This is a genomic window from Acidiluteibacter sp. (assembly GCF_055129545.1).
The window spans coordinates 173,015-230,685 of sequence record NZ_JBSRUB010000026.1 but is presented as its reverse complement, the minus strand read 5'-3'; the positions used below and the strand labels follow the sequence as shown (position 1 = coordinate 230,685).

General features: G+C 35.1%; 60 protein-coding genes and 1 tRNA gene (1 of these 61 cut by a window edge). 54 read left to right on the top strand and 7 right to left on the bottom strand.

The genetic code is table 11. The features are described 5' to 3' along the window. The 4 genes from ACTB0X_RS13505 to ACTB0X_RS13490 all read left to right on the top strand — a co-directional run. On the top strand, positions 1 to 383 hold the 3' portion of the coding sequence (locus ACTB0X_RS13505; protein WP_463025568.1) for an HYC_CC_PP family protein. Its footprint begins 19 nt before the window's first position; 383 of the gene's 402 nt are visible here — the last part of the coding sequence; the start codon falls outside the window, past its left edge; its stop codon occupies positions 381 to 383. A gap of 69 nt (positions 384 to 452) precedes the next feature. Then, complete coding sequence (locus ACTB0X_RS13500) at positions 453 to 1,397, top strand: MbnP family protein (RefSeq protein WP_463025567.1); 945 nt, start codon at positions 453 to 455, stop codon at positions 1,395 to 1,397. Positions 1,398 to 1,399: 2 nt separating this feature from the next. Further along, a complete protein-coding gene (locus ACTB0X_RS13495) occupies positions 1,400 to 2,506 on the top strand; it encodes a cytochrome-c peroxidase (protein WP_463025566.1) in 1,107 nt (368 codons plus the stop codon). Positions 2,507 to 3,153: 647 nt separating this feature from the next. Then, complete coding sequence (locus tag ACTB0X_RS13490; RefSeq protein ID WP_463025565.1) at positions 3,154 to 4,149, top strand: hypothetical protein; 996 nt, start codon at positions 3,154 to 3,156, stop codon at positions 4,147 to 4,149. A gap of 269 nt (positions 4,150 to 4,418) precedes the next feature. Here the strand turns inward: ACTB0X_RS13490 and ACTB0X_RS13485 are convergent, their stop codons facing one another. Next, positions 4,419 to 5,339, bottom strand: a complete 921-nt coding sequence (locus ACTB0X_RS13485; RefSeq protein WP_463025564.1) for a hypothetical protein — start codon at positions 5,337 to 5,339, stop codon at positions 4,419 to 4,421. A gap of 525 nt (positions 5,340 to 5,864) precedes the next feature. On the opposite strand from ACTB0X_RS13485, the gene ACTB0X_RS13480 reads away from it, so the two are divergent. From ACTB0X_RS13480 to ACTB0X_RS13425, 12 genes are all read left to right on the top strand, one after another. Beyond that, entirely contained in the window at positions 5,865 to 6,125 is a 261-nt protein-coding gene (locus tag ACTB0X_RS13480; RefSeq protein WP_463025563.1) for a hypothetical protein, read from the top strand. A gap of 132 nt (positions 6,126 to 6,257) precedes the next feature. Next, positions 6,258 to 6,608: a hypothetical protein gene (locus ACTB0X_RS13475; RefSeq protein ID WP_463025562.1), complete on the top strand. Its 351-nt coding sequence runs from the start codon at positions 6,258 to 6,260 to the stop codon at positions 6,606 to 6,608. 4 nt (positions 6,609 to 6,612) lie between these two features. After that, positions 6,613 to 6,813, top strand: coding sequence for a hypothetical protein (locus ACTB0X_RS13470; protein ID WP_463025561.1), 201 nt, complete (start codon positions 6,613 to 6,615; stop codon positions 6,811 to 6,813). A 3-nt stretch (positions 6,814 to 6,816) separates the two neighbouring features. After that, positions 6,817 to 7,791: a hypothetical protein gene (locus tag ACTB0X_RS13465; RefSeq protein WP_463025560.1), complete on the top strand. Its 975-nt coding sequence runs from the start codon at positions 6,817 to 6,819 to the stop codon at positions 7,789 to 7,791. Between the two features lie 365 nt (positions 7,792 to 8,156). Further along, positions 8,157 to 11,435, top strand: a complete 3,279-nt coding sequence (locus ACTB0X_RS13460) for an HsdM family class I SAM-dependent methyltransferase (protein WP_463025559.1) — start codon at positions 8,157 to 8,159, stop codon at positions 11,433 to 11,435. A 5-nt stretch (positions 11,436 to 11,440) separates the two neighbouring features. Then, positions 11,441 to 11,662, top strand: coding sequence for a hypothetical protein (locus ACTB0X_RS13455; RefSeq protein WP_463025558.1), 222 nt, complete (start codon positions 11,441 to 11,443; stop codon positions 11,660 to 11,662). Positions 11,663 to 11,667: 5 nt separating this feature from the next. Next, on the top strand, positions 11,668 to 16,068 hold the full coding sequence (locus ACTB0X_RS13450) for an SNF2-related protein (protein WP_463025557.1): 4,401 nt from the start codon (positions 11,668 to 11,670) through the stop codon (positions 16,066 to 16,068). A gap of 19 nt (positions 16,069 to 16,087) precedes the next feature. Further along, entirely contained in the window at positions 16,088 to 16,702 is a 615-nt protein-coding gene (locus tag ACTB0X_RS13445) for a hypothetical protein (protein WP_463025556.1), read from the top strand. A 57-nt stretch (positions 16,703 to 16,759) separates the two neighbouring features. After that, complete coding sequence (locus ACTB0X_RS13440) at positions 16,760 to 17,266, top strand: hypothetical protein (protein WP_463025555.1); 507 nt, start codon at positions 16,760 to 16,762, stop codon at positions 17,264 to 17,266. Continuing rightward, positions 17,263 to 17,700 (top strand): hypothetical protein, encoded by a 438-nt coding sequence (locus tag ACTB0X_RS13435; protein WP_463025554.1) that lies wholly within the window; start codon positions 17,263 to 17,265, stop codon positions 17,698 to 17,700. Before ACTB0X_RS13440 ends, ACTB0X_RS13435 begins: the two co-directional genes overlap by 4 nt. 11 nt (positions 17,701 to 17,711) lie before the next feature. Continuing rightward, positions 17,712 to 18,635 (top strand): hypothetical protein, encoded by a 924-nt coding sequence (locus ACTB0X_RS13430; RefSeq protein WP_463025553.1) that lies wholly within the window; start codon positions 17,712 to 17,714, stop codon positions 18,633 to 18,635. Next, positions 18,613 to 19,515, top strand: coding sequence for a zonular occludens toxin domain-containing protein (locus tag ACTB0X_RS13425; RefSeq protein WP_463025552.1), 903 nt, complete (start codon positions 18,613 to 18,615; stop codon positions 19,513 to 19,515). Before ACTB0X_RS13430 ends, ACTB0X_RS13425 begins: the two co-directional genes overlap by 23 nt. 351 nt (positions 19,516 to 19,866) lie before the next feature. Here the strand turns inward: ACTB0X_RS13425 and ACTB0X_RS13420 are convergent, their stop codons facing one another. Continuing rightward, positions 19,867 to 20,109, bottom strand: a complete 243-nt coding sequence (locus tag ACTB0X_RS13420) for a hypothetical protein (protein WP_463025551.1) — start codon at positions 20,107 to 20,109, stop codon at positions 19,867 to 19,869. A gap of 353 nt (positions 20,110 to 20,462) precedes the next feature. On the opposite strand from ACTB0X_RS13420, the gene ACTB0X_RS13415 reads away from it, so the two are divergent. Next, on the top strand, positions 20,463 to 20,807 hold the full coding sequence (locus ACTB0X_RS13415; RefSeq protein ID WP_463025550.1) for a hypothetical protein: 345 nt from the start codon (positions 20,463 to 20,465) through the stop codon (positions 20,805 to 20,807). Further along, on the top strand, positions 20,800 to 22,194 hold the full coding sequence (locus ACTB0X_RS13410) for a hypothetical protein (protein ID WP_463025549.1): 1,395 nt from the start codon (positions 20,800 to 20,802) through the stop codon (positions 22,192 to 22,194). The genes ACTB0X_RS13415 and ACTB0X_RS13410 overlap by 8 nt, the downstream gene beginning before the upstream one ends. A gap of 99 nt (positions 22,195 to 22,293) precedes the next feature. On the opposite strand, the gene ACTB0X_RS13405 is transcribed toward ACTB0X_RS13410, so the two are convergent. Beyond that, positions 22,294 to 22,367 (bottom strand) — tRNA-Met (locus ACTB0X_RS13405). Between the two features lie 262 nt (positions 22,368 to 22,629). On the opposite strand from ACTB0X_RS13405, the gene ACTB0X_RS13400 reads away from it, so the two are divergent. The 9 genes from ACTB0X_RS13400 (at position 22,630) to ACTB0X_RS13360 (ending at position 31,488) form a co-directional block, all read left to right on the top strand. Then, on the top strand, positions 22,630 to 23,010 hold the full coding sequence (locus ACTB0X_RS13400; RefSeq protein ID WP_463025548.1) for an START-like domain-containing protein: 381 nt from the start codon (positions 22,630 to 22,632) through the stop codon (positions 23,008 to 23,010). Between the two features lie 75 nt (positions 23,011 to 23,085). Further along, the gene (locus ACTB0X_RS13395) at positions 23,086 to 24,525 is read left to right on the top strand and encodes an LptF/LptG family permease (RefSeq protein ID WP_463025547.1); all 1,440 of its coding nucleotides are present in this window, start codon (positions 23,086 to 23,088) and stop codon (positions 24,523 to 24,525) included. Further along, entirely contained in the window at positions 24,525 to 25,712 is a 1,188-nt protein-coding gene (locus ACTB0X_RS13390) for a glycosyltransferase family 4 protein (RefSeq protein ID WP_463025546.1), read from the top strand. The genes ACTB0X_RS13395 and ACTB0X_RS13390 overlap by 1 nt, the downstream gene beginning before the upstream one ends. Continuing rightward, positions 25,713 to 26,882, top strand: coding sequence for a glycosyltransferase (locus tag ACTB0X_RS13385; RefSeq protein ID WP_463025545.1), 1,170 nt, complete (start codon positions 25,713 to 25,715; stop codon positions 26,880 to 26,882). Between the two features lie 5 nt (positions 26,883 to 26,887). Further along, positions 26,888 to 27,703: a 2,3,4,5-tetrahydropyridine-2,6-dicarboxylate N-succinyltransferase gene (locus tag ACTB0X_RS13380; protein ID WP_463025544.1), complete on the top strand. Its 816-nt coding sequence runs from the start codon at positions 26,888 to 26,890 to the stop codon at positions 27,701 to 27,703. Further along, positions 27,704 to 28,690 carry a glycosyltransferase family 9 protein gene (locus ACTB0X_RS13375; RefSeq protein WP_463025543.1) on the top strand — a complete coding sequence of 329 codons (987 nt, stop codon included), beginning with the start codon at positions 27,704 to 27,706 and terminating at the stop codon, positions 28,688 to 28,690. Between the two features lie 161 nt (positions 28,691 to 28,851). Then, the gene (locus tag ACTB0X_RS13370) at positions 28,852 to 29,238 is read left to right on the top strand and encodes an SRPBCC family protein (protein ID WP_463025542.1); all 387 of its coding nucleotides are present in this window, start codon (positions 28,852 to 28,854) and stop codon (positions 29,236 to 29,238) included. A 665-nt stretch (positions 29,239 to 29,903) separates the two neighbouring features. After that, positions 29,904 to 30,923, top strand: coding sequence for a geranylgeranylglycerol-phosphate geranylgeranyltransferase (locus ACTB0X_RS13365; protein WP_463025541.1), 1,020 nt, complete (start codon positions 29,904 to 29,906; stop codon positions 30,921 to 30,923). Next, complete coding sequence (locus ACTB0X_RS13360; RefSeq protein ID WP_463025540.1) at positions 30,913 to 31,488, top strand: Maf family nucleotide pyrophosphatase; 576 nt, start codon at positions 30,913 to 30,915, stop codon at positions 31,486 to 31,488. Before ACTB0X_RS13365 ends, ACTB0X_RS13360 begins: the two co-directional genes overlap by 11 nt. Before the next feature lie 396 nt (positions 31,489 to 31,884). Here ACTB0X_RS13360 and xerD read toward each other — a convergent pair whose 3' ends face one another. Next, entirely contained in the window at positions 31,885 to 32,784 is a 900-nt protein-coding gene (gene xerD, locus ACTB0X_RS13355) for a site-specific tyrosine recombinase XerD (RefSeq protein ID WP_463025539.1), read from the bottom strand. 37 nt (positions 32,785 to 32,821) lie between these two features. Here xerD and aroQ point away from each other — a divergent pair, with 37 nt between their 5' ends. From aroQ to ACTB0X_RS13230, 25 genes are all read left to right on the top strand, one after another. Beyond that, a complete protein-coding gene (gene aroQ, locus ACTB0X_RS13350; RefSeq protein ID WP_463025538.1) occupies positions 32,822 to 33,247 on the top strand; it encodes a type II 3-dehydroquinate dehydratase in 426 nt (141 codons plus the stop codon). 34 nt (positions 33,248 to 33,281) lie between these two features. Then, entirely contained in the window at positions 33,282 to 33,812 is a 531-nt protein-coding gene (locus tag ACTB0X_RS13345) for a hypothetical protein (RefSeq protein WP_463025537.1), read from the top strand. Between the two features lie 132 nt (positions 33,813 to 33,944). Then, the gene (locus ACTB0X_RS13340; RefSeq protein WP_463025536.1) at positions 33,945 to 34,505 is read left to right on the top strand and encodes a 30S ribosomal protein S16; all 561 of its coding nucleotides are present in this window, start codon (positions 33,945 to 33,947) and stop codon (positions 34,503 to 34,505) included. 13 nt (positions 34,506 to 34,518) lie between these two features. Continuing rightward, entirely contained in the window at positions 34,519 to 35,058 is a 540-nt protein-coding gene (rimM, locus tag ACTB0X_RS13335; protein ID WP_463025535.1) for a ribosome maturation factor RimM, read from the top strand. After that, the gene (locus ACTB0X_RS13330; protein ID WP_463025534.1) at positions 35,058 to 35,759 is read left to right on the top strand and encodes a tRNA1(Val) (adenine(37)-N6)-methyltransferase; all 702 of its coding nucleotides are present in this window, start codon (positions 35,058 to 35,060) and stop codon (positions 35,757 to 35,759) included. Before rimM ends, ACTB0X_RS13330 begins: the two co-directional genes overlap by 1 nt. Position 35,760: 1 nt before the next feature. Next, positions 35,761 to 36,351: a nitroreductase family protein gene (locus ACTB0X_RS13325; RefSeq protein WP_463025533.1), complete on the top strand. Its 591-nt coding sequence runs from the start codon at positions 35,761 to 35,763 to the stop codon at positions 36,349 to 36,351. Next, positions 36,352 to 36,729, top strand: coding sequence for an SRPBCC domain-containing protein (locus tag ACTB0X_RS13320; protein ID WP_463025532.1), 378 nt, complete (start codon positions 36,352 to 36,354; stop codon positions 36,727 to 36,729). 222 nt (positions 36,730 to 36,951) lie between these two features. After that, positions 36,952 to 37,356: a DUF5655 domain-containing protein gene (locus tag ACTB0X_RS13315; protein WP_463025531.1), complete on the top strand. Its 405-nt coding sequence runs from the start codon at positions 36,952 to 36,954 to the stop codon at positions 37,354 to 37,356. Positions 37,357 to 37,399: 43 nt separating this feature from the next. Then, entirely contained in the window at positions 37,400 to 38,155 is a 756-nt protein-coding gene (gene map, locus ACTB0X_RS13310; protein WP_463025530.1) for a type I methionyl aminopeptidase, read from the top strand. A gap of 536 nt (positions 38,156 to 38,691) precedes the next feature. Further along, positions 38,692 to 39,561, top strand: a complete 870-nt coding sequence (locus ACTB0X_RS13305; RefSeq protein WP_463025529.1) for a pirin family protein — start codon at positions 38,692 to 38,694, stop codon at positions 39,559 to 39,561. A gap of 236 nt (positions 39,562 to 39,797) precedes the next feature. Continuing rightward, a complete protein-coding gene (locus ACTB0X_RS13300) occupies positions 39,798 to 41,078 on the top strand; it encodes an AAA family ATPase (RefSeq protein WP_463025528.1) in 1,281 nt (426 codons plus the stop codon). A gap of 7 nt (positions 41,079 to 41,085) precedes the next feature. After that, complete coding sequence (locus tag ACTB0X_RS13295) at positions 41,086 to 41,607, top strand: hypothetical protein (protein ID WP_463025527.1); 522 nt, start codon at positions 41,086 to 41,088, stop codon at positions 41,605 to 41,607. 145 nt (positions 41,608 to 41,752) lie between these two features. Continuing rightward, positions 41,753 to 42,187 (top strand): hypothetical protein, encoded by a 435-nt coding sequence (locus tag ACTB0X_RS13290; RefSeq protein ID WP_463025526.1) that lies wholly within the window; start codon positions 41,753 to 41,755, stop codon positions 42,185 to 42,187. A gap of 10 nt (positions 42,188 to 42,197) precedes the next feature. Further along, a complete protein-coding gene (locus tag ACTB0X_RS13285) occupies positions 42,198 to 42,644 on the top strand; it encodes a PH domain-containing protein (RefSeq protein ID WP_463025525.1) in 447 nt (148 codons plus the stop codon). 46 nt (positions 42,645 to 42,690) lie between these two features. Next, complete coding sequence (locus ACTB0X_RS13280) at positions 42,691 to 43,614, top strand: hypothetical protein (protein WP_463025524.1); 924 nt, start codon at positions 42,691 to 42,693, stop codon at positions 43,612 to 43,614. Positions 43,615 to 43,694: 80 nt separating this feature from the next. Next, positions 43,695 to 44,063: a hypothetical protein gene (locus tag ACTB0X_RS13275; RefSeq protein ID WP_463025523.1), complete on the top strand. Its 369-nt coding sequence runs from the start codon at positions 43,695 to 43,697 to the stop codon at positions 44,061 to 44,063. Between the two features lie 96 nt (positions 44,064 to 44,159). Further along, positions 44,160 to 44,630 carry a hypothetical protein gene (locus tag ACTB0X_RS13270; RefSeq protein WP_463025522.1) on the top strand — a complete coding sequence of 157 codons (471 nt, stop codon included), beginning with the start codon at positions 44,160 to 44,162 and terminating at the stop codon, positions 44,628 to 44,630. 63 nt (positions 44,631 to 44,693) lie between these two features. Next, on the top strand, positions 44,694 to 45,029 hold the full coding sequence (locus ACTB0X_RS13265) for a n-acetylglutamate synthase (RefSeq protein WP_463025521.1): 336 nt from the start codon (positions 44,694 to 44,696) through the stop codon (positions 45,027 to 45,029). Between the two features lie 39 nt (positions 45,030 to 45,068). Then, a complete protein-coding gene (locus tag ACTB0X_RS13260; RefSeq protein WP_463025520.1) occupies positions 45,069 to 45,539 on the top strand; it encodes a GNAT family N-acetyltransferase in 471 nt (156 codons plus the stop codon). Between the two features lie 67 nt (positions 45,540 to 45,606). After that, positions 45,607 to 47,061, top strand: coding sequence for an FAD-dependent oxidoreductase (locus ACTB0X_RS13255; protein ID WP_463025519.1), 1,455 nt, complete (start codon positions 45,607 to 45,609; stop codon positions 47,059 to 47,061). A gap of 272 nt (positions 47,062 to 47,333) precedes the next feature. Continuing rightward, positions 47,334 to 49,841: a YfhO family protein gene (locus tag ACTB0X_RS13250; protein WP_463025518.1), complete on the top strand. Its 2,508-nt coding sequence runs from the start codon at positions 47,334 to 47,336 to the stop codon at positions 49,839 to 49,841. Between the two features lie 152 nt (positions 49,842 to 49,993). Further along, on the top strand, positions 49,994 to 50,452 hold the full coding sequence (gene msrB / locus ACTB0X_RS13245; protein ID WP_463025517.1) for a peptide-methionine (R)-S-oxide reductase MsrB: 459 nt from the start codon (positions 49,994 to 49,996) through the stop codon (positions 50,450 to 50,452). A gap of 1 nt (position 50,453) precedes the next feature. Then, the gene (msrA, locus tag ACTB0X_RS13240; protein WP_463025516.1) at positions 50,454 to 50,981 is read left to right on the top strand and encodes a peptide-methionine (S)-S-oxide reductase MsrA; all 528 of its coding nucleotides are present in this window, start codon (positions 50,454 to 50,456) and stop codon (positions 50,979 to 50,981) included. A gap of 148 nt (positions 50,982 to 51,129) precedes the next feature. Continuing rightward, positions 51,130 to 51,906 (top strand): Fic family protein, encoded by a 777-nt coding sequence (locus tag ACTB0X_RS13235; protein ID WP_463025515.1) that lies wholly within the window; start codon positions 51,130 to 51,132, stop codon positions 51,904 to 51,906. 75 nt (positions 51,907 to 51,981) lie between these two features. Further along, a complete protein-coding gene (locus tag ACTB0X_RS13230) occupies positions 51,982 to 52,563 on the top strand; it encodes a MiaE family protein (protein WP_463025514.1) in 582 nt (193 codons plus the stop codon). Positions 52,564 to 52,799: 236 nt separating this feature from the next. Here ACTB0X_RS13230 and ACTB0X_RS13225 read toward each other — a convergent pair whose 3' ends face one another. After that, positions 52,800 to 53,903 carry a hypothetical protein gene (locus ACTB0X_RS13225; protein ID WP_463025513.1) on the bottom strand — a complete coding sequence of 368 codons (1,104 nt, stop codon included), beginning with the start codon at positions 53,901 to 53,903 and terminating at the stop codon, positions 52,800 to 52,802. Then, positions 53,896 to 54,240, bottom strand: coding sequence for a PadR family transcriptional regulator (locus tag ACTB0X_RS13220; protein WP_463025512.1), 345 nt, complete (start codon positions 54,238 to 54,240; stop codon positions 53,896 to 53,898). The genes ACTB0X_RS13225 and ACTB0X_RS13220 overlap by 8 nt, the downstream gene beginning before the upstream one ends. 203 nt (positions 54,241 to 54,443) lie before the next feature. Here ACTB0X_RS13220 and ACTB0X_RS13215 point away from each other — a divergent pair, with 203 nt between their 5' ends. Next, positions 54,444 to 55,298: a dienelactone hydrolase family protein gene (locus ACTB0X_RS13215; protein ID WP_463025511.1), complete on the top strand. Its 855-nt coding sequence runs from the start codon at positions 54,444 to 54,446 to the stop codon at positions 55,296 to 55,298. Between the two features lie 70 nt (positions 55,299 to 55,368). Here ACTB0X_RS13215 and ACTB0X_RS13210 read toward each other — a convergent pair whose 3' ends face one another. Continuing rightward, positions 55,369 to 56,631, bottom strand: a complete 1,263-nt coding sequence (locus ACTB0X_RS13210) for a T9SS type A sorting domain-containing protein (RefSeq protein ID WP_463025510.1) — start codon at positions 56,629 to 56,631, stop codon at positions 55,369 to 55,371. A gap of 140 nt (positions 56,632 to 56,771) precedes the next feature. Here ACTB0X_RS13210 and ACTB0X_RS13205 point away from each other — a divergent pair, with 140 nt between their 5' ends. After that, on the top strand, positions 56,772 to 57,551 hold the full coding sequence (locus ACTB0X_RS13205) for a prohibitin family protein (RefSeq protein WP_463025509.1): 780 nt from the start codon (positions 56,772 to 56,774) through the stop codon (positions 57,549 to 57,551). Positions 57,552 to 57,671: the final 120 nt, after the last annotated feature.

Here is a 57,671-nt window from a genome sequence, read left to right as displayed (position 1 = left end):
TATTCTTAATGCTCCAAATTATTTTAAGCTCTACGAGTTTGAAAGTAAGTATGCATTATTGTTTAGGTGAATTGTCAGATATTGCTGTATTTAGTGAGGCCGAAGTTTGCAACTTTGAAAAGTATTTTGGGACTCCAAAAAAAGAAGGATTCAATTTAAAAAACAAATCCTGTTGTGGTAGTAATCAAGTTTTGATAAACGGTCAAAACCCTGAAACTACAATAAAGCAAGAAAAAGTAGAATTAGCAGCATCAGTTATTCGGATTGAAACTTCAACTCAATCAAACCTTATTTCTGATCTTCAATCAATAACACATTCTCATAAAGATCCATTTTTGATTGAACCTCCAATATTTCTCAGAGTTCAGTCTTTTCGATTATAGCTTTTTTTGATTTCAGACAACTAAAATTGTCAATCTAAAAATACAACATAACCACATAAAAATATAAAAATGAAAAAGATACAACTACTTTTAGCATTTGCGATTATCGCAATAACAATACAAGCTCAGCAAAATATTTACCTACAGATTAACCATAAATTAGGGAGTTCAAATTTTGCTTATAATCAAACAGCAACTAATAATATTTCCAACTCGTTTAATCTTCAACGATTAGAATATTACATCTCTGAAATTACTTTGAAATATGATGGTGGACAAGACACAACGTTAAATACCTATATATTAGTTGATGCAGGAACTACTACTAATGTTTTATTGGGTTCATTTAATATAACCACTTTAGAGAGTATTTCTTTCGGAACGGGTGTAGATGCAGCTGTAAATAATGGTGATCCTGACTTATGGCCAATGAATCACGCATTGGCTCCAAAATCTCCTTCCATGCATTGGGGGTGGGCAGCAGGTTACAGATTCGCCGCTTTTGAAGGAATGACAGGTGCATCTATGACTACAGGCTGGCAAATTCATGCATTGGGTAATAGAAATTACAATACTCAAACTATTTCAACAGCAGGTTTTAAAATTGGTACGAATACCACTATCGAGTTGAACGCAGATTATACACAAGCATTGAATGGTATTACAATTAATGGCAACTTATTTAATCATGGTGAAACAGGGGAAGCAGCAACCTTATTAAGTAGTTTCAACACAAGTGTTTTTGCCGCTAGAACAGTTGGAATTAAAGAAAATAAATTAATCAAATTCAGTATATCTCCAAATCCAAGTGAGCAAGATGTCGTATTGCAATTTGATGATAATCAAAATGGAAATCAATTGATTGTAACTTCAATTAATGGTCAATTAATTAGCCAACAAACGATTACTTCTGGCAATCAAGCTAGTGTTGCAATAGAAACAAAAGGAACTTATTTAGTTAACATTTACAAAGAAGGAAACCTAATTGGATCTGAGAAAGTAATCATACAGTAATTATGGAAAAATCAACCCTCACAAAAGGTTTCCTTTTTTTATGTTTCGGTTTATTCTTGCTTCAAAGTTGTCAAAAAGATGATGATGAAGTGAAGGATGTTGCCGTTGTGTATGATGGCACACCTTATCAAATCAAAACAGGCAATTTCGAACAGCCTGTTATTTCGAGTGATAATAAATTAACCGTTCAAGGCGTAAAATTGGGACGAATGCTTTTTTATGAAAAGAAGCTTTCAGCCAATCAAACACAGTCCTGTGCAAGTTGTCACCGACAAGAACATGCATTTACAGATACTGCAAGATTTTCAGAAGGAATTAGAAACTTGAATGGAATGCGAAATGCAATGGCCGTTTTTAATATGGCTTGGAACAACAACGAGTTCTTCTGGGATGGTCGTGCTCATTTATTGAGACACCAATCATTGTTGCCCATTCAAGATCCATTAGAAATGGATGAAACCTTACCGAATGTGGTTAATAAATTGAAGGGCGACGAAGTGTATCGCCAACAATTCACTCGTGCATTCGGAAACGATGAAATTAACCCTGAAAAGATTTCATTGGCCTTAGAGCAATTCATGAATTCCATCGTATCTGTGAATAGTAAATATGACAAATATAAAAATGGAACCGCTCAATTAGACAGCGTGGAGGAGCGAGGAAGGTATTTGTTCTTCGCAGAATTTAATCCAGGTTTTCCAAATCTTTCAGGAGCAGATTGCGCGCACTGTCACACCACTCTAAATTTTGAAAACGACAAATATTTGAACAATGCGTTGGATAGTGATGCTGATATGACAGACGATGGACGGATGAAAGTAACGAACGATCCCAATGACAAGGGGAAATTTAAAGTCACCTCATTGCGGAACATTGAATTAACTGCACCTTTTATGCACGACGGTCGTTTTAAAACGCTGGAAGAAGTGGTAGAACATTACAATTCAGGAATGAAGAATTCTTCGACTATCGATCCGGCATTGATTTATCCATTGAACAGTGGTGGACTTCAATTGTCTGCAGATGATAAAAAAGCATTGATTGCTTTTCTGAAGACATTAACGGATGATGATTTAATGACGGATTCAGAATACTCAAACCCATTTTAAATTGAATAATAAAATTCATCCATAAACATAGATACGACTTTTGATAAGGCCAATAGTCGTATCTATGTTTATGGATTTCGTATTTTAGTTGTAAGAAATATTATTAATCAACTGTACTTCTATTCTCAACTATTAATAAAATATTCGTTCAGAAAATTTGATATATACTTTATAAAAAATAATAAGAGTAAAAATCCATCAAAGATAGTATCTCAGTTAATTTTTAATTCTGATCGTACATGTTGTTTATGTAAAAAAATGGGAAGCCTACACCTTAATTAAACCTAGGAAGAATAGGAATGAGAATATTACTAAATAGATGTGTTGCATTTATGGGTTTAACTTAGCACAACTCATAAAGTTGCTTTTTATAAGATATGCAGAACCAAAAGTCTCAAAGCCTAGAATTGAGCATATTGATTTCGATGATGAACTGGAATAAGTGCCGTTTTAACATATTCTTTGTTTAAAATAATATCTAAAATTCCTTAAAAAAATACATTAAAATCTGACCTTTATACTGAAAATACAAATCACATCATTTTTTTAACGAATTACTTTCAGCCATGTGGGACAAATTTCAAAATTCAGCTCTAGAACGTTTAACGGGGATTCCTTATATTGATAAGCTGATGAAAAATAATCCAATGGCAAAATTAGCCTCAAATCCAATTTTTGAATTGTCTTCTCAACAAAGTAAAATCTTTGAAGCAGTTTCACCATTTCATAACCTAGTAGATAATAAACTAACAACTCAGTTTGAAGCCCTTAAAATAAATGGTCGGGCTAAGAGTTTATTAGATAGTATTTCGGCTGTAGACAACGCAAGTATTTTTCCTGCAAATTACATTGATACACCTATTATCAATCATTTTAAAGAACTTGATAAGATGCGGGAATTAGTCAATCCAAGTTGGGTAAAATCTTACGGTTTTTTAAAAACCATTAACGAATCGTTAAGTTTAATTCCAAAGCTGAATCCTTTATGGACTGAAATAGCTGCGTTTCAAAAGACAAATAACAAGCTATTGGATGCCCTCAGAGATTCTGCTAACATTGGATTGCATCATCTGTCAGTATCCAAGAATACTTCATTTGATGAACTAATCAATTCCGTAAAGTCCACATTAGACCAATTCAAGCATCAACAAGAATTTGAGGCTGACGGAGAGGTATTAAACAATATTGAAACCTTAATTGAAGATTTAAAGGGAATTGATACCGAAAATCTTGAAAATAAAATAGTCAATAAAGTATTGAGTGGCGTTAAAACGATACTCGAACAAAGCGCTAAGAGTGATAAAGTATTTGCTTTAAGGCTTTTTGTTCTTAGTTTGATATTTACTGTACTCATTCCAATTATTCAAGCAAATTGGGATTCAATTATTGATTCTATATACCCTAAAGAGCAAATAGAACAAATCGAATCCAAAGTAGAGAAAAGAAAGTTGTATCTACTCCCAAAAGGGAGCTATTTGAGAACAAAGCCTGACAGTTGTGATGATAGTAACAAATTGACATTGGTTGAAAGTGGCACTTTGTTAATCAAAGTAGGAGAAGTTCCTTATTGGAATTATGTTGTTGATATAACAACGCATCAATCGGGTTGGATCAGCAAGCGTTTGCTCATTGATTTGAATTAATGATTCTACATTGCGGTGAATGAAAACAATCCAAACACATTTATCAGTCCTAATGATCTCTTTTTTCCTCGGCTCGACCCTAAACAACCTAAAAAAGAAACACTACCAATACTTTTGTTAGAATTAAGCAGGATTTCTTTTTCTGTTGATATCTATTATTATTGTGATGGCAATTACTCAATATTGACCGTAATTTTTATACTTGGTTTACTAAGAAATTACAATCTCAAATGCACTTTAAACAATGTAATAGAAAGACTCAATTAACCTTACCTCAATTTCAATTTTAGTTGCATTAATTCCTTTACATCATTAGCATGAGATAAATTCGGTTTAATCAGCAATGCTTTCTCAATGTCATTAATTAATTCTCCTAAAATATATTCTGAATAAGGTTGCTGCGTAATTAATGTAATAGCACTCACATATGTTTCCATCCCCTCTGATTCTCTTTCTAGCATGAGCTGAGCTAGGCCTTTATTGGCAAGAACCCAACCTAATTCATATTCTGCAGTTGCCTTGTCGCAGAATTCAATGCATTTTTCATATTCTCCTTGTTCAAATTGCTTCCATCCTAAGCCTGCATACAACTCTGCTCTTTGCTGGTCTTCAGACTTTTCTAACTCTTTGGCAAGAATAGCAACAACTTCAATACTAATGTTAACACCATCATTCATACTAGGATTTTTCAATCCTAAATAAATAGTACCTGATGTAACATCATCTACCTCGACAATAGCTTGTCGAGTATTCTTAGTAGTTCCTTCCATAGTGTAATAAAAAGTACCACCATCATTATCTACTTTTTCTATGAAGGCGTCAATATTTGCCCGATCACACAAATAAACATCTATAGACGCTGAACCCGCAGGAACCTCTACGCCTGACATATTAATTGAAGTTGAACCAATTGGACCTGCTACCATCATTGAAGAAAGCTGTATAGCTAAATTCAAATTTTGAGTTCCACTTTCTCCTCGTTCTGTAGAAAAACTATAATACCATTTAACTGTATTTTGAGGTAAGTCTACTTTAATATATGTTCTTGACTTTCCTCCAAAAGAAGCCCTAAGCCCACCATTTAGATAAATACCTCGAGGCTTAATAAGCTGAATGACTTCATTTTGATAGTCTTGAGCGAAACTTACTTTGAATATTAAAAGTATAATTAACGTAAGGATGTAGTTCAAATTCATAGCTGTTAAATATATAAAAAATCATATTAACTGAAAAGAAGTTTAATTATTAATGCAATCTAATTAGATTTAATTTAGTGTGTTTTCTGCTACTTTTTCCAATTTCGCTCATTTTTTTCATTAAACGAACTAAGTTTTAAAACTATTATTTGATCAAATAACTGTTCCTATAGTTCAATCATATTTCTGAAATCAAAAAACACTTTTTGTTTTGTAGATTTTTCAGTTTGAATTTAGATTGAAACGTCATTTATTGAAACTTTTTCATCACTATTCAAACAGTATTGGAAAGAAAATCAAGATAAAAAACTATTTATTTTAATTAACTTTTGAACAAATTTAGACCAAAGATACTCCCGGACCCCTCGTTCCCAACACATTTCAATCTGCCCCCCCGTTCTAACCGTTTCTCCCGTGTTACCTGTATATACTCCTTAGTACATTCTACACCCTACACAACAACTTTATATCCCTCGGTACTTTGTATTGTCAATTTAATACAAACAAAAATGAAGATTCATGAGCAGTGTTATTAGTGTTCGCCAATTGTGTAACCGAAGTACCAACCTACATCTTTGTGGCTATAGTGAGGAGGTTTTAGATGATCTCATTCAGAATGGTGATTTGCAGGGATATTATAGTGCGAAACTAGGTGAACTAGTGGTTGACAAGAATTCACTCATGGATTTTTTGCCTTCAGAAAAGAAAAGTTGGTTTGATGAAGAGAATGATGACGAAGGGAAGAAAATCGACTTAATTGATTATGAAGGCTTGCTTTGACAGATTCTATTATTAAATGATGTGAATTGTGAAGTTGGAAAGTGAATGAGAATTTGCATTGTTAAATGAAAGAATTTGGAACGTTTGGGTCGGGTAACCCGAACGTTCCGCTCAAAGTTAAAAATAAAAAAAATGAAGAAAGGAAAAGAGAGTATATCAATTGAACTCGATAATAGATTGTTAGCTATTTGCGAAAAATATGGAATTAAACCGCAGAAGCTTTTCAAGCAATTACAAAAAGACATTCTTGGAGATAAAAAGCTAGAGACCCATTATCAGCAAATTTTGGCTGAATTATACCTCACAGAATTCATTTCAGGAAAAGTAAATGTTGAACGATCATCTGTAGAAAGTGTGTTGAATATTATCAAAAGTCATCAATCACATCAAAGTCAAAAACAACAACTACCCGAGGGGATTTCAAAGCTAACCCGCAAAATTCTAAATGAATGTGATTATCGTAAAAATCACACCAAAAATTAATCACATGTTAGATAATTATTCAGAAATGATTGAAGGCTTAATAGCAGCCTTTATTAAAATTCAAGCAGAACTTCTTCAAGCAAATGAAATAGACATTCGTTTGATTCTTAAAACACAAAATGGTGTTTTAAGACCACTACTCTATCACAAAGAGAAGTTTGTACGAAAAGTTGAAATCAAAGAAATTGTAGCATTAATGAGTTAAGGTATGAAAGCGGAAGAAGTTAAAAAGCAAGTCATGAGTCATTATTCTGATCTAAAAAATGATACAAGTTTAGAGTGTAAATACCCTGAACTTGATAAAGGAGATGGAAAAAAGCATGTACTATTTGTGCAATGCCTTTTGGAACGAATCGGTTTCTATCGTACCTACCTACCCTATTTAATGTTAAATGATTCAGACACCCATTCAGCTATCATTACTTCCATCCAAAAAAGAGATTTCAATAAAAGCTTTGCTGATTATGAAGTTTTCCTTTCTATGGAGTTGATCGCTTGGGCGGATTATATTGTTTTTCCTGCACTATTATTCGATTGCAAAAAGATATTCAGTTCTATACTTGAAATTAATCCCAATATAAAGTTTGTAATAGATATCGATGCCACAAATTACGGAGTCAAGAATAACGAAGATAGTACCAGACAAATCGAAGACCAATTATTAGACAACATAAAAATAACCAATACAGTTACTTTTAGTTCATCACAACTAAGAGAGAAAATCCAGGGACAATTTGAATCTAAATATGGATGCCAAAACAAACACTTTACTTGCTTACCCACTTTTCTAGTTTCAAGTTATTTGAAACGCAGACCTGATGATATTCTGGAAAGTAGCAGTTCAATAAAAGTTGGCCTAAAAGAAGGTAATTTTTATCAAGAAACGATTGATGCAATTGCCAAAGTAGCTAAACAAGAAGAGAAGGAAGTAAAGGTATTTGTATACGGACAAAATAAGGATGAACTTAAATTCCCTGAATCCATTGAGGTGGAATTTATAAAGCCGGTAAAATTTCTAGATTATTTCATTACCATAGAAAAGTTGAATCTTGATTTCATGGTTTTACTCGGATTTAATTCCAAATCTGAGCAGGCGGAAGCAATATTCCAATATGGTGAATTGGCACTATTATCAATCCCGATTTTATGCAATAGCACTAACCAAGCTAGGCGATTCATTTAACCAAATATAAATGGCTTTGTGATTACTAAGTTAGAGACTTTAGAATATCACCTTCAGGTACTACTTAAAAGTAGAAACCTTGCTAAGAAGGCAGGTAAGGCTGCACAGGGCATGGCTTTAAAACATCTTAGTTGGAATCCTGAAAGGGCTTCTCAACTAATCAATATATACAAATAGGATATCCATTCTTTGTGTAATAAGCATTGTTTAAATACGTGCCGCTTTTACATTAATAGACGTGACTTTTCAAATTAAAATTTCTACAAAGATAGTTTAGATACTTTCTCACTGAATTAATTAGGAATTAGTTAGATCAAAATCTGTACATCTGAAGCAGAGTCCATTCTCCAAAAAAAACAATAGTTATGTTTCAACCAAGTAAAGCATTCAATTTAAAGGTAATTCCTAAAAATATTAATGGGAAATGTGAAGTTCAATTCAATGAATTTCCGGATGATTTAACCCTGTACATTTTTAATGCCATGGGGTTCACCAAGCCTAAGAACTCTTTGGTTTTCGTTGCAGATGAAACAAACCAACCTAAATATGAAGCATTTGCGTATTTAATGCAGGAACATTTAAAAGTTGGTGAGTATCCAATTGATATCGCTTATGAGCCTAAATTTATTCCCGATGAATTCAGTTTGGCAGGAATGAATTTTTCCATTTTTAGTGTCCGCTATATTGATCCCAAAGGAGAAACAGCGATTGATACTAAAGTTTGTTTTGAAACCTTAGATCCAAGAAAGAAAGGCATCGCTCATGTCTATGGAATTACAAAATATGGGGAACAGTTTTTATCCGCTTCTTTAGCATCTCGTCCTAAAAAAACTGATGGCAATAAATTGTTTTATTCGGATAATTTCATTGCCTCCTTTCCCTTTCCATTTGGAAATGGCTTGAATACAACTACTGTCGAAAAAACTACCAAAAGTGGCATTTCTAGCAAACTAGTTTCTGCACAAGCTAAAGAGTCACAAAAAATACCTGCTGAGAATTTAGAAATTAAAGAGATAGGTTCCGAGAAATTGGAAAAGCCAAAAAAATCAATAGCTCAAAATAGTAATACACAAATAAGTGTTTTCAAAAATAGTGATGTAAATAAAAGTGTTACACAAAAAATTGTAGAAAATAATAAAGTTGAGTCAAAGAGTTCTTATCCGACAGACTTAAAAAGTACAGATCAATTAAATTCCTCAAATAGCGTAGTACTTAGTAATTCCTCTCAAATAAGTGCTACACAAAAAATTGTCACAGAAAAAAGTGGAGAAAAAAAAGGGACAATACAAATTGAAAAGACAGTTGCTATTGCAGAGCAACAAAGAGATCACTATAAAATTCTAACCAAATTATTACCTAATCTGATTGAACACATAGATCGAGGTGTTCGATTTTCAGAATCACTATCATCTGGTTCTAGATTCAGTCGAATTGTTTTTAAAGTTACTTCAGAATCAATTGACAATATAATTGACCTTGCTCTTGATTTATACCCTAAAGATTCTAAAAAGGGAAATATTGTAACCATATTATTAAGACTAAATCAACACCAAAAAGAGTGCATTCTAATTGATAGTGATTTAAAAAATAAGGATAATGAAATAATACCACATTCAGAATTTAATCCAGTTGATTTTGAGTCTATCATTGAAGAATTATTAGGTGATGGCCACCTATTTGAACTCTATGAAGAGGAAGTACAGGAGATAGTAAAAGGAGCTAATGAAAAGCATGTAAATAAGCAGGAGAATAACCTAAACTATTCTCCTTTAGAAAAAATTCTATTAACAAATGAAACATCAACTCAATTCTTGTCGTGGGAAGCAGCAAATAAATGGCTAGCGAACCAAGTAAAAGATCCTAATAAGCAACATAGGATTTATTATAGTATCAAATGGCAAAATGGAGATGAGTTAGTTGCCTATTTTGAACTCTTTACTAAAGAATTTCATCCACAATTTGAAACTGAACTATTACAAAAAGTAGTGATTATACATCTACTTAAAAATCACTACAAGCAGGAGAATCGGTTTGTAGATTCGGTAAACAAGAAATCTACTAGAAAAGTAGGGTTTTATCTAGCGCTATTTGAAAGAGTAAATCTTGGGAACTCACAACAAAAACTAATTGAAGAATACCAACCTAAAATTCCTGCAACATCGGTTGAAGTAATCACTAAAATTATTACAACTGAGAATAAAAATGAATCAAATAGAAAGTTTGATTTGGCTAATGACTTTTTACAGGTTTTGAAATTAAATAGTGATCCAAATGAGCTGATAGAAATACATGCTGAATGGAGAGATGAAACTAAATTTTCTACTTCTATTAAGCTAAAATCTATCCCAACAAATCCTGGCAGTGTCTTTTGGAAGACTCTCCTAAAAAGCAAAACAGAAATTAAAGTAATTGATAAATATCAAGTGAGTGATGATGACCCATTACTTTTTGACTCTGAGATTTCTTTTGAAACGCCTGCATTTTATTACCAACCACTAGAAAATGCGTATTGGTTTGAAACTGACAAAGACTATGATAAAAAGATTTATTTCTCTAAGTATTTGTATCATCAGGATTTTTTAAAAGGAGCCATTCAGATGTATTTGAATAGTCTAACTGATGAAGAGGAAAATGACATTATTGAATTAGCAAGTAAGAATCCACGACAAAAAAAGGTACTTCAATTTATATTGGACTATAAAAAACTTGAGAAAGAAGACTCAAACCTACAATTGGCTCAAATTAATGAACTCATTGAAGAGGCTGTAATAGGGAATATTGAAAATGCTAAAACAGTACTTTATGGCATCCTTTTAAGATTGCAAAATGATGGAATAATAGTCAGTCTTCCCAAGGTAAGAGTCCAACAAAATAAGAAAATAGCTTCTTTACATAAAGAGAGCAAACGAATTCAGCTTAATCGAGAAATTGAGTCTTTGTTAAAATTGAAGAAAAATGACAGACTAAAATACTCCCTAGAAGAAATTGAATTACTTAAAAAGTACAGCGGATATGGAGGGTCTAAACTAAGTGAAGTCAATAAAGGGTTACTTTATGAATACTACACACCTGATGAGGTTGTAAAATATATGTGGGGATTTGCAATCAAGCATGGTTATAGATCAGGAGCCATTATGGAGCCTTCTTGCGGAGTTGGAAAGTTTATATCATATGCACCAAAGAAAAGCCGAATTGAAGGGTATGAAATAAATAGCTTTTCCGCTCAAATTGCTGCACTTCTCTATCCAAACGCCACCATTCATAATAAGTCTTTTGAAAGCTTATTCTTTAACGGTAACGTTTATTTAAAAGGGCAATTCAGAACAGAACCTTTTGACTTAGTTATCGGAAATCCTCCTTATGGAAGTTTTAGTGGAAAGTATGCCGGAATGGGTGAAAAGAAAAGAACCAAAGCATTTACCTATGACCAATATTTTCTTACAAGAGGACTCGACCTTTTAAATCCCAACGGATTACTCATAATGGTGATTCCGCAAAGCTTTTTAGATAACACATCCAAGTACAACTCTTTAAAAGAGAGCATTGCTGAGAAGGCCACGTTTATTGAAGCCAGAAGATTACCACATGGAATTTTTCAACACACTGAGGTTGGAACAGATATAGTCGTATTTCGAAAAAAATAAAATATATGAAAAATAGAGCATTAATAGAAGAATTAAAAGCTGCCATCCATGAAGAAATCGGTGAATGTGATCCAATAGTATGGGGAAAGCTTTGCGAAATGAGATCAACCAAACAAGGATACGAGAAAATTGAAGAAATGGTAATTCGGATGGTTGCAAAAGAAGGCATGCCAATAGGTTCTGCATTAGCACTAATTGAGCAAGAATTAGAACATCAATTAAACTAAAAAAAATGGAAAAGGATTTTGGAATACAGTTATTAGAAGGTAAAGATCAAATGCTTTGGAGGGCAGAAATATTGAAGTATACATCAGAGGAAGAATTTAGGGCATTTTATGGTCAAGATGAATATGTTGATACCTCTAAAATTGCAACATTAGAAATGGTTGAGCTAGCAAATACCTATGCAGCGGATATGACCATTGAAAACTCACCCCCTCTTAACGTAGAAGAAATTCGAAAATGGATTAATGCCATTAGGAATAATAAGCCCATTAAGCCATGTGTCTTTATGGTTAGAAATGAGAAGCAGTTTCCAACAGAAGATTTTGTTCCGAAGAAACATCCCAATTATCTATTCAAAACCCGTGCGGGATATGCACAGATTGCTGCTTGCAACACATTAGGCTTAACACATATTCCGGCTATTGTTTACAGACACACTAAGGTAAGTTCATACGCAATGAACTACGATAACGCTTTACCAATGGCAGATTTAATAGGGATTGATTTCGGGAAATTATATCATAATGTTCACGAGGAACATGAAATTGAAACTAAAAATAATTCACATAATAGAAACCTTTTAAGTGGTGGTGATTACTTTAATGAAAATAAAGAATTTGTTTTAGGAACTCCTTATAAATCAACAAATGCTTACGGTGAGATTGTAACCAAAATAAAGGGTGGTATTGATCTTGTCAATCGTCAAGAGGAATTGAGATTCCTGAATACTGTAGAAGATGAGGATGAAGTGACTGAAACCATTATAAAGTCTTCAGTAGATAATTTACTAGAAGGAGAAACTGCTGAATCTAACATTAGAAAATCATTAAAAGAAAGCAAGGATAGAAAACAAAAAAGCCATAAAGATCAAGATTTAGACTTTGAGCTGACTTCATTTGAGGATATCATGAAGGAATACAATGCAGAAATTTCTGTAGAAGAAATTAAAGCCTGGATTTGGTATAAAAGAGAAAATGATGGCTTCAATGATGCAAGTGTGATACTTAAAGCAAGTAATGGATGGTCCAAATACCTAATAAAAGCATCTGAAGAAGAAAAGCATTTAAAGCTCTGGTTAAAATCAGGAGTCATCTGCTACTATAAGGGGAATTATGTGCCTAGCGTATTGTATTATGCAGAAAACATATACGTTAGAAAGACAGAATTACTAAAGGAGAAAGCAGAAATCATTGAAAAGTTTGGAGTTGATCAATATAAACTTCAAGAAAAAGGGCTAAGTGAGGCACTGCCAAGAGCATTGAACCTTACTAATCCAAACCTTGATAACAGGCTGGTAATAAAACCAATTGCTGATTTTGCTAGAAATTTTAAGATTTTAGAATTAGCGGACGGAACAAAGTTTAACAATTATTACTCTGCTAGAGATGGTAATAATACAGCAAGTTTAACTTCAGCTTTTGCAACTTGGATGGGACAACAAACAACGGGAATATTTGAAAAGTCTGATAAGTATTCCATAAGTCACAGCTACCTGAATGGTAAATCTCCAAGAGGAAGAAATGCAGCTGAGAAATTAAGAAGCAAACAAAATGCTAAAATGGAAGGTGACCGATTATTTCAAATCTTTTTGGCAGAAGCTTTATTAAAAGAAGACCAAGCCAAAATAGAATATTTATGGAATAGCAAGTTTAATGGATATGCACCCATTAATTATTTTAAAATCCCTATAGGTTTTAATTGTAGTTCTACCTTCAAGAATAAACCATTATTTATTCGTCCTGCCCAAAGAGAAGGTTTGGGTTTTATTGCCGCAAATGGTGGGGGATGTATAGCATACGATGTAGGAGTTGGTAAAACAATGACAGGGATTCTTTCGATTGCACATGCATTAGAAAGTGGGATGTGTCGAAGACCACTTATTGTTGTTCCTAACCAAACCTATAAAAATTGGTTGAATGAATTAAGAGGAGTTATTAATGAAAAAGGTGAAGTTACAGCTTCTGGAATTTTGCCCCAATATCCTGTAAATGACCTTTACAATCTTGGCGAAAAATTTATTCAACCACTTTTAGATGATGATGGTAATGCAACCGCTGTTAATGAAAATAGTATTTCAGTAGTCACTTATGAGGGGTTAAAACGACTTTCTTTTAATGAGCAAACTTGGGATGAAGTTGGCGGTGATTTTTATAAAATCTTAAATCAAGGGCTAGAATCTCAAAAGCAGGCAACTGTTTTGCAAGAAAAAATTGAAGAGCTAATGGGTCGTGGTGTTTCTGAAAGTATCGTAAATATTGAAGACTTAGGTTTTGATTATTTACTCATGGATGAAGCTCACATAATGAAGAAGCTTTTTACACAAGTAAAAGGTGAAATAAGTTCAGATGGAAAAAGAAGTAAAACAGAATATAAAATAACTTCCGGCTCTCCGTCAGCAATTGCATTAAAGGGCTTTATGTTAGCCAATTATATTCAAAGAGCTAACAAGTTTAATAACATCGTTCTCTTGACAGCAACCCCATTTACTAATAGCCCATTAGAAATATTTTCGATGTTAACATTAATTGGATATCACAGATTAAATGAAGCATCACTTGGTAATCTTCAGCAGTTTTTTAATCATTTCATTCAAACTTCAATTGAACTGATTATCAACGCAAAATTGAAGCCTGAGCGAAAAGAAGTGGTGATGGGGTTTAATAACTTGATTGCCTTACAACAACTCATATTTCAATTTATTGATTATAAGAGTGGTGAAGAAGCAAACATTCAACGACCCAATAAATGGGTACTTCCACTCACCCACAAAACAGTAAATGATACTGTAATTCCACTTTCTTTAGATGAGCAGATTAGTACCAATCTAAGTCCAACAATGGAGCAGAGTCAGTTAATGGGCGAATTGGAGAGGTATATCACAGGAGAAATTCAGTTTCTAGATTTTTGTAACAATCCAACAGGGTTGGAAGAAGAAAATGACAATGCAGAAGGAGAAAGCACAGCTTTAGATGAAGGAAGTCTTGCCGCTGATGAAGAAGAAGGAGCGAGAATTTTACGTGGAATTACATTAGGTCGACAAATAGCATTTAGTCCATATCTATTTTCTTGTCATAGAAACGGAAATGGAACAATTCACTATAAAGATTTTGTAAAAAGCTCTCCTAAATTAATGTATGTCATGGGATGCATTGCTACTGTTAAAGCATACTTTGAAAAGTTAGGAGAACCGATGAGTGGACAAGTAATCTATAGCAATGCTGGTATAGCATACTTTCCATTGATCAAGGAATATTTAACGGCTGAGCTCGGTTTTGATGATTCAGAAGTTGACTTTATCAAAGGGGGAATGTCTGCACGTAAAAAAGAACTGGTAAAAGACAAATTCTTAGATGGCCGAGTCAAAGTGCTTATTGGAAGTCAAACCATTAGAGAAGGTATAAATCTTCAAAATAGAGCAACGGACTTATATAATCTATGGCTAGATTGGAATCCTACAGACTTACACCAATTAGAAGGACGTATTTGGCGTTTTGGAAACAAGTTCGCCAACGTTCGAATTGTCATCCCATTAGTGGAAGATTCAGTAGATACTGCAATCTTTCAAAAATTAGAAGAGAAAACAAGTCGAATTAATCAGATTTGGCATCGTAGCGATAGAGAAAACACCCTAAAATTAGAAGATTTTAATCCTGCGGAATTAAAGCGAGGATTGATATCAGATCCACGAAAGATTGCAGAGATGACTTTGTTGGAGCAAAGAGAGGTATTACTTGACGAAATCAAGGGACTAGAAAACCAACGAGATGAGTTAGATGAAATATTAAAGGCCAGGAACCAATATAGAACGCATATTGAGTCCATAGAAAAAGCGGTTGCTGACTATAAACCATTAAAAAAAGACCAAGAGGAACGGAAAGTAGAAACGGTTTTCAAAATCTATGCTGACTACCTAGAAGATGACTCAACTCCTTATTTATACGATGGCAAAGATAAATTACTAACAGTACGAAAGTCATATCGACTTATTCAACAGGCTACCGAAAGAGTACTAGAGCCTCGTGGCTTAGACATCAATTTTAGCAAAGAGGAAGTGGTTTCTCAACTAGAGTTTGAAATTGAAGGAAAGCGAGAGATACTTGAGGCCAAAACAGATGAAGAAGCGGTTCAACTATTAACCGCTGAAATCATTGAAGAGCGAAAAAGAACAGGAATAAAACCAAAAACAATTGATCAACGAGTGACTGAGTTTGCCTCAATAAATTCGACGATTTTAAGTGAAAAAATGATTTATGAAGGCAATGAAATTTCTCCCTCTCAAAAAAGCTCAGAAGAGATGCTTGCTGATATGGAACTATTATTAACTGATATGGAGGAAATGGAAAAACTATTGATAGAAATGGAGGAGTTAAAAGCTGCCTCTTCCATTCAAAATAAGAAAGCAGCTTAATATTTAATTGTATCGTGATATGTTAGAGAATGATGTAGAAAAGTACCTAAAAAAGCAAGGTATTAAAGGAGAGGATTTGAACGAAGCTGCAACTAGAGCATTTACAATCTATAAAAAGATCAAAGAGATTTATGAAAGAAATCCCAATGATAAAAACATTAAACAGAATGCCGAGAAAAATGGCAAAGATGTTATTGAATTAATCAAATTAGAATTAAGTGATAAAGTCAATTCCAAAGAATTGAGAAAAAAAGCAGCACAAGCTTTTACAGAAAAAAGAAAAGGCAGTTTAAAACAATTGAAAAAATCTGAAGAAGCCGTTAGTGAACTGGAGCAATGCCGGATAAGGCTAAGAGAAGATCGAAAGCAAAAAGTAGCATCCGGTGAATTAAAACCTCCTGTTAAGAAAAGTAGAGTGACAAAAGTTAAAGAGTCATTTATTAGAATCTTAAAGTTAATGCCAAGTGAAGATCAAAAAGTAATTGATCAATCCGAGCAACTACTCCGAAAGTGTGCAACCGAATTATTCAAGATTAATGGAATGAATAAGATTCAAACAATTATCAAAGAGCTTGAAATTGTTGGAGATAAAAAAAGTCCTAAAGTGGATGAAAAAGCCACAAAAGCGGCATAAAAATAACCTAGTTGGAACTGTCTGTATTGTTATAAGTATAGACTTAAAGTGAGAGAGATGAAGCGAGAAAGAAACGAAAGAGAAAAAGAATTTTCATTTGAATTTGAAGAATTTATTGAAATAAATCAAGTCGATATTACTCAGCTGCCTGATTATATCCAAACGATGATTCAAACAATTTCAAAACAAAGAGCAGAAGCAAAAATAAATTGCACCCCACCCCATTATAAGATCGTTAAAAAGAGGTTAAAGCGCTTTGCTGACATTGTTGAAGATTACCTACTTAATCATTTTGATGAAAAGCTGTCAAACAATGAGTTAGAGGAAGAAGATAAAATTATAGAAGTCCCAATCAAGAAAAAAAGTAAAGTTGATGAGATCATTGATTTAGCACAACAATTTGGTCGTAACTACTTACTCTCTTCAGAACTAAAATCAATAGGAGTTGAAATTGACTATTCAAAAAAAGAAATCTTGATTGAAGCATTGAGATTAGAAAGAGAATTAGCAACTGCAAGGTGGTATATAGGAACTAATCCAAAATATAAGGAGGAAGAAGTATGAGTTCAATTGCAGAACAGTTTAATGAACGCTTAGAGGCCTTCGTTGAGAAATACGGTTTATCCCATGCTTCTGAATTATTAAAGAAGTTAACAATTGAGCCATCGAAAAACAACACTCTTACAAAACATCGATTGATGAGTAATTTCCTGCAACTTGAAGCCCTTCAAACTTTTGATATTTCAATGGAGGAGTACAAATCAAATCAATCCAAATTGGCAAAGGAAGCGAGGTGGGCTGTTATTCACTTATTCAGAAATTTTACACAATTATCCTTCAAAAAGATCGGCACTTTAATGAGTATTACTCAAAGGGCTGTTAGGTACGGACATGAAAAGTGCGAAGAACTAATTGATGTAGGAAAATTCGAACAATCATTCAATGATCGTCACATTGAACTAGAAGAGAAGATTGTAGCATTTATAGCAAAAATTTAAAACTTGGAGAGATGAAAGAAAAAGATATAAAGGAAGAGGAAGAAACTCCAAAGAAAAAAGCAGGAATCCTACTAATTGGTACAGCAAAAAATGATCTACCAGAATCAGCTAACGCCAATGAGCAAGAAATAGAAGAAGCATTTGGGGAGAACATTGAATACGAGGAAATCTCTGAGATTGAAACTAGCCCAATGAATGAACCGGTAAAAGTAGGTGAAGTTTCAGAAGGGATTCAGAAAGAAGAATTCCTTAGCTCAGAAAACAGCACTCAAACAAAAGAATCAACATCAGAAGAAGATTTACCAGAAGGAATGTTAGAAGACTACATGCATGAATCTGAACCTCCATTAGATGCTCCAGAGCAAATAATCGATGAAGAATTAGAGGAAGACGAGTTGAATAATCACAAAAGCGCTTCATCCTCAGCATTTGATAATGCCAATCATCATGCTGGAATTGCAGCCGACAGTTTCATCGGTATCGCGAATCAAGTCTTAGAAATCGGTGGTGGGTTCTATATTAAAATAAAAAGGACGAAATCACACATCTATTTCGATGAACTATTAGAGCGAAACAACTCGACAAAGTTTAAGCCCATTGGGGATAAGCTAGATGCCTTAAACTCAAAAAACATCAATAGAATAAAGTTAGATTCAGCCGATATAGCACTATTGAGACCCATTTTAGTTGAAGTTTTAAAAAGCCAGACTAAAAAAATGACACCTGAGCAACAGTTAATTGCAGTAGGAATTTCCATAGCAGTTAAAAAAGCTCAATCTGTAATGGAAATTAAAGCAGAGAACAAATTATTTATCAGACAACTAGAGGAAACAATGGAAAAGTATTGTAAGCAATTTGAACATGATTTAGATCGGCAAGAAGAAATTCTAAGAGAAAAAAAGGAGACTAAAGATGCAGACAAAAAAGCCGCTTAACACACCAAATGTAAAAACCATAAATGATAGACAGCCAATGTTAATGGTAGTTTGTGGGGAAACTGGTGTTGGAAAAACCTACCGTACTGTTCAAGAAATCAAGAAGTATATAAAAGATAATCTGTCAACTAAAAAAAAAGGCAGAAAGGTTTTGATTTTCGATGTTAATGATGATGACTATACTCGATATATCACTATTGATCCAAATCATGTAAAGGAATTTGAAGAGGTCAGAATAAGAAGAATCCGACCAATTACTAGAACAGGTCGAATGATGACACTTACGCAAAAGCGAGAAATCGTTGAAAAAATTGTGGCAGAATTCACAAATGGGTTAATCGTCCTTGAAGATATTGATAAATTCATGGTGGGTGCAAAAGGTCAAGAGGTAGTTGGAGTCCTTTGTGCTAATAGACACTCCGATCTTGATATACTTATTAGTCATCAATCAATTGCAAAAATTACAACTACTGAGTGGCAAAACATGACTTGGTTAAGACTTCATAAACAAGTCGATGATATTTCTAGATACAGAAATAGAATACCAAATTATTCATTGGTTCGAATAGCAACATTTATTGTAGAAGAGCAATACAACTTAGCTAACGATGCTTTCGAAAAACAGCTAATTGATGAAAAACAGTTTCAAATCAGGAAGAGCTTTTTTGTTTATTTAGACATGAGAAGATTAAAAATTAAAGGATGCAGTAAGGCAGCATTTATAAGAGCTACTAAGAGATTCATTGATCAAGAAGAGACTAAAAAAGTAAAATTATTACTGCAAGAGACAAGTATGGATGATCGTCCAAAATTCAATGACAGAAAGGCAGCAGTATTTCACTTGATTGCACAGAAGATGAGATTTCATCAAACAGATTAAAGTTAATTAAAGAGGAGGATCATAGATGAGGGAGAGATTTAAAAAATGGGGTATTAAGCTTTTTGTTACAAAGTATCTAATCGTAAGAAATGAAATAGTTTTGTGGCAATTGTTTTATGTTAACCGAACTGAAACAAGATTTATATTAGCTTCAAGTGAATTGCTTACAAATGTTAAACTTTTTGATAGATTAATATTCTCCAAGTTATTGAAAAACGGTTATCAATCAAATGCCATTTGGACGTGGCTTCTGATAAAAATATTAATCAACCGAAATGGACATAAATACAAGTATAAAAGAATAAAGGCTATGGAAATAACTCATGTAAATGAGTTGGAAAATTAAATTGGTTAGTCAATAATTATTCTTCTTTCGTCGAGTCGACTATTAACCATATTCAGAACCTTAATAAGCGCTTTTTTTTCATATTCATATGACTTAATTGAATGGTTATACCTCCGTTGAATAAGACCTGCAACAGAGAAGTAATAAAACATCTTGGCAGTCCAATTCCAGTCCGCTGCTGCTTTTGGAAACTCTTCTTGAATTTCTGAAAAAGTTAGATAAATAGTCTCGTATTCATTTTCTCTCATAGAGTCAATTTTTAATTAGAGGAAAAAATTGCTATGAGATTACGACGGTTAAAGCGAAAAAGAAAAACCTAAAAACTAATAGTTAAATGGTGAAAGCAAAATTTGATTTTATCTGAATAAAAAAGAAATGTAACTGTATAAATTCTTAATTAATTCAGAGATAAGTTATTCTAAGTACATAAAATCATTTTCGGGTTCGACATCACTATGGCAATATTTCTTCATTATAAACTAGTAAAACAGTGAAATAGTGTATTTAATGTTGAAAAAAATAAAACTGAATTATAAAAGTATAATAACAAACAATTACTAATTTCTGAAATACAGATAGATAAGAATGAAGGAGAGAAATTATGGAGAATAGAGAGAAAGAAAAGTTCACAACTATATCACTGCAAGCAGTGAAGATAATGCTTGGATATTCCGGTAAAGGATTTAGATCTGTCTTAAGGTGGTGTTTTAATAAAAATATTACTGTTTTTGGTGATGGTAGAAGAAAACGAATATTAGAAAGTGATTGGGAGACGACTCAGCAAAAAGATTTGATTAGATCAATTAAGCTTTCGTTTCCAAGAACTTGGACGAAAGAGTTAAAAAAAAGAGGTATTCAACTAATTCAAAATATTGATGACTCAACTGACTATAAGGCACAAAGTTCAGCAGCTATTAACCTTTTAAACAATTGGGATAATGAATGATAGGCTAAAAATACCAAAAAGAGATAAAGGAAAGTATGAATATATTCGTTGTAGTAAGTGTGATCGATTTGTTTATGATAATTGTAATCTGACTGATAAAAAAGTTTCTACTTGTAAGTTTCTTCACCGGCATAGATTCATGCTTAGATACTATGTTCCAAATTCAAGCAATAAATATATTGTTAAAACCTTTGATACAAGAGATTATAACAAATTTAAACAATTAGCTAAAGAGTTTCTGGACTCTTTTGAAGGATCTAAATTCTATCAAACTAATGGTATCCAAAATCCAAACGATATCGTCAAAGCTATAGCTAATACACCCTCAAATAATAAAATTAGAATTGCGAAAAATGTAGAGCCGATTATCAACTTATCATTTAAATCACTTCTTTTAAGATATGTCGATTTCCTTAACGGAATTAATATTCCTTCTCATAAGTATAAACCAAAGGAGCAAAAAACTATAAAAGGCTATATAATGAGTATCAAATTATTTAAAACTGCTTTAAAAAGTGAAAATATAGACATTTCAGATATGCTTATTACAGATATAGGAGATAAGGAAGTAGGTTATTTTCACAACTTTTTAACAGACTCAATAAATGAAAATGGTGACTCAAAGTTTTCACCTAGAACTTACAACAATAAAATGGCTGATAACCGAGCATTCTTTAATTATATAAAAGATAATTTGGGAATAAATATCACCAACCCATTTGAGGACGTAAGGAAAAAATATGTTAAAAGAAAAAACTATACCATTGACTTAATTGATTTTGAACAATTGATAAACTCAATTTCTAAGAAAAATGGGGTTTATGAACAAAATGACAGAAATAAAGTATATACCCGAAATCATTATAGATCATGGTTAAAAGATGCTTATAAACTTGCATTATTTACAGGAGAAAGACGGGATGGAATTGTACTTATGAAATGGAGTTTCGTCAATATGAGTGAAAGAATTATCACCTTACCAAATTATAAGGTGAACAGAATAAAAGATATAAATAAAGATCGATTGATTCCAATAACAATTGACCTTTTTAATCTTTTAACTAAAATGGGCGCAAGTAAATATGAAGGGTCAGAAGAATTTGTAATTAGTCCTGAACATAAAAATAGAACTACAGTGAGAGAGTGGATAAGCAAATCATTTACTCATTATTGGTTAATGAATAATTTTAATCCTGAAATTTCATTTAGACATTTAAGAAAAACATACGTTACCTTAATATATTCTCAATTTGGAGATAAAACTAAAGCAGTAACAGATCAAAATGTTGATACAATTTTAGAATACTATTTAAATAAAAAAACTATTGTATCTCAAGCGAAAAATTTATCCTTGTATGATTTAGAAGAAAGAAGAAAATTGCTTTAGAAAAAGATAAAAAAGAAAGTATTCCAAACCAGGTTTCCAAACCAAGTTTCCAAACCACCCCTTGAAATCGTCTAATTTCAAGGGGTTTTGTTTGACTTGTAGCGAGAACGGGATTTGAACCCGTGACCTCCGGGTTATGAATCCGACGCTCTAACCAACTGAGCTACCTCGCCTTGTGTTTAATAATTGGTTTTAAATACTATTTCAAAAGTACAATTTTATTTTTTACCCTCCTTCCTTTGTGCTGAAGGTTATGAATCCTGCGCTCTAACCACCTGAGCTACCACGCCGTTTTTTTTCGGGCTGCAAATATAATAAATTGAAATTTCTAGGCGCATTTATTTTCACATTTTTTTAATTATTTCTTTATCCGACATGCCAGATTTTTATCTATATTGCACTATTAATGTTTTTTGGAATTAAGTACATTACAATATGTCAGAAAAAATAGAATATCAATTAGAGTTTCCTGTAAAATCCTCACCTAAAATACTATATAACTTTTTAGCAACACCAAGCGGACTTTCTGAATGGTTTGCCGATAATGTAAATTCTCGTGGTTCCAAGTTCACTTTTATCTGGGATGGCAGCCAAGAAGTTGCAGAATTGATCTCTAAAAAGGCCGGATCACATATTAAGTTTAAGTGGGAAGAAGAGGATGAAGGAACGTTTTTTGAATTTAGAATTCGGATTGACGAATTAACAAAAGATGCTGCTCTTATCATCACCGATTTTGCGGATGAAGACGAAATGGAAGAATCTAGAATGCTTTGGGAATCACAAGTAAGTGAATTACTAAGCGTTATTGGTGGATAAACCCTTTTTACAACTCCATCATTTTTCCTTTTGCATTAATTATATTTGCACTTCAATTTTCTACTGCATCAACCATTGAAGACACTTACAAAGTTTATTCTTAAATCTTTTGCTGCACCTTTTGTAGCGACCTTTTTCATTGCGCTTTTTATTTTGCTCATGCAATTTATTTGGAAGCACATCGATGACATGGTTGGTAAAGGTTTAGAATGGTACGTTATTCTAGAACTAATGGCCTACATTTCTGCAAGCCTAGTTCCCCTTGCCTTGCCATTGGCTATTTTGCTTTCTTCTTTAATGACTTTTGGAAATTTAGGGGAGCATTATGAACTCATCGCCTTCAAGTCGGCCGGTATTTCATTAAAACGAATCCTGCGACCACTCACGATCTTTATATTGTTTCTTTCAGTAGGAGCATTCTTATTTGCCAACTACCTATTGCCAATTGCAAACCTTAAGAGTCGGTCTTTACTCTACGATGTTCGTGAACAAAAGCCTGCAATGGATATCAAACCTGGGATCTTTTCAAGTGAACTCAACGACCTTACTATTCGTGTAGGCGATAAAAAATCAACGGAAGAAGGCGAGCGATTGTATGATATTTTGATTTACGATCACTCCAACGATAGGGGAAACAGAACAGTAACTATAGCCGAAGAAGGCTTGATGGTGCTGTCGCCCAATAAGCGTTTTCTTGAAATGACGCTCTACAATGGACGAAGCTATGATGAGCAACCCAATGAAAACAATGAAAAAAAATATGCCCTAGCTAGGGTTGAATTTAAAGAGAATTTAATCCGTACCGATTTGTCGGAATTCACATTGAATAGAACCGATGAAGATCTTTTTAAGACCAACTATAAAATGCTAAATATCGATCAATTGAATGTAGCGATAGACTCATTGAGAAATAAAAAAGATCGATCAGAATTGGCTTATGAAGACAATATAGCACTCTCCTACTCCAATTATAACCGACCAAAAGAAGAAAAAGCCAATATCCCAAGAAGAGAGGCCATCACTTTTGATTCTTTGTTAAATCCGTTGAACGAATTTGAGAAAGAGCGGGTATATAAAACGGCTTCTAATCTAGCACGTAGCGCCAAATCAAAATCAGATGCGATTGTAAGAGAAAGGGAAATTAGAGAAGAATCCATTCGAAGACATGAAATCGAGTGGCATCGTAAATACACATTATCATTTGCCTGTGTCATTTTATTCTCCATTGGAGCACCATTGGGAGCTATTATACGAAAAGGCGGATTGGGCATGCCTATGGTTATCTCTGTGGTATTCTTCTTAATATATCACATGGTTAGTATTACTGGCGAAAAAATGGCAAAAGAAAGTGCCATGACTTCTTTAGAAGGAATGTGGCTTTCCTCATTTATTTTACTCCCAATAGGAATATTATTAGCCTACAAAGCTACTACAGACTCAGAACTATTTAAAACGGAAGCCTACACCAACTTCTTTACCAAGGTTTTTCGGAAGAAAAAGAAAACTGTTAATTAATGAAGGTACTACAAATTTGTCATAAACCACCACTTCCTGCGATAGATGGTGGTTGCCTTGCCATGAATGACATTAGTAATGGTTTGATTAAAAAAGGATGCGACCTAAAAATTCTGACACTTTCAACAACAAAACATCCATTCAGAAAAGATAAATTATCAGACAATTACCTAAGAACGACAAAAATTGAACACGTTCAAATCGACACCGACTTAAAACCATCGGTGGCTTTTATGAACTTATTTTCTACTGAATCTTACAACATTAATCGATTTTATTCCAAAGAATTTGAGGAAAAAATTGTTAGCCAATTAAAAAGCAATCGTTTTGATGTCATTCACTTAGAGAGTTTATTTGTAGTGCCCTATTTGTCGGTAATACGAAAAAATTCAACTGCTAAAGTGGTATACAGGGCACACAATATTGAGCAACAGATTTGGTGGGAAAAGTACAACCAATGCAATACGCCATTGAAAAAATCGTATTTGAAAATTCTTCATCAGCGTCTAAAACGTTTTGAAGATCAACACCTCAATTCGTTTGACGGTATAGCTTCCATCAGTAAAATGGACATTCAAAAATTGAAGGAATTGGGCTGCACGAAACCTTGTGTGGAAATCCCATTTTCAATCAATCCAACTATTTATTACCCAACATCCGCCAATGCTTCTAATGATCTATTTTATCTAGGTTCATTAGATTGGATGCCTAATATTGAAGGATTAAATTGGTTCTTAAAAAATTGTTGGGAAAGGTTGGTCAACAAACACCCTAATTTAAAATTACACATTGCAGGAAAATCGATGCCTGAATCCATTGCGAAAATCAAAACGAAAGGCGTTGTAATTCATGGAGAAGTGCCAGATGCAATGGATTTTATTAGAGCGCAAGGCATTATGATTGTCCCTTTATTTTCAGGGAGCGGTATTCGAATCAAAATATTGGAAGGCATGGCACTGGAGAAAGCAATCGTTGGAACTTCTAAAGCAATGGAAGGAATTCATTTAACTGAAAAAGAAGGATGTATTGCGGATACTGCTGATGATTTTTGTACAGCTATCGAAAAGCTACATTTAAATAGCGGATTACAACAAGAAATGGGTAAGAATGCCCGTAATTTTGTCAAAAAAAACTTCAATAACGATGAAATTATTAATCAATTAATGGAGTTTTATTCGGCAATCTAGATGATGAAATTGTTTATGTTACTTTCTCGTTTTCCTTATCCCCTTGAAAAAGGTGACAAGCTGCGCGCGTATCATCAAATTAGAGAATTGTCCAAAAACAATGAAATTCATTTGTGTGCATTGAGTGATGTAGCTATTTCAGAAGAACAAAAAAATGAGTTGGCACCTTATTGCAAGTCCATAAAAGTCATTCACCTTTCTAAATTGGTGATGTATTGGAATACTATTCTAGGGATTTTCTTTTCTAAATTGCCATTTCAAGTGCTCTATTTCTACTCTAACCGAGCCAAGAGGGAAATTGAGGCTGCCATTCGGTCCAACAAAGTGGATCACATCTATTGTCAATTGATTCGAACTTCAGAGTATGTCAAAAATATTCAGCACATTCCAAAAACGTTGGATTATATGGATGCACTCTCTCGTGGGATGGAACGACGGGTAGAAAACAGTCCGTTTTATCTAAAACCATTCGTAAAACGAGAAGCGCTGCGATTGAAGAAATACGAGCATTTTATCTTCTCTTATTTTGAGCATAAAGTCATTATTTCGGAGCAAGATCGCGACTTGATCGTGAATGTAAACAACGATACCATTGAAATTATCCCCAACGGTGTAGAACACGATTTTTTCAAAGCAAAACCGACCGAGAAGAAATATGATTTGATATTTACAGGAAACATGAGTTACGAACCTAACGTAATCAGCGTGGAATATTTAGCCAATGAGATTTTACCTTTGGTGAAACAAACCATTCCTAACATACAATTGGTGATTGCAGGAGCTTCTCCATCTGGACGAGTGAAAGCGTTGGTGAATAACAATGTAACCGTTACCGGATGGGTGGAAGACATACGGGATTATTACAATGCAGCCAAAATATTTGTTGCACCGATGTTAATCGGAACTGGATTACAAAACAAACTATTGGAAGCGATGGCGATGAAATTGCCATGCGTCACTTCTCAATTGGCAAACAATGCATTAGGAGCGACCAACGGAAAAGATATTTTGATTGGCGAAAACACCGAAGAATATGCAAGACACATTGTATCTTTAATGCAAAATTCTGATCAAGCTAAAGAATTGGCCAATAATGGATTCAATTATGTGAATCAAACCTTTAGCTGGAAAAACAGCACAGAAAAACTAGCACAACTTTTTAAAAAATAGCAAGAATGAAAGAATTGAAGTCGAAAATAGAAGCAATTTGGGACGATAGAACCCTACTTCAAAAAGAAGAAAGCAAGATCGCTATAAGAGAAGTCATCGAACACATTGATAAAGGTAGATTGCGAACTGCAACACCTACTTCAGAAGGCTGGGAAGTGAATGAATGGGTAAAGAAAGCAGTGGTGTTGTATTTCCCGATTCAAGAGATGGAAACCATCGAAGTAGGTCCCTTTGAGTTTCACGACAAAATGAAATTGAAAACCAACTACAAAGAACTAGGCGTTCGAGTAGTTCCTCATGCAGTAGCCAGATATGGCGCATACATTAGCAAAGGTGTTATTTTGATGCCTTCATATGTCAATATTGGTGCTTATGTAGACGAAGGAACCATGGTAGACACTTGGGCAACTGTTGGATCATGTGCGCAGATTGGAAAGAATGTACATTTAAGCGGTGGCGTAGGAATTGGTGGTGTGTTGGAACCATTGCAAGCAGCTCCTGTAATCATAGAAGACAATTGCTTCATCGGTTCAAGATGCATTGTTGTAGAAGGCGTTAGAGTAAGAAAAGAAGCGGTATTGGGGGCCAACGTAGTGCTCACCATGTCGACTAAAATTATCGATGTCAGTGGAGATACTCCAATCGAAATGAAAGGCGAAGTTCCGGAACGCTCTGTTGTGATTCCAGGGACTTATACTAAGAAATTTCCTGCAGGAGAATTTCAAGTACCTTGTGCATTAATCATTGGAAAAAGAAAACCAAGTACCGATTTAAAAACATCGTTGAACGATGCATTGAGGGATTTTAACGTGGCTGTATAATTGAAAAAAATACTCATCATACAAACCGCCTTTATTGGCGATGTAATTTTAGCGACTCCGCTGATCGAGAAGCTGTACGACTTTTTCCCAGAGGCGAAAATCGACTTTTTGTTGCGTAAAGGCAATGAAAGTTTGTTCACGGATCATCCGAAATTAAACGAGGTGATTATATGGAACAAAAAGAGAAACAAATATTTAGGACTTTTCCAAACCATTGGAAAAATCAGAAAGAAAGAATACGATTTGGTGGTTAATCTACAGCGCTTTGCAGCGAGTGGGTTAATGACGGCTTTATCTAAAGGAACAGAGAAAGTGGGTTTCGATAAGAACCCATTTTCTTTCAGTTATACCGAAAAAATAAAGCACCAAATTGGAACTGGCTTGCACGAAACTGTTCGGAATTTGCGATTGATCCGCAACATTACCGGTCAGCGCTATTATCGACCACAGCTCTACCCGACTAAAGCCAACTTTGAGAAAGTAAAACCTTTTCAAAAAGGGAAATATGTTTGTATTGCCCCAACTTCGGTGTGGTTCACTAAACAATATCCTGCCGAAAAGTGGTTGGAATTGATTGAGCAAATTGATGAGTCGATTACCATCTATTTATTGGGTGCTCCATCAGATAAAACAGCTGCAGAAGCGATACAATCTGCTGCGAAACGGGGCAATATTACAGTTTTGTGTGGCGATTTAAACTTCTTGGATTCAGCCGCATTGATGAAAGGAGCAGCCATGAATTATGTCAACGACTCTGCTCCTATGCACATGGCTTCCGCTGTAAATGCACCAACTACGGCCATTTATTGCTCCACGATTCCTTCTTTTGGTTTTGGTCCAGTTTCTACAGACTCGGTTATTGTGGAAACTAAAAAAGAATTAGAATGCCGCCCTTGTGGATTGCACGGTAGAAAGAAATGCCCGTTGGGTCATTTTGATTGTGCGTACAGTATTGAGACGAGTGAGATTCGAGTGCCGAGGGTGTAGGTTTTTAGATTTGAAGATTCAGTTTGCACGGACTGTGAGTTTGCGCAAGCGATAATAAAAACTGATCTATTTTAATTATGCCTGTCATCAAATTAATTACAATTATTTCAGCCCCAATCGAAAGATGTTTTGATTTATCTCGCAGCATTGATCTTCATAAAATGTCTACTGCGAAAACTAATGAAATTGCAATTGCAGGAACCACTTCAGGACTTATCAATAAAGATGAATTTGTTACTTGGCAGGCTCGACATTTCGGAATCACTCAACAACTGACGACTGTAATAACTGAAATGAAATCTCCGACATATTTCGTTGACGAAATGAAAAAAGGAGTATTCAAAAAGTTCAAACATGAGCATTTATTTGAATTCAGAGATGGGGTGACACAAATGACAGATATCTTCGATTACACTTCTCCATTTGGGATTATCGGTAAGGTTGCTGACTTTGTTTTTCTAAAAAACTACATGTCAAAGTTTTTAACTCATAGAAATGAGATTATAAAAGATTTTGCGGAATCTAATAAATGGCAACAAGTTTTATGAAGTGTGCTTGTCATAGACTATCAGCAGAAAAAAAATAATATTTATGTGCATCGATTGCTTTAACACTGACTTTTCTTCTTTCCCTTCAGAAAATGATTGGCTTGAATTCGACTTAGTATTGACAAAGAAACTTGGAAATCGAAAAATGAAAAATATTGATTTCATAAGAGATTGTATTCGAAACAAAGATGACGGAGAATACATTTATCTGTGTCTTACTTGTGAACAAAAATGAAAGTTGAAAGACCCTGATAATTCATTTCGTGGGTACTTTTTAAAAATGAATTGAATGGACAAGAAAATGTCACATTCATACACGTTCGTGCGAACTTACACTCAATGAAACCGAATATCAATCAACACTCCAAACCTTGGAGGTTTACTTTCGAGCTGAATACTAAACCTCCAAGGTTTTGTTATAAAACAACTTTTATTCTTTGCGACCCTTGTGACATTCCCTTTGTGCCTCTGTGGTTTAAAAATCCAAGTCGATAATGAGTCTTAGTCTTAAAGACTATTGCGCCTTCACGGTTTAATCTTCCTCCAAATTATTAAACCAATAAATAACAACCACTTATTTATTCTTTCTTAACAAAAAAATAGTATTCAACCATAGTTCAACTTTACACCCGATTAGGTAATTTTGGAAAAATATCCAATCGAATATGAAAAGCTTTTTTGCCTTTTTTCGCCTCATTCGTTCACCGAACTTAATCATCATTGCATTGACGCAATACGCCATTCGTTTTGGATTAATGTTCCCAATGCTGAATGGTTCAGGATTTACATTGGCACTCAGTGAATCATTGTTCTTTTTATTGGTGCTCGCCACTGTGATGATTGCGGCCGCTGGATACATCATCAATGATTACTTTGATACCAAGATTGATTTAATCAACAAGCCAAAAAAGGTCATTGTTGGTAGCTTAATTAAACGCAGAGTGGCGATGGGCGCTCACATCGTAATCAGCTTAATCGCCATCATCATTTCGATTTACATCGCACTTTATTTAAAATCTCCTTGGTTGGCACTGATTCAAATCGCTAGTGTTTTGGTGCTTTGGTACTACTCGGTTAATTTCAAACGCAGAATGTTGGTCGGTAATTTCATCATTGCGAGTCTAACAGCATTGGTGCCGATTTCAGCAGGATTGTATGAATTTGTCGAGTTAAAAAATCATTTATTGGATCAATTGCAGCATTACATGTTATTGTTTCCGAATGAAAACCCAATCTATGCAGCAGTATTCTTTAAAGATGTATTGAAAAATATTGGACTTTGGATCGCAGGTTATGCCCTATTTGCGTTCTTGTTGACCTTCATTCGCGAAATCATCAAAGACATAGAAGACTACGAAGGTGATTTGGAACAAGGTTGTAAAACCTTGCCAATCGTGGCAGGGATTAACATTGCAAACAATACTGCCATCATAATAAGTAGTATTACTTTTGTCTTTTTAGCATTGGTGCAATACATGCAATTGGTCAGCTCAGAATTTATCTCTTTCGCTTACTTCTCCTTGTTTATCCAATTGCCATTGATTTTATTGATGGTGAAACTCTTCAGTGCAAAAAAGAAAAACGAATACGCCTGGGCGAGTCGATTGACTAAGTTGATTATGCTTTTTGGTATTTTATTCACCTCTGTGATTTACTTCCAAGAATTTTTCATGAATGCTCAATAAGCTCAACAAAAAGATAATATTAGCTTCCAAGTCTCCACGTCGTCAAGAACTGCTGAAGGGCTTATGTATTGATTTTGAAATCAGAACCAAAGACATCGACGAAAGTTATCCGGCGCATTTAAAGGAAGCCGAGATTCCATCGTATATCAGCGAGCAAAAAGCAGCTGCCTTTGCTGATGACTTAAAGGATGATGAATTATTGATCACCTCTGACACCGTGGTTTGCCTAAACGGGAAAGTATTGGAGAAACCAAAATCATTGGAAGAAGGCAAGCAGATGTTGCGGGAATTATCCGGACATACACATACCGTTTATTCTGCAGTTTGCTTAATGGATACAGAAAAGAAAATAGTTTTCTGTGATCAAACTCAAGTTTCCTTCAAACCATTGGACGAAGAAGAAATTGAGTTTTACATCAATCGATTTCAACCGCTAGACAAAGCTGGTGCTTATGGCGTTCAGGAATGGATTGGATACATCGCCATTCAAAAAATGACAGGATCTTATTACACCGTGATGGGAATGCCGATGCATTTGCTGTATGATGCGTTGAAGAAATGGTAGCTTAAAAGCGCATCTCGAAACAATCGCGTGAAAAACGCAATCACTCGATGTCCTTTTAAGGTCTATTCATTATTACATCATTCCATTGATATATTGCTAAATTGATTATTTCACCCTTTCAGGGTTTTCTTACTCTTTCTTGTTTATCAAATGGGTTGCACCCTTTCCTATAATAATGTCGTCCCTTCAGGACTTTTTTTAAGATTAGTTTAAGATTGAAGTATTCACTCGATGTCCTTTTAACTTATTTCCCAAGACAATGTTAAAATCCAAATATTGCGAAGCAATGTCCCATTGATATTTTGATATAATGGTTCATTGTTACATTGACTTATTGATACAATGTTAAATTGATACATTGATTTATTGTTACATTGTTATATTGATACATTGAAATTACGCTCTCGGATGAAACTGCGTAATCGTATCTTTCAAATACCCCACATCTAGATGCGTATAAATCTCCGTAGTGGTGATGCTTTCGTGTCCCAACATTTCTTGTACGGCACGCAAATCAGCTCCACCGTCTATTAAATGAGTGGCAAAAGAATGCCGAAACGTATGCGGACTCACTGTTTTGTCAATGTCTGCTAGAAGCGCCAAGTTCTTCACAATGGTAAAAATCATCACTCGTGTTAATCGGCCTCCTCGCCTATTCAAAAACAAAATATCGTGATCGCCTTTTTTAATCTTTGTATGATTCCGAGTGGCTTCCATATAATAGAGGATGTACTTTATCGCCACTTTCCCCATGGGCACCAACCGCTCCTTGTTTCCTTTCCCAGTTACTCTCAAAAATCCTTCTTCAAACAACACATGAGATAATTGCAAATTCACCAACTCGCTCACGCGCAAGCCACAACTGTACAAGGTTTCAATAATTGCACGATTCCGCTCCCCTTCTGCTTTGCTTAAATCAATCGCCGCAATCATGGCATTGATTTCTTCAATGCTCAGCACTTCGGGCAACTTGCGTCCCAACTGTGGCATAGAAATCAATTCCGTTGGATCAACAGTTATCCGATCCTCCATGATTAAGTAATTGTAAAAGGCTTTCAATCCAGAGATGATTCGTGCTTGAGAACGAGCGCCTAGGCCAATCTCACCTATCCAATTGATAAAATCAGAAAGGTGCTGATCTGTTACTTTAGTGGGAGAAATATCCAAAGAGATGGCTTCAAAAAATTGCACCAACTTATCGACATCTCTCAGGTAAGCCTCAATCGAATTCTCCGAAAGCGATCTCTCCAATTGTAAATAAGCTTTAAAACCATTTAGGTCTGGTGTCCAGTTCATGAATCAAAATTATAATTTTGTACCTTATCTTTGGTGTATGAAAATTCTACTTATCAACGGCCCAAATTTGAATTTGTTGGGAAAACGTGAAATCAACATTTACGGCAAACAAACCTTTGAAGAGATTCTGGAAGGATTGAAAAAACAGTTTTCGGACGTCGAAATGTCTTTTCAACAATCCAACATAGAAGGCGAATTGGTGAATTACCTCCAAGAAGCAGACGGTAACTTTGATGGAATCATTTTAAATGCAGCAGCTTATACACATACGAGCATTGCCATTGCCGATGCCATTGCAGCTATTTCAGTACCTGTAGTTGAAGTTCACTTATCCAATATTATGGCCAGAGAAGTAGAACGACAGACTAGTTTGATTGCAAAAAACTGCGTTGGATCCATCAGTGGGTTTGGATTTTTATCCTATCAATTGGCGATTCAATATTTTGAATCTATCAAAATATAATCCGAATTTTAGCGTATTATTTAAAAACAAACCGATGAAAAAGATCTTATTCCCAATCCTTCTAATTGCTTCCATATTTGCTACAGCACAAGAGGGCAATCCATTTCCTGCAATCGATGCAGCCAATCTTGACGATGAAAGTGTTTCTCTGCCAACCGATACGAAAGGTAAATTCACATTAATAGGTGTCGCCTTTTCAGAAGATGCTCAAAACGATTTGTACACTTGGGGAGGTCCTGTTTACGATCTATTTTTGGATGAAGATGGCTTGAATGCCATGGTGTATGATGTCAATGTACAGTTGGTACTCTTATTTACCGGAGTGAACAAAGCGGCCTATAACAAAGCCGAGAAGATGATCAAAGAAGGAACAACAGATACCTACAGAGACAACATTTTGTTGTACAAAGGAGAAATGGGAAATCTGAGAGATGACTTGGCCATGGAAGACCGAAAGGTGCCCTACCTATACGTTTTAGACAAAGAAGGAACCATTATTTACACCACTTCTGGCAGATATACGCGTAAAAAAATGGATGAGATTAGCGAGTTGGTGGAAGATTAATCTGTAAATCCATTGATATCACTCACTTTCAGAACAAATAAAATATTTCAAAACGTTGTTTTATTATTGGAATATAAAGCGGACATTTGCCACTCGAAAAATTTATTTATTAATCATTATTAAACAAGACTTATGCCTGTAAAGATGAGATTGCAAAGACACGGTAGAAAGCAAAATGCTTTTTTTCACCTTGTTATTGCTGACAGTCGTGCCCCACGTGATGGGAGGTTTATTGAAAAATTAGGCACGTATAACCCAAACACCAATCCTGCAACAATCGAATTGGATTTCGATAAAGCTTTTGATTGGTTAACTAAAGGAGCTCAACCAACTGATACAGTTAGAGCTATTCTTTCTTACAAAGGAATCCTTTACAAAAATCACTTAGCAAAAGGTGTTGCTAAGGGAGCTTTAACGCAAGAGCAAGCTGATGAGAAATTCAACGCTTGGTTAGACGAAAAAGCAAACAAAGTTCAATCTAAAGTAGACGGTTTATCTGCTGCTGAGGTTGCTGACAAGAAGAAAAGAGCTGAGGCTGAAGCTGCTGCTAATGAGAAGAAAGCTCAAGAAGTAGCTGCTAAAAATGCACCAGTAGTAGAAGAAACTCCAGAAGAAGAGGCACCAGCTGCTGAAGCGACTGAAGAAGCTCCTGCAACTGAAGCATCTTCAGAAGAAGAGCCAAAAGCAGAATAAAAATACGAAGACCTTGAAAATAGCAAATTGCTTTTATTTAGGGTACACTTCCAAAGTAATCGGAAACAGAGGGGAATTAGCATTCAAATTGGATGTTGATTCCCCTTCTTCTTATGAAGGATTGGATGCTGTATTCATTCGGATCAACAAAAACGATGATACGTTAGTCCCTTTCTTTTTGACGCAAGCTAAATTGCAACAGAAAGGAATCTTGCGTGTGACCGTTGAAGGCATCGGTTCTCAGGACGAAGCAAAAGACCTTGTGGGGAAAGAATTGTACTTACCTGCTGCTGCATTGCCTAAATTAAAGGGCGATCAATTTTACTACCACGAAGTAAAAGGATGGGAAGTGCACGACGAGCGTTTCGGGAAAGTGGGCACCTTAGAGTCGGTGCTTGATTATCCATCGCAAGACATTTTTCAAATTACGGCTGGAGATAAAGAAGTATTGATTCCCATTTTAGACAACACCATTCTCAAAGTAGATAGAGAAAATAAAGCCATTCATGTGCAAACCACTGAGGGGTTAATTGAACTCTATTTAGAAGGCTAATGAACGCCTTTCGTTTCAAACAATTTGAAGTAGCTCACGATAAATGTGCCATGAAAATAGGCACTGATGGTGTTTTACTGGGCGCTTGGGCCAATCACATTTCACCTCAAACAATACTTGACATAGGTACAGGTAGCGGACTGATTGCTTTAATGTTGGCTCAACGATACAAAGTAGCTAAAATCACAGCCATTGACATTGAAGAAACGGCCATTGAGCAAGCCAACGAGAATTTCAAAAATTCTAATTGGGCGGATCGATTAACCGCTCAGCAAATAGATTTAGGTCAATTCCAAGCTGATTCTTTTGATCTAATTGTGAGCAATCCTCCATTTTTTAACGGCACTTATTTCAGTGGAAACACCCAACGAGATACCGCACGACAAAATGCCAGCCTACCTCCCGCTCTGCTGTTTCAGAAAGTAGCGGAATTGTTGAGCGCTGATGGTAATTTCTGCTGCATCATTCCCACCGAGCACAAAGAAGAATACATTTCTGCAGCGACTCAAGCCGAACTTTTCCTCAATAAAGAACTTCGGGTGAAAGGTCATCCTAACAAACCTTATAAGCGGGAGTTATTGCAGTTTTCCAAGCATCAAAGCGAATTAATTAGCGATTCGTTGATAATTGAGACCGATAAACGCCATGAATACACCACACAATATTTAACTTTGGTGAAAGACTTTTATCTATTTGCCTAATATGAACAATTCTATCGAAGTCAATCAATGGATTAGAAACAGAAGATCGTTGTTTCCATTGCAATTTGACGAAACGAAAAAAATCAAACCAGATGTGATCCTTTCCATCTTGGAAAATGCCAATCACGCTCCTTCTCATAAAAGAACTGAACCTTGGCGCTTTATCGTGTTCACCGCTCAATCTTTAGAGGAACTTTTTGATGAGCAAATTCAAATCTATCGACAAACCAATCCTGCAGAGGAATTTTCAGAAGTGAAGGTGAAGAAAATGAAGATGAAGGCCCGCAAAGTCTCTCATGCCATCGCGATTGTTGTCTGTTATGACGAACAACAGCGGTTACCCAAATTCGAGGAAGATTGGGCCGTAGCTTGTGCCGTTCAGAACATCTATTTGAGTTGCGAATCGCATGGAGTTGGGGGCTACTGGGGAACTGGAGCGCTAGTATTGGGAGAAGATTTTAAGCACTATTTGAAACTAAAAGAAAACGAGCGCTGCATGGGGTTATTCCAACTAGGAATTCCGTTGGAAGACTTAAAATTATTGGACAAAAACCCCTTGACAGACATTTCTCACAAAATAGAATGGAGATAAATGAAAGATTTTAAAGCCTATTATAGCATCAACGCCACTCCTGAAGAAGTGTATTTGGCATTGACCACTTCCACCACCATCTTTTTGTGGAGCGGCGAAGAGGCGGAAATGAGCACCGAACCAGGCAGCGAATTCTCCTTATGGGAAGGCGCCATTACAGGGAAAAACCTAGAATTCGAACCGAATAAGAAAATTGTGCAGCAATGGTATTTTGGAGAGGAAGAACCTTCGATTGTCACCATTAAATTGCACGAAGACAAACAACGAACTTCTCTAGAATTGAGGCATAGCAACATTCCAGATACTGATTATGAAGACATTGTTGAAGGTTGGAATGTGGAGTATGTTGGAAATTTGAAAGAGTTTTTTGAAGAGTAGTTACCCTTAATTCATTTAAATTGTCCTTGAGAATTCTTCAAGAAATTCGAAACGAAGTCTTAGAAAGTTCATCTAGCTCCGAAGAATTGAGGAGATCCGATGAACGTCTTAGGCTTTGAGAAGAAATTCGCAGAAGAATGCTCAAAGACTTGAACTTTTGGTTCATTTTGGTTCAAGCCAAAAGAACATAAAAACAAATCCTAAAACGAACATATAATCACCATGTGGACCTGCCCAAAATGTAATCGAAACTTCAAAACGACCAACCAGTCGCATTACTGCACTACCAAGGACATTGGAGAATTATTTTTGGGGAAACCCGACGAATTGGTGTTGGTTTTTGATCACATCTTGCAAGTAACTTCCCAATGGGAACCCAACTCTGTGGGCCCTTCCGTGAATACCATAGTGTTTTCGAGCAAAAAAGCATGGTTGATTATCAGACCCATGAAAACGGTGTTGGACATCAAGTTCTATTACCCTGAAGTGATTCCCTCTGACCGATTTCATAAAGTAACCCTCTTTTCGAAGAAATACGCCCACCATTTAAGAATTCAAGAAGTGGAACAATTGGACACTGAATTCTTTGAGCTGCTGCGAAAAGGTTATGTTTATTCCCTAGAGTAAGGGGTCTAAATTCGTTAATTTTACAAACCTAAAGAACTACAACATGTCAATAACGAAAGCGTCTGAATTAGAAGGAATGAAAGCCATCAGCGAAGTGGTAGCGGTGACGTTAAAAAAAATGCGTGAATACGCCAAAATCGGTATGAGCACCAAAGCGCTAGACGATTACGGTGGTGAACTCTTGAAAAGCTTTGGAGCCAAATCAGCACCTTACGAAACGTATGAATTTCCGGGTTGGACGTGCATCAGCTTGAATAATGAGATTGCACATGGCATTCCTGCAAGCCACAAAATATTGAAAGAAGGTGATTTAGTCAACATAGACGTATCTGCTGAAATGAATGGATTTTGGGCGGATAATGGCGGTTCTTTTGTGTTGGGAAAAGACATTAATGGACATCAACAATTAGTTGACGCCTCTAACCGTATTCTAAAAAAAGCCATTAGCCAAATAAAGGACGGTGTTCCAGTGGCTGAAATTGGACACTTGATTGAAACAGAAGCCATCAAATCTGGCTATGTGGTCATTGAAAATTTAGCAGGACATGGCGTTGGACGAAGCTTGCACGAGTCACCAGATATTTTGAACTACGGAGATCCCAAAAACAAAGAAATTTTCCAAAAAAACTCAGTAGTTGCAGTAGAAACGTTTATTTCTACAAAATCCAATATCGCCAATGAAATGAAAGATGGCTGGACATTGGTCGGCAACAAAGGTGGTTTTGTAACGCAGCACGAGCACACGATTCTCATTACTGATGGTGAACCAGTTATTTTGACTGCTTCTAATGGAATTTAAATTTCTTTTCTCTTGTTCTTTTATGTCCTTTTTGGTGTATTTCGACAAATGCTCAATAACCAAGCAAAAAGAACGGAAAAGCTCAGCTTGTATTAAAAATTCCTTCCTCATATAACTAGACTATTATTGAATCTAATTCAAAACTTCGAAGTTGTCGGGAAGTGTCCCTTGAAGGAATTTTCCAAAAATTTTCGCAGATTTTTGGTTAAGTGATATGGCCTGTCCGAATTTCGACGATAGTCGAAAAAGTTGCCATATCATCAAAAAATTAAGAAATCAATTTTTTGAAATTACTTCAAAGGACGAGTTTTTTTTGTTTCGTTTTTTTCATGGCGAAAAAAATGAAAAATTATCTACAAAGGACGATTTCTTCTACTTCGATTAAAGCTTGTACTGAGTATTTCGAAGTGCTCAGCACAGGTTTATTTCGTAAGTGGTTATTGAGCTTGTCGAAATATTCACGGCGAAAAAAATGAAAAATACATCCTGAAAGAAGAAAAGTTAATTCTTATTTTTAAGAATTAAAACAAACGACAATGAACAACACTACAATGCTCGTAAAAGAACGTCAACGTGACTTGGGAAACTTTATGGTGGGGCGACTGCTTCCATTTAAGGGAAAACGCCAAGTGGGCCCCTTTACATTCATCGATCACATGGGGCCGGCAAAACTTTTTGAAGGCTCTTATTTAGATGTAGACCAACACCCGCACATCGGATTATCTACACTGACGTATTTATTTGAAGGCGAAATAGAGCACCGAGACAGCACAGGAACCGTGCAAGTGATTCGACCTGGTGATGTGGGATTTATGACCTCTGGCGCTGGAGTAACCCATACCGAGCGAACGCCTACTCATTTAAGAAATGGCAAAACCTCTATAATGCACGGTTATCAGATTTGGGTGGCGTTGCCCAAAGACTTGGAAGACATGGCGCCACAGTTTGACTTTTACCCTCGGACTGACTTGCCAAAATGGGAAGAAAACGACTTGGTAATTACCTTGGTAGCTGGTGAAGGTTTTGGACGAAAAGCGCCTTTAACGGGCTACTCTCCCCTATTTATGGTGGATGTATTGGCCAAAAATGCCACTCATTTGTATTTGAAAGACCAACTGAAAGGCGAAGTGGCTTTTGTAATTGTAAAAGGAGCCATTACCCACGAGGGAGAAACCATAGAAGCCGGACAAATGTTGATTAGCAAAACAGATGAACAATGTTGCATAGAACTGCAAGAAGGCACCCAAGTGTTGTTGTTTGGCGGCGAACCACTTGAAGACGAACCTTTTTTGTTGTGGAATTTTGTGTCTTCCGACAAAGAAAAACTACAGCAAGCTAAAGCAGATTGGCAAAACAAGCTGTTCCCAAAAGTACCTGGAGACGATACGTACATTCCGTATCCGTAAGAGATAGAACTCATTTTTCATTTTAATGCTTTATTTTTCAACAGACTGTGGGATTATTTGGCTTTTTGGCTTATCTTCGGGTTTGGATTTTTAGTAAAAGAGAGTTATCTGTATTAAACGACAACAAATACTTAAATTATTAAATTCCAATTATAAAAAATAATACAACTGACATAAGGCAAATAAACGCACCTCTCGCTTTATTCGGTTGTATCACTACATTAGAAATAACTTAAATGGAAAAAATATATTTAAAGAATTACAAAGGGTTTGAGCAGCAATTTATTGAATTAGAAGATATTAATTTTCTTGTTGGAGAAAATAGCACTGGAAAAACTTCTTTCTTGAAAATTATTAATCTTTTATCTAGTCCAGAATTCTGGTATAACTATGAGTTTAACAACAATGAAGTTGAACTTGGTTATTTTGAGGAAATAATAAACAAAAGAACAGAAGATAAGTTTTTCCAAATCGGAATTGAAAAACCACATTTCGAAGATGATGACAAGAAAAAAAATCAAAAAAAATTCAGAGTCATTTTTGAATTTACAGAAGAGAAATCTGTTCCTGTTCTTACACAAGCAAAAGTTCAGATAGAAACACAGGATGTATTAATAAAATTCACAAAAAAACAAATTACGTATCGAGTAAAAAATTCCGATACCGCAGAATTTGAAGATTGGGCTTTAGACTTTAAATTCCCTCAAAAATATAAGAGAATTAATATTCCTCAAAAACAGATTCCAATATCAATATTGATAAAACTCATTGAAAGTGAAATTATAAAAAATGATAATGAATTTAATTTTCGAGGTTCTTTTGGAAGAGAAATGCTTTATTCAAATTACAAATGGCTAGCGCCAATTAGAGCAAAAGCAAAAAGAACTTATGAATCATACAAAATAAAATTTTCACCAGAAGGAGAACATATCCCATCAATTCTGCGTCAAATTTTAGGAAATAGAACAAGCACTGAGAAAACTAAAATAATTACAAGTTTAGAATCTTTTGGTAAGGACAGTAATTTGTTTGATGAAATTGAAATAAGAGAATTAGGTAAAAAGAATAGTTCACCATTTGAGATAATAGTAAAGTATAAAGACATTGAAATTAAACTTCCTAATGTAGGCTATGGTGTGTCTCAGTCTTTACCATTAATTATTGAGGTTTTGTCAACAAAGAAAACTTGCTTTTCAATACAACAACCTGAAGTTCACCTACATCCAAAGGCGCAATCTGCATTTGGTAGTTTTTTATATAATGCTGTAAAAATTGACCAAAATAAATTTATAATTGAAACTCATAGTGATTTTACTATAAACAGATTGAGATATAAACTGCATACATCAAAAAAGGAAGTGAATTTCGATACGAAAGTTTTGTTTTTTGAAAGAAACTCTGAAGGGAATTCAATTACTAATATTAAAATAAACAAAGATGGCTCTTACTCTGAAAAAGTCCCATCCAGTTACCGAGACTTTTTTATTGATGAGGAACTTAAATTATTAGAAATATAATTTAGGTATGGCAATAATTATAGACGCAAATTGTATTGCTAATGTATTTTCAAAATCATCAGCAAAGCACTCAGATTTCAAGCCAGTTCTTGAATGGATTTTATTAGGTAAAGGATTAATGATATATGGAGGTAGTCAATATCGAAAAGAAATGGCAAAAACTTCGAAATATTTGCCGATTATTAGATTACTTAAAGATGTTGGTAAAGCTATAGAAGGTTGTCAAAATAAAATTGATGAGTACCAAAAGAAAGTCGAAGATTTAAGAGAGGACCCCGATTTCGATGACCCACACATACCTGCAATTGTAGTAACCACAAAGTGTAGGCTAATTTGCTCAGAAGATGCTAGGTCAATTCCCTTTGTAACGGACAGAAAATATTATCCAAATAATTTCTCATTACCTGTTTATTACACATCTGCAAAAAACAAAAATTTATTAACTGACAATTATGTAGATAGGTCATTAAAACCTCTGTGTAAATTAAATAAACTTACTAGTGAAAGAATATCTAAATTACTTAAGTAACCTAGTACAACACGATGTATAAATAATGGCTGGTTATTGCCTACTTTTAAAATCCTAGCCGATTTTATATCTGGTGTTTATTTAATAGATTAAGTACGTAATCACACAACAAGATATATACAAGAGGGTTATAAAAACTATTAAGATGGATAAAAACGAAATGTTAGATAGGACTTTAATGATCCTATATGAAAAAGGAATTATAGGAATATCTCTTGACAGTTTTTTAGAGTCTGAGTTTAATATATCTGACACTAAAGCTATATATGCTTTTAAAGATCTTATAAATGACAAAGATATCGCTAATGTAGACCAACATTTTACAGCAAGAATAACACCTTTAGGTACTAATATACAAGAATTTGGTGGTTGGTTAAAATACCAAGAGACAAAAAAATCAGAAGCCAAAAGACAACGTGAAAAGGAAGACCTAGATTTTGAGAAGTCAAAAGTTGATCTTGATCTTGCAAAAAAGATGTTAAAAGAATACCCAAAAACAAAATGGATTGCTCGTATCAGCTTCATAATAGGAATAGGTTTAGCGCTTTTAGAAATAGCTCGAGCAACAGGACTATTATAAGGGTGTTAAAATGGAAAAAATCAGATTTGACACAAAAAAAGATTGGTTTGGAAAAACCCTTTTTTACGGACCAACTTTAATAATTACTACATTAATGGCTCTGAAAGTAAGTGGAGTTTCTTTTGGAAAAGTAATTCCAACAGCTGAACCACTAATAATTGGAACAATCTTCTTTTGGTCGTTTCTTCTTCTTACATGGAATTATACTTACTATACGATTGATCAAACTAGCCTAACTACTCGGTTTGCCTTTTTCTATAGGAAAACTATAAAATTTGATGACATAAAAGAAATTAAGCCCCAAAGCTTCGGACTATATGCAATTGGGTTGTCAAAAGACATTTTATCTATCAAACTAATCAGTGGAGGAGAATTAAATATTTCTCCAAAACGACCAACGGACTTGATAAATGAAATTGAAAAAAGAAAAAATGATACTCTTAATAAGATTAAATAGTAGCAGTTCTCATTCTCATTCCAACTCCTAAACATTACCTTTAATTATGATCAATAAATTACCCCTATTAGTCCTCATTACAATAATAGTATCGTGTAATTTATCCAAGAATCACACTATTAAAACAAAAGATGATTCACTAACACCTCCTGGTACAATAGCAATCTCAGATAATCTTTTTTTCGATAAAACTGAAATCACAAATTTTGGATGGGTAGAATACTTGTTTTGGATGGAAAGTGTTTATGGGAAAAACGGTGATTCATATATTGAAGCTATACCTGATACGAACGTATGGTCAGAACTCAATGTAAATTATAGTTCTTTAGATACATCTTATTTAAGACATCCGGCGTATTATAATTACCCCGTGGTTGGTAATTCTTACGAACAAGCTATCCAATTTTCTCAATGGCGTTCTGATAGAGTAATGGAACTTCAATTGATTAGAGATGGAAAAATACCAAATACAAAACCTACTAATTCAAAAGATTCGATATTTACAATAAAAAAGTACCTTGACGGCCAATATCTAGAATTCAAACCAAGTGAAGATAGTCTGTTTTACCCTCAATACTCATTACCTGATTCAGCAACCTACTTTAGTGCTTCGCTCTTTGCTGATTCGATAAACTTGAAGAATTACAAACACTGTAAAGAGAAATATTGTTCCGAACAGTCCTCAATTGATTGTAATTGTATCGAAAATAAACCCTTCATCACAGAGTCTTTACCATATGGCCCAACCCCAACATTTAGCACCTCCTGTTCATCTTGTAAGAAAGAGTTGATTACACATCTTAAAGGGAACATTAGAGAAATGACTGATATTAAGGGACAGTTTTATGGCCTTAGTTTTATAAACTCCTGTGAATTAAATTACAACAAATGTAGATCTGATAGTGCTTTAGTAAATAGTTATACCGGATTTAGAAACATTTGCAGCTATAAAAAATGGAAAAGAAACTAAAGTTTATCAAAAAATAGTGTAACTCATGTATCATTAACTTTGTAAAGCATGTATCTTAACGAACATTAAAAAAGGAACTATTGAAAATTAACAACATAAGTCTCTCTGATTTCCGAATTAAAGAAATCTTATTTGGTGAAGATTATGATGAAATGGAAATTGTTTCTGAAGGCTCGGTTAGAATTAGCGACTTTAAAAAATTTAAAGAAACGCGAATAAAAATAAAGAATTGGGAAGAATTGAGTGTCAGAAAATACCAAAAACATGGAATATCTGATATTGGAGAAATTTTCGAAATAGATTGGGCTGATAACTTTGAGTCTTTTGAATTTATTCAAGAATTAATTATCAAGGATGAATCAACATTGTTATTAAATGGATTCAGTAAGGAGTCAGGGTCTTGGATGACTTATGAATTTAAAAATTATGAATACGAAATAAGGACATAAAAAAACATCTAAAAGTAGATATAAATAATTATTAATTAAAGCTTTATCACAAGCCTTATAACAGTTTATATCTTTGATACTTTACATTTCAACCAAGTGAGCGATTTCAAAAAAAACAAATTCACCAAGAAAATTATAAGCCTTAATCCAAACAAGGCCTTATGGACTTATGGCCTTTTTCTGCCATTGTTCGTTATTTGGTTAAGACATGTTGGTCTCTATGCCATTGAAGCAAATGGAAGAGATAGCAAATTCTTTAATTACCTTTCTGCAATTTTAATAGGTTACATATTCGTTATTTTTATTATACCAATAGGACTTTTTATTTACGGTATAGAAATTCCTGAGTTTGCTCATCTAGCAGTCCCCTTTATTTTTTTTGGAATTTGGTTTACTTGTAACGGTATTGTTAGTAGAAACATGATAGATTTAGAAAATAAAGACAATGAATACTTTGGAGGAGTTGCAAAATTAAGAGACTATGTTTTTAGGTTCTTCCACCTATTCTACTTCACATTCTCAATTTACTTACTGCAAAAGGACGTTAACAAATATATTAAAGAATAAAAAAACTCCACTGACTATTAAATTCGGCCAACCTAAAATGAAAAATCCACAATTAAACAACTCGTGAACTACCACAACAAGACATTTAGACCAGTTCAAAATTCAGTGAATGGAGAAACGACTGAAGAAACTACCTTTGAGTACCAACAAAACGGTAACATTTTAACCTCTGAATATAAAGGCGGGCAAATAGTCAAAGGTCATTTGATAGGGTTGGTGGATGAAAACGGCAACATAGAAATGCGTTACCATCAAATCAATCAAAAGGGTGAGTTAATGACCGGGATTTGTTTTTCTACTCCTGAAATCATGCCCAATGGTAAAATCCGATTGCACGAAACATGGGAATGGACTTCAGGTGATTGTTCCAAAGGACAGTCTGTTATTGAAGAGATATAACTCCTATATTGACCAAGAAATAATAAACCAAAAATCACTATGATCACCATTCACCCTTTCGAAAAAGCGCACCAAAGTGAGGTGAATGAAATGATGCGAAAGATTGATTCTGAATTTGAAACCTCCTTCTTTAATCTCAATCCACTTTCAGTTCCATTCATTGATAACTATTGGATAGCGAGGCATAAAACAGAAATCGTTGGAACCGTAAAAGTGATTCGAATTGCTGCCGATCGTTCGATTTTGAAAGGCATGTTTGTAAAGAAAGAATACCGAGGGGTGGAATTTGGTACTGCTCTATTGCTCTTGACTAAAGCACAAGATTGGTGCAGCACCCAAGGAATTCATTCCATTTATTTAGGAACAATGAATCAATTTAAAGCAGCACATAAATTCTATGTAAAGAATGGATTTCAGCGAATTTCAAAAAATGACCTCCCAACTGATTTTGTCAATAATCCGGTGGATGATGTGTTTTTAGTCAAAACAATCCCGCAATCCATATCGTAGGTTTAGAAAGGTGTCTTTAACTTTACACCCGAAGTGAATTGATTCATTGCGGTTAAAAGTAGAACGATTGGAAAACAAAAAAGACCATTGGGCGATTTGTCAGGAATGTCAAGGAAGTGGAAAGCAAAGACGACGGCTCCGCAAAAAGCTACGTCTCCTCCACCAATTGGCATTGGATGAATTCGAAAAAAACGGCAGCCAAGGAACGGCTCCAGTTCGTCCAAAAGGCGCATTGTATCCTTGCCCCAATTGTTCTTCATCAGGTTTGGTTCATTCAGCTGAACCGCCTGTGGCAGATCAAGAGCATTATCCACATGTGGCCATTATTGGCGGTGGAATCGGTGGCGTGGCACTAGCAGTAGCCTGTTTACACCGAGAAATCCCATTTACATTGTATGAACGAGACGATAGTTTCGATACACGTTCTCAGGGCTACGGATTAACCTTGCAGCAAGCGAGCAATGCGATAAAAGGTTTGGGGATTTCCGCTTTGAAAAAAGGGGTGGTTTCTACCCGACATTTGGTGCATACCACAGACGGAAATGTGATCGGAGAATGGGGAATGCGAAAATGGATGCAGTCAGAGACACAAACGTCGCCTAGACGGACGAATGTGCACATTGCTAGGCAATCCTTGCGTTTAGAATTATTGGAACAATTAGGCGGTCATAATGCTGTGCAGTGGGGTCATCAGTTGGTCGATTTAAAAAAGTGCGAAGCAGGAAATACTGAACTCACTTTCCAAGTGGATGGAAAAACTAAAACCACAAAAGCCGATTTGGTAGTCGGTGCAGACGGCATACGCAGTTCGGTAAGGCGATTATTAATTGGCGAAGACAAAACACCCTTGCGTTACTTGGATTGCATCGTAATTTTGGGTATTTGTCCGTTGGCTGATTTAAAAGCGGTGGAAAGTCCGTTATTGGATTCAGCCACGGTATTTCAGACTGCCAATGGAAACGAACGAATCTACATGATGCCTTTTGATGCAGAAACAGTGATGTGGCAACTCAGTTTCCCGATGACGGAAGAAGAAGCGAAAGGGTTGAGTGGAAAAGGTGCTGCAGCATTGAAAGCAGAAGCTTGTCGCAGAACGCAGTGGCACTCTCCTATTCCTGAAATATTAGCAGCAACGAAGGAAACTCAAATTTCGGGCTATCCCGTGTATGACCGTGAATTACTAGCACCAGAATTATTGGAGACACTTGGAGCTATCACCTTAATTGGAGATGCCGTTCACCCGATGAGTCCATTCAAAGGTCAAGGCGCCAATCAAGCTTTACTGGATGCGTTGGAACTTGCCCGCAGAATCAGAAAAGAATGCGGCGCATTTAAAAACTGGCGAACAAATGGAATTCGAAAAAGTGTATTGACGGACTTTGAGGCAGAAATGCTGAAACGGAGCGCCAGTAAAGTAAAAGATTCAGCAAAAGCAGCAGAATTTCTTCATTCAGACGTTGTGCTTCATAAAGGCGATGAACCAAGAGGTCGTGTTTTGATGCGAGGGGAAAAGGATTCATAGATTTCTTTAATAAGCCTCAATCCTATTACAAGAATGCAATCCTCCCTTCTTTATTGTATTAAAAATCAAATATCATCTTCATAAAGAATACATATATGTATTCTTTATGTTTCATTTTTATACATATTTGTATACTTTTTAATATGTATGCCTGTGGTTAATAACTCACGAAAGAAGTTATAAACTCGAACTATATTCCCAATTTGCAAGAAAGTAATCTTTTTTGCTATTTTACAGCCTCGTCCAAAAGAACAAGCAAATCGAACAACTAAATGGCTAAAAGTAAGCTCAACAAACCGTCTAATATCAAGCAGCAGCCTAAAAAAGAGGTGAATGCTGAAAAGAATATACCCAATCAACCCGACTTCTTTGAAAGCTTAACACCAAAAAATGGATTGGGGTTAATGGCGACTTTGTTGCTTTTAATGCTCCTATTTGTTTTTCGAGATTTTGTATTTGGGGGAAGTTTATTCTTGTTCAAGGACATCGCCAGCGATACCATCAACGTATTTTATCCACAATTGGTGCACATAGCCGATTACCTCGCCACTGATGGGATTCCGAAATGGTCGTTCAGTCAAGGATTGGGGCAAAATATCCTGCCATTTAGCATTGGCGATCCGTTCAACTGGATTTTATATTTGATAGGAAAAGACAATCTCGCTTTTGGGATTGCCTGGGTAGAATTATTGAAGATTTTTACCGCCGGAATGCTCTTTTACTGTTTCTTAAGAAGCTTAAAAATCAGTTTCCTTCCTGCCATTATCGGTGGTATTTTGTATGCATTCAGCGGATTTATGATTGTGGGTGCCAGTTGGTATATTTTCACTACTCAAGGCGCTTACATCGCTTTAATGTTGTGGGGATTTGAACGTTTGTATCAACACAAATCGTGGTGGATGTTCACTTTGTCAGTATTCTTGTTTGCATTCAATTTTCCTTTTGATTTATATTTAGCTGCCTTATTTCTGTTGGTTTACAGCACTCTTCGTGTGTTGGAATCTGAAAACAACCAACCGATCCCTAAAAAACTGGGAACACTCTACCTTACTTTAATTGGCTGTGGAGCTTTGGGTGTTTTGATGAGTACTTTCATGTTAGTCAGTACGATTGACCAAGTGATCAACAGCCCTCGAGGAAGCGGAGAATCGGCTTTCTTTGCGCAATTGATGGCAAATTCGCCTTGGGCATTAATAGAAGGCAGAGAATTCATTACTGCATTAGGCCGTTTATTCTCTAATGATTTCTTTTTCGGTGCTCAATTCGAAGTCATTAACGGACAGAATAAAATGGCTTACAAAGGTTGGAATAACTATTTGGAAGCTCCTGCTATGTATTGTGGATTAAGCACTTTGATCTTGTTACCTCAATTGCTTTTTCACCTCGACAAACGCAAAAAAATCATCTACCTCACTGGATTAGTATTGGTTTTGATTCCGTTGTTCTTTCCTTTCGTTCGAAATGCGATTTGGCTTTTTTCTGGGAACTACTATCGAATGTATTCTCTGTTTGTTTCCATCAGCCTCATTTTATGGAGTATTCATGCTTTAAATTTTATTTACATAAAGCAGTCGGTGCACCTGATTACCTTATTGATTTCAGTATTAACGGTAGCTATTTTATTGTACGTTCCATTCAACAATGCCACCAATGTGTCAATTGACAGTAACTTAAGAAGTATCTTATTGTTTTTCTTGATCATTGAAGCATTGGCAATCGCAGGAATGAAGTCCTCAAAATTTCGCAGTGTAGCGCTGATTGCCTTTTTAGTGTTGATTGTTTCTGAAGCACTATTCAGTGGAAATGCCACTTACAATCAAAAGCGACAAACCATTTCGAAGGTAGAGTTTACACAAAAAGTGGGCTACAATGATGAAACAGTGGATGCTATGGCATTCCTAAAGAAATCTGATCCCACCTTCTATCGAGTAGAGAAGATTGACTTTAGGTCTGGTCCTGCGATGCACGCGAGTACCAATGATGCAAAAGTTCAAGGTTACTTTTCCTCTGCTTCCTACCATTCGTTCAATCAAAAAAACTACGTAGATTTTTTATCTGCAATGGAAATTATTGATCCGAAAGATGAAAATCAAACCCGATGGATTTCAGGATTGGTCAATAAACCTCTGACACAACTCATCACATCTACAAAGTATGCTTTTATTAGGAATAACAATTCTCCACGTTTCTTTTATAAAGATTACATGGATGTTGGGGCATTAAAAATATTAAGCAACCCATTGTTCATTCCTTTTGGGTTTACTTACAATCAGCTAATTGACAGCTCCACTTTTGTGAATTTGAAAGACGATTCTAACACAGGACTCAAAAAACAGATTACCTTATTGCAAGCAATGACATTATCAAAAGAGGATATTCCTGCCTTTAATGGCCTGTCTGATTTTGATCCTTCTACCATCAATCTCAATTATTCTCCTGAATTGTTAGAAACAGATGTAAACAATCGGCGAGCTGAGACAATGGAAATGACTCAATTTTCTCACAGTCACATTACAGGAACCATCACCACTACTTCGGCTAAAGCGCTGTTCTTTTCCATTCCATTTGATCCCTCTTGGACAGTAAAGGTGGATGGGAATACAGAAAAATTGTACAAAGCTAACATTGGATTTATGGCTGTTCCATTGACTAAAGGAACGCACACCATTGAATTAGAGTTTACTCCACCCTACTGGACTGTTTCCATTCTCTTATCCATCTTTGGATTTGCCATTTTTGGTGGCTTACTTTGGTTGAGAAGAAAACCTTCCAATAAATAGTCTTTAAATCGATAAAGCATTCGTTTGCTTCATTCAATGTCATCTACCTTACTTTTCTCAATACAATAAACTAAATAGACCATTAATTGTTACAGAAGAAAGTAACTTTGAAGCAGAATTAGTTTAGAAACTACGAAGAAAAACAGACAGATATGATGACATGGAAAGATGTAATGAACTATGCAAACAATGGCAATTTAACTCCTCCAAAACGAGTTGAAAAAACGCCTGAAGAATGGAAAGCATTGTTGACAGATGAAGAATATTATGTAACGCGACAAAAAGGAACTGAACGGCCGAATAGCTCTGACTTATGCAGTCTTTTTGAACCTGGAATATATGCTTGTAAGTGTTGCGACACCTTGCTTTTTGATGCCAATGAGAAGTTCGAAAGCGGAACTGGTTGGCCTTCATTTACACAACCAATCCAAGACAACCACATTGCTCATATTAAGGACGTTAGTCATGGAATGATTCGAGTTGAAACGACATGCAATGTGTGTGATGCGCATTTAGGTCATGTATTCCCTGATGGGCCCGCACCAAGTGGGTTGCGTTTTTGTATGAATGCAGTATCATTAAAGAAAGTAGAACAGAAAGAGGAGGTTTAAGATGGAGAAGAAAGTAGTAATAGGCGGAGGATGTTTTTGGTGTACGGAAGCCATTTTTTCAGAATTGAAAGGAATTACAGCAGTAAACAGTGGTTATAGTGGTGGTCCGATTAAAAATCCTGCTTACCGAGAGGTATGCACCGGACGAACAGGTCATGCCGAAGTAGTTGAAGTGCATTATGATGATGAAATAATCAGCTTGAAAAACTTGTTGATTATTCATTTGACCACTCATGATCCAACGACCAAAGACAGACAAGGAGCCGATAAAGGAACCCAATACCGAAGTGTGATTTTTTATGCAGATGAAACTGAAAAACAAATTGCAGAAGAAGCCATTGCGGAAGTTCAAACCGTTTATACAGATAAAATTGTAACAGAATTGGCTGAATCTGCCCCCTTCTATTGGGCAGAACCAGAACATCAAGATTATTATAAAAACAACAGTGAAGCAGGATATTGCCAAGCAGTCATTAATCCAAAGCTGAGCAAGTTTAGAAAATTGTATAGTGCTCATTTGAAAAGTTAATTTCCGAGGATTGTTTTTTCTCTAGGTCTTAGTGATTCATAAGTGATCAAATCCTTCTGTTTATGCCAATAGACAGAAGGATATTTTTTGAATCCACGCTAAATATTGAAGTTTCAAAAAGCATATCTTTGGGTAAATAAACGATAGAATGAACTTCCAACTATTAACTGATAATCTGCTAAATGAGTTTACTCAAAAGTTGAAACATTCTCCATTAGAGAAATTGGATAACATCAAAAAAATTGAGATCCCAGTTGATTATTTTCAGTTTTATAAATCTGTATCATCAGTCTACTCTTCTAAAATTGAAGGTGAAGACATTGAATTTGATAGTTTTTTTAAACATAAATTTCTAAATGTAGAATTTAAACCTGATTACACTAAAAAGGCTGATGATCTTTTTTCGGCGTATGACTTTATTGATGAACACTCTATTTCTCTAAAAACCATACAAGAAGCGCATCGTATATTAAGTGACTCGCTTCTTCCAACTAGCCATCAAGGAGCAATACGCTCAAACCCAATGTTCGTTATTAATAGTAATGACCAGATTGAATACGCAGCTTGCGACCCAAAAATGGTAAAAACTGAATTTGATAAATTATTAGCCGACATACAACTTCTTCAATCTAAAGAATTAAATGATTTTGAAGTCTTTTACTACGCAGCCTTCATTCATTTGATGTTTGTTAAAATCCATCCTTTTCAAGATGGAAATGGACGAACTGGCCGATTATTAGAAAAGTGGTTTTTGATAGAAAAGCTAGGTACTAAAGCTGCCGCTATTCAGTTAGAGAAGAATTACTTCACTAAAGTGGATCGCTATTATGCCAATTTAAAAAAATTAGGATTGGATTACGAATTATTAGACTTTAATAAGAGCCTAGATTTTCTGTTGATGACTGCAAATAGTATTGATAATTAGTGAAAGGAATTGATTGCGTAAATGGCTTTTTAAAAAACAACCTCATTATCCTTATTTTTGCCAAAAAAACCACTTATGCTTCACCTGAAATTAGTGACTGATCCAAGATGGGTTAATGTTGTAGAATCCAATATTGAAGAGATTTTAACCGATCACGCTTGGTGCGAACAAAAAGCAGCAACAAATGCCATTACAATAATCACAAACAATTCTGAGCACGAAGAGTTAGTGACGGATTTATTGGCATTGGCGAAAGAAGAATTGGAGCATTTTCAATTGGTGCACGAAATCATCAAGAAGCGAGGATACACCTTGGGCAGAGAACGCAAAGATAGCTATGTCAACGAATTGTATAAATTCATGAACAAAGGGGGAAACCGTCAGCAAGCTTTAGTGGATCGATTGTTATTCTCTGCGATGATTGAAGCAAGAAGTTGTGAGCGATTTCGGTTATTATCTGAGACCATCAGCGACCAAGAATTAGCTAAATTTTATCGGGAATTAATGATCAGCGAAGCCGGGCATTATACGACTTTCATCACCTTTGCTCGGAAATATGGACACGACATCGATGTAGATCGAAGATGGAAAGAGTTGGTGGAATTTGAAGCAGAAGTGATTCAACGATACGGAAAATCAGAAACCATACACGGATAAAAAAAGCTTCCAAGGTCACACCCCTTGGAAGCTTTCAATTGTTTAATACCGATAAAACTATAAAATTTCGCAGACTTTAATTTAGCAAAAGTGAGTAAAATTAACTCCCTCCTATTTTTTAAACTGGTTTAAATATTTAGATTAAAACTCTTGTCTGCTTGTTTTCTAGTAATTCGGCATTTACAATTCGGCCTTTGATAAAAATGATAGGTGAATTGTTTAACCAAAGAATTATTTTATTTCGAAGCCACTTGCTTTGAAAGAAAAGCATTCTCATTCACAGCCAATTGTTGCTGTACTCTTGCCAATACATTCATGGCTAATTCTGTATTAATTTTATGAATAACTAACAAACCACTGTTGTCAATCGTTTTAACAGCTGAGTTATTTAATGAATTGAGATAAGTATTGTAATTGTTTAATGAAATCTCTAACTCAGGCACTGCTGTATTCAGTCCATCCGTATTTTCCCTTTTCGAAATCAGCTCTGCCATTATTTCAATATTCTTATTTACTTCAGCTGTTTTGCTGCGTAAATCATTAGATTGAGAATTTGATGGCAAAACTGCATACAAGTCATCATTGATTTCAAACAAGCGAATGGAGTTATCGTGCAAATAATAGTGGATTTCTTGCATTTCATCTGCATACTTCTTACTGTAACTTAAATCAAACAGGGTATACAAAATTCCACCAAAGGCTAACATGATGACTGAATTGACGATGGTATTAAACTTAACCTCAGGACGTCTGATTCGAGTAAAAAAGTATAGTGGCACATAGAACAGTGTAAATATGGTAGTTCCACCGAACATCAGGTTATTGGCAAAGGGCCAATGCATTATTTTAAAAATAAACCCTGTTGCAATTACCATTGCCAATAATAATCCAAGGCTAAAGACTGCTTTATCCGTTTTAGATTCGTCGTCTTTAAATTTGATAATGATCAAAATAGGAAGAAAAAGAAAAGCAAATGTAAACCCACCTAAAAGGAGAGTTACTGCTGCACCCGGCATATGAAGCGTCTTTAAAATGGTGCCGGCAAGAATAAGAAACACCGTACTTATTCCTGCAATGTTCATGATTTTTTTCATGGTATAAAAGTTTTTAAATTGAAGTAAATTATCTGTCTCTGTTTGTATTTCCTGCAACTCTTCCTTGAAAAATTGGGGCAATACTCGTTCATAGCACTTGTAAAAGTCCTCATTCTGTTGGCTTTCATGCTCAATGATACAGCAAATGTGATCGATTAAATTGTCTCGTAGCTCCTCCAAGACAATTCCACGTGTTGCTAAATCATGATCAATGAAAATAACTTCCTCATCGGTTACGTTACGCATTTCCTAAGTCAGGTTTTAGATCTAACAAAAACTTCATGGTATTCATGAATTCAGTCAATTCATTTACTTTTTGGCTTGCAGTAGTTTGGCCTTGCTCAGTGAGTGTGTAGTACTTCCGCACTCTCTTTCCCAAATACTCCTTTTCTGTCTCCAGCTCACCAGATTTCTCCAATGAGTGCAAAGTGGGATACAGCGCCCCTTCCGTAATTTGAATTTTTCCGTTTGTTAAATCTTTCACCCGTTGGGTAATTTCATAACCGTACATTCTCCCCTGCTCTTTTAGCAAGTTCAACACGATGGTTTTTAAAGTTCCTTTAATTAGTTCTGATGAATACATGGGGCAAATATACATAACAATCTTATGTATGCAAACTTTAAATACATAATATTCTTATGCATTATAGACTTAAGCAGTTAATTATCTAATATACAATTAATTAAGTTTGTAATTATTTTCAATCACTTAAAACAATTGTTTCGAAACAATATGGAATTTGTATTGTTACACCCATAATCCATACCTTTATAAAAATTAAATAAATGAAAAAGACATTATCCATTGCCCTACTTTCATCTCTATTAATCGTTGGTTGTTCTCAACCAAAAACCGATGAAAGTGCATCAACCCAAACAGCAGACTCAACAATAGTTGAAGTCAAAGAACCAAGTATTGTGCAGAAAGAAGTGACCTATATGGCCGGAAATGACACGTTAAAAGGTTATTACTATTATGATGAGAATTCTCCAGGAGTAAAGCCAGGAATTATGGTGGTTCACGAATGGTGGGGAAATAATGAGTACCCTCAGATGCGTGCAAAAATGTTAGCCGAAATGGGCTATGCAGCTTTTACCGTAGACATGTATGGAAATGGTTTGACAGTAGATAACCCAACAGCTGCTACTGAACAATCAGGAAAAATATACAGCAATCCTGAGTTATTAAAGTCTAGAATGATGGCAGGCTATGAAAAATTTACATCTATGGAAAATGTAAATCCAGATCAAATGGCTGCAATCGGTTATTGCTTTGGTGGAACTGTTGCTCTAAATGCAGCTAATTTAGGTGTTCCTTTAGATGCTGTTGTCTCTTTTCACGGTGGTTTAGCTGGATTTAATGCTACTCCCGAAATGACAGAAACAAAAGTATTGGTTTGCCACGGATTGGCTGACAAATTTGTCTCAGAAGAAGACGTAACGAACTTCAAGAAAGGAATGGATAAGGTTACAGCTCCTTACGAGTTCATCAGCTATGAAAATGCGACTCATGCCTTCACGAATGAAAATTCAACGGCTGTAGGTGAGAAATTCAGTATTCCAATTGCCTATAACGAAGCTGCAGATAAAAAATCATGGGAAGACATGAAAATGTTCTTTGAGAAAAACTATCCACTATAACGAATAAGAAAATCTTTAAAATAGTCCTGTAAATTCAATGGCTTCATTGGTAATTTCAGGACTATTTTTTTTATTGAATGATTACTTTTTTAAGACTGTAGATTCCTTCATCCAACTCAAGCTTTAAAAAGTAACATGCAGGATTTAATTCCGATAAATTGATTTGCTGTATAGATTGCTCAACTATAACGACTTTCACCTCTACTCCATTCAAATTATAAACAGTCACTTTCCTAATTTTCAATCCATTTGAATTTATACTCACCAAACCTTGCGTCGGATTGGGAAAGACACTTACCTTGTCTTCATCGAAAGTTCTGTCTTTAACAGATATAGGAAGAAGATTGGCATAAGCGCTGTCTTTATCACTACTAGTACATTTAGTCACCCTATGAGTTACATTAAAATACCCAAAGCCAGGATAAATATGGGTAGGATTGGCAACTGAATCCATTGTCCCATCTCCAAAGTCCCAAAAGTGCTTTACTAATGTATCCGTACTTCCAAAAAATTGGAATTGGAAGCCATTCTGATTGGAAGTAAAATGTGCGTTCGCATCATATTCTCCTATATGCCAATTCAATAAACTATCAAATACTATTAACTTGGCTGCACTTTTAATTTGGTCTGCAACTACCGCAGATAGTGATGAATTAAAGGTAATTAAAGTTGGATCTTTCCTTAAAATCGTCGCATAAAAAGTACAAGCTGCAGCATAACTTCCCGCCAGGGAAGGATGACTTTCATCTGCACTGTATAATTCTATCGAAGGATAGGTTGCTCTGATGTAATTCCAAACCGCACCAACGGGTGAAACTATGGCTTCGTTGGTGTCAGCCATGTATCGATACCTTAAATTCAATAGGCTGTCCATACCTTGGTAAGTGCACAAAGGAGCGAAGAATTGACAATTATTGGCATCACCATTTTTTCTACCCCAAGTCATGTAAAAAACAGTTTCAGTACATGGATTTGCCACATTAATTAAACTATCTAACCGCTTTGCATATGGAAATACATCAATCTGAACTTGTGAATCAGGAAATGATGGACGCTGACTTTGTTCTTGCAACACCACATAATCCCAATTGCCCTGAGCTATTTTACTTAATGTGTTTTGATTGGAAGAGTGCGCTTGAAAAGAATATCCTCCTGGCGTATTGCTATCATAAATAATGGAATCACCTGTTGACAATGCCACATTTGCTAATAAACTAGGTAAATTATTCACATTGGTATAACTGTTTCCGATAAACAAAACTCGCTTAGTCTGAGATTGACTAATTACTGTAAATGAATATGTTAATAAAGCTAAAAAATAAAATTGTCTCATAATAGTTTTTAAATATTGAATTTATTTATACTAAGAAAGATAAGCATTTGAATAAATAAAATTTATGTATACTATAATTAATATAAATAAAAATATATGTACATCAGGAGTTACTTTTAGTAAAATATAAATATACACATATGAAAAAGCGAATAGTAGTTTTTGCAACAATTGGGATAATTCTCTCAAGTTGCGCAGTAATCAGGCCAGGCGATGTAGGAATAAAGCAAAAATTAGGAACTCTTTCTGAAGAAGTTAAATACAAAGGAATAATTTGGTACAATCCATTTGTAAGTCAAGTTATTCGAGTATCTGTTAGAACTAGTAATTTAGAGCTTACATTGAATTTACCAAGCAAAGAGGGGTTGAGTATAAATTCTCAAATCTCTATTCTTTACAAGTTAAGTCCTGATGATGTACCAAAGGTCATCCGAAACTTAGGACTAGGTTATGAAACTATCATTGCCAACGTATTTCGTTCTGCATCGGCAGATGTGTGTTCACAGCATTTTGCAAAAGATCTGCATTCGGGGATGCGAGCAGAGATTGAAAATGAAATCATGATAAAAATGAATAAGACACTTCAACCTCAAGGAATTCAAATAGATGCTGTATTAATGAAAAGTATACAATTACCACCAGGGCTCTCCGCTGCGATAGAGCAAAAACTACAATCTGAGCAAGAGGTTATGCGAATGGAATTTATCTTAAAGCAAGCAAAACTGGAAGCTGATCGAAAAGTAATAGAAGCTCAAGGAATTAGCGACGCCCAAAAGATTATATCTCAGGGCTTGACGGATGAAATTATTAAAATTCGAACTATCGAAGCTTTTAATGAATTGGCTAAATCATCTAATAGCAAGATTATAATTACTGATGGGAATGCACCACTATTAATTGGACAGGACACCATGAAATAAGGTAGCTAACAATTTGAATATTCATTAAATAAGGGTTATTCTAGAAATGGAATAACCCTTATTTGTTTCTTTGCAATTGAAGAATAAAATTTTATATTTAACCCACACAAATAAATTTTA

What these genes read in the sequence shown, in the direction of transcription:
- ACTB0X_RS13500 (WP_463025567.1), top strand. Translation starts at nt 453, where the DNA reads ATGAAAAAGATACAACTACTTTTAGCATTTGCGATTATCGCAATAACA.
- ACTB0X_RS13495 (WP_463025566.1), top strand. Translation starts at nt 1,400, where the DNA reads ATGGAAAAATCAACCCTCACAAAAGGTTTCCTTTTTTTATGTTTCGGT.
- ACTB0X_RS13490 (WP_463025565.1), top strand. Translation starts at nt 3,154, where the DNA reads ATGGCAAAATTAGCCTCAAATCCAATTTTTGAATTGTCTTCTCAACAA.
- ACTB0X_RS13480 (WP_463025563.1), top strand. Translation starts at nt 5,865, where the DNA reads ATGAGCAGTGTTATTAGTGTTCGCCAATTGTGTAACCGAAGTACCAAC.
- ACTB0X_RS13475 (WP_463025562.1), top strand. Translation starts at nt 6,258, where the DNA reads ATGAAGAAAGGAAAAGAGAGTATATCAATTGAACTCGATAATAGATTG.
- ACTB0X_RS13470 (WP_463025561.1), top strand. Translation starts at nt 6,613, where the DNA reads ATGTTAGATAATTATTCAGAAATGATTGAAGGCTTAATAGCAGCCTTT.
- ACTB0X_RS13465 (WP_463025560.1), top strand. Translation starts at nt 6,817, where the DNA reads ATGAAAGCGGAAGAAGTTAAAAAGCAAGTCATGAGTCATTATTCTGAT.
- ACTB0X_RS13460 (WP_463025559.1), top strand. Translation starts at nt 8,157, where the DNA reads ATGTTTCAACCAAGTAAAGCATTCAATTTAAAGGTAATTCCTAAAAAT.
- ACTB0X_RS13455 (WP_463025558.1), top strand. Translation starts at nt 11,441, where the DNA reads ATGAAAAATAGAGCATTAATAGAAGAATTAAAAGCTGCCATCCATGAA.
- ACTB0X_RS13450 (WP_463025557.1), top strand. Translation starts at nt 11,668, where the DNA reads ATGGAAAAGGATTTTGGAATACAGTTATTAGAAGGTAAAGATCAAATG.
- ACTB0X_RS13445 (WP_463025556.1), top strand. Translation starts at nt 16,088, where the DNA reads ATGTTAGAGAATGATGTAGAAAAGTACCTAAAAAAGCAAGGTATTAAA.
- ACTB0X_RS13440 (WP_463025555.1), top strand. Translation starts at nt 16,760, where the DNA reads ATGAAGCGAGAAAGAAACGAAAGAGAAAAAGAATTTTCATTTGAATTT.
- ACTB0X_RS13435 (WP_463025554.1), top strand. Translation starts at nt 17,263, where the DNA reads ATGAGTTCAATTGCAGAACAGTTTAATGAACGCTTAGAGGCCTTCGTT.
- ACTB0X_RS13430 (WP_463025553.1), top strand. Translation starts at nt 17,712, where the DNA reads ATGAAAGAAAAAGATATAAAGGAAGAGGAAGAAACTCCAAAGAAAAAA.
- ACTB0X_RS13425 (WP_463025552.1), top strand. Translation starts at nt 18,613, where the DNA reads ATGCAGACAAAAAAGCCGCTTAACACACCAAATGTAAAAACCATAAAT.
- ACTB0X_RS13420 (WP_463025551.1), bottom strand. Translation starts at nt 20,109, where the DNA reads ATGAGAGAAAATGAATACGAGACTATTTATCTAACTTTTTCAGAAATT.
- ACTB0X_RS13415 (WP_463025550.1), top strand. Translation starts at nt 20,463, where the DNA reads ATGGAGAATAGAGAGAAAGAAAAGTTCACAACTATATCACTGCAAGCA.
- ACTB0X_RS13410 (WP_463025549.1), top strand. Translation starts at nt 20,800, where the DNA reads ATGAATGATAGGCTAAAAATACCAAAAAGAGATAAAGGAAAGTATGAA.
- ACTB0X_RS13400 (WP_463025548.1), top strand. Translation starts at nt 22,630, where the DNA reads ATGTCAGAAAAAATAGAATATCAATTAGAGTTTCCTGTAAAATCCTCA.
- ACTB0X_RS13390 (WP_463025546.1), top strand. Translation starts at nt 24,525, where the DNA reads ATGAAGGTACTACAAATTTGTCATAAACCACCACTTCCTGCGATAGAT.
- ACTB0X_RS13385 (WP_463025545.1), top strand. Translation starts at nt 25,713, where the DNA reads ATGATGAAATTGTTTATGTTACTTTCTCGTTTTCCTTATCCCCTTGAA.
- ACTB0X_RS13380 (WP_463025544.1), top strand. Translation starts at nt 26,888, where the DNA reads ATGAAAGAATTGAAGTCGAAAATAGAAGCAATTTGGGACGATAGAACC.
- ACTB0X_RS13370 (WP_463025542.1), top strand. Translation starts at nt 28,852, where the DNA reads ATGTCTACTGCGAAAACTAATGAAATTGCAATTGCAGGAACCACTTCA.
- ACTB0X_RS13365 (WP_463025541.1), top strand. Translation starts at nt 29,904, where the DNA reads ATGAAAAGCTTTTTTGCCTTTTTTCGCCTCATTCGTTCACCGAACTTA.
- ACTB0X_RS13360 (WP_463025540.1), top strand. Translation starts at nt 30,913, where the DNA reads ATGCTCAATAAGCTCAACAAAAAGATAATATTAGCTTCCAAGTCTCCA.
- xerD (WP_463025539.1), bottom strand. Translation starts at nt 32,784, where the DNA reads ATGAACTGGACACCAGACCTAAATGGTTTTAAAGCTTATTTACAATTG.
- aroQ (WP_463025538.1), top strand. Translation starts at nt 32,822, where the DNA reads ATGAAAATTCTACTTATCAACGGCCCAAATTTGAATTTGTTGGGAAAA.
- ACTB0X_RS13345 (WP_463025537.1), top strand. Translation starts at nt 33,282, where the DNA reads ATGAAAAAGATCTTATTCCCAATCCTTCTAATTGCTTCCATATTTGCT.
- ACTB0X_RS13340 (WP_463025536.1), top strand. Translation starts at nt 33,945, where the DNA reads ATGCCTGTAAAGATGAGATTGCAAAGACACGGTAGAAAGCAAAATGCT.
- ACTB0X_RS13330 (WP_463025534.1), top strand. Translation starts at nt 35,058, where the DNA reads ATGAACGCCTTTCGTTTCAAACAATTTGAAGTAGCTCACGATAAATGT.
- ACTB0X_RS13325 (WP_463025533.1), top strand. Translation starts at nt 35,761, where the DNA reads ATGAACAATTCTATCGAAGTCAATCAATGGATTAGAAACAGAAGATCG.
- ACTB0X_RS13320 (WP_463025532.1), top strand. Translation starts at nt 36,352, where the DNA reads ATGAAAGATTTTAAAGCCTATTATAGCATCAACGCCACTCCTGAAGAA.
- ACTB0X_RS13315 (WP_463025531.1), top strand. Translation starts at nt 36,952, where the DNA reads ATGTGGACCTGCCCAAAATGTAATCGAAACTTCAAAACGACCAACCAG.
- map (WP_463025530.1), top strand. Translation starts at nt 37,400, where the DNA reads ATGTCAATAACGAAAGCGTCTGAATTAGAAGGAATGAAAGCCATCAGC.
- ACTB0X_RS13305 (WP_463025529.1), top strand. Translation starts at nt 38,692, where the DNA reads ATGAACAACACTACAATGCTCGTAAAAGAACGTCAACGTGACTTGGGA.
- ACTB0X_RS13300 (WP_463025528.1), top strand. Translation starts at nt 39,798, where the DNA reads ATGGAAAAAATATATTTAAAGAATTACAAAGGGTTTGAGCAGCAATTT.
- ACTB0X_RS13295 (WP_463025527.1), top strand. Translation starts at nt 41,086, where the DNA reads ATGGCAATAATTATAGACGCAAATTGTATTGCTAATGTATTTTCAAAA.
- ACTB0X_RS13290 (WP_463025526.1), top strand. Translation starts at nt 41,753, where the DNA reads ATGGATAAAAACGAAATGTTAGATAGGACTTTAATGATCCTATATGAA.
- ACTB0X_RS13285 (WP_463025525.1), top strand. Translation starts at nt 42,198, where the DNA reads ATGGAAAAAATCAGATTTGACACAAAAAAAGATTGGTTTGGAAAAACC.
- ACTB0X_RS13280 (WP_463025524.1), top strand. Translation starts at nt 42,691, where the DNA reads ATGATCAATAAATTACCCCTATTAGTCCTCATTACAATAATAGTATCG.
- ACTB0X_RS13260 (WP_463025520.1), top strand. Translation starts at nt 45,069, where the DNA reads ATGATCACCATTCACCCTTTCGAAAAAGCGCACCAAAGTGAGGTGAAT.
- ACTB0X_RS13250 (WP_463025518.1), top strand. Translation starts at nt 47,334, where the DNA reads ATGGCTAAAAGTAAGCTCAACAAACCGTCTAATATCAAGCAGCAGCCT.
- msrB (WP_463025517.1), top strand. Translation starts at nt 49,994, where the DNA reads ATGATGACATGGAAAGATGTAATGAACTATGCAAACAATGGCAATTTA.
- msrA (WP_463025516.1), top strand. Translation starts at nt 50,454, where the DNA reads ATGGAGAAGAAAGTAGTAATAGGCGGAGGATGTTTTTGGTGTACGGAA.
- ACTB0X_RS13235 (WP_463025515.1), top strand. Translation starts at nt 51,130, where the DNA reads ATGAACTTCCAACTATTAACTGATAATCTGCTAAATGAGTTTACTCAA.
- ACTB0X_RS13230 (WP_463025514.1), top strand. Translation starts at nt 51,982, where the DNA reads ATGCTTCACCTGAAATTAGTGACTGATCCAAGATGGGTTAATGTTGTA.
- ACTB0X_RS13225 (WP_463025513.1), bottom strand. Translation starts at nt 53,903, where the DNA reads ATGCGTAACGTAACCGATGAGGAAGTTATTTTCATTGATCATGATTTA.
- ACTB0X_RS13220 (WP_463025512.1), bottom strand. Translation starts at nt 54,240, where the DNA reads ATGTATTCATCAGAACTAATTAAAGGAACTTTAAAAACCATCGTGTTG.
- ACTB0X_RS13215 (WP_463025511.1), top strand. Translation starts at nt 54,444, where the DNA reads ATGAAAAAGACATTATCCATTGCCCTACTTTCATCTCTATTAATCGTT.
- ACTB0X_RS13210 (WP_463025510.1), bottom strand. Translation starts at nt 56,631, where the DNA reads ATGAGACAATTTTATTTTTTAGCTTTATTAACATATTCATTTACAGTA.
- ACTB0X_RS13205 (WP_463025509.1), top strand. Translation starts at nt 56,772, where the DNA reads ATGAAAAAGCGAATAGTAGTTTTTGCAACAATTGGGATAATTCTCTCA.